56 protein-coding genes (2 of these 56 only partly in view) are annotated in these 55778 nt (G+C 62.9%); 29 read left to right on the forward strand and 27 right to left on the reverse strand.

What is annotated here, in order from left to right; translation table 11 throughout:
• A protein-coding gene (locus tag LOY22_RS15930) for a DUF4174 domain-containing protein (RefSeq protein ID WP_093381503.1) crosses the window boundary here: on the reverse strand, positions 1-188 show its beginning. It extends 394 nt beyond the left edge of the window; the window shows 188 of its 582 coding nt (coding positions 1-188); the start codon lies at positions 186-188; its stop codon lies beyond the left edge, outside the window.
• Positions 189-411: 223 nt separating this feature from the next.
• Between LOY22_RS15930 and LOY22_RS15935 the strand changes: the two genes are divergently transcribed.
• The gene (locus tag LOY22_RS15935) at positions 412-915 is read left to right on the forward strand and encodes a DUF1772 domain-containing protein (protein ID WP_258593915.1); all 504 of its coding nucleotides are present in this window, start codon (positions 412-414) and stop codon (positions 913-915) included.
• Between the two features lie 62 nt (positions 916-977).
• On the opposite strand, the gene LOY22_RS15940 is transcribed toward LOY22_RS15935, so the two are convergent.
• Together LOY22_RS15940 and LOY22_RS15945 are read right to left on the reverse strand one after the other, a co-directional pair.
• On the reverse strand, positions 978-3338 hold the full coding sequence (locus tag LOY22_RS15940; RefSeq protein ID WP_213604015.1) for a DNA polymerase II: 2361 nt from the start codon (positions 3336-3338) through the stop codon (positions 978-980).
• A 66-nt stretch (positions 3339-3404) separates the two neighbouring features.
• The gene (locus tag LOY22_RS15945; protein ID WP_093381498.1) at positions 3405-4613 is read right to left on the reverse strand and encodes an MFS transporter; all 1209 of its coding nucleotides are present in this window, start codon (positions 4611-4613) and stop codon (positions 3405-3407) included.
• A gap of 113 nt (positions 4614-4726) precedes the next feature.
• Between LOY22_RS15945 and LOY22_RS15950 the strand changes: the two genes are divergently transcribed.
• On the forward strand, positions 4727-5632 hold the full coding sequence (locus LOY22_RS15950; protein ID WP_093381496.1) for a LysR family transcriptional regulator: 906 nt from the start codon (positions 4727-4729) through the stop codon (positions 5630-5632).
• Here LOY22_RS15950 and LOY22_RS15955 read toward each other — a convergent pair.
• A complete protein-coding gene (locus LOY22_RS15955) occupies positions 5629-6528 on the reverse strand; it encodes a LysR substrate-binding domain-containing protein (protein WP_258593918.1) in 900 nt (299 codons plus the stop codon). The two genes, LOY22_RS15950 and LOY22_RS15955, sit on opposite strands and share 4 nt — an antisense overlap.
• A gap of 112 nt (positions 6529-6640) precedes the next feature.
• Here LOY22_RS15955 and LOY22_RS15960 point away from each other — a divergent pair, with 112 nt between their 5' ends.
• The 6 genes from LOY22_RS15960 to LOY22_RS15985 all read left to right on the forward strand — a co-directional run bounded on the left by LOY22_RS15960 (position 6641) and on the right by LOY22_RS15985 (position 10463).
• Positions 6641-7258, forward strand: a complete 618-nt coding sequence (locus LOY22_RS15960; protein ID WP_045194123.1) for a LysE family translocator — start codon at positions 6641-6643, stop codon at positions 7256-7258.
• Between the two features lie 118 nt (positions 7259-7376).
• Positions 7377-8105 (forward strand): hypothetical protein, encoded by a 729-nt coding sequence (locus LOY22_RS15965; protein WP_045195644.1) that lies wholly within the window; start codon positions 7377-7379, stop codon positions 8103-8105.
• Positions 8106-8209: 104 nt separating this feature from the next.
• The gene (locus tag LOY22_RS15970; protein ID WP_045195646.1) at positions 8210-8908 is read left to right on the forward strand and encodes an AzlC family ABC transporter permease; all 699 of its coding nucleotides are present in this window, start codon (positions 8210-8212) and stop codon (positions 8906-8908) included.
• On the forward strand, positions 8905-9228 hold the full coding sequence (locus LOY22_RS15975) for an AzlD domain-containing protein (RefSeq protein ID WP_093381490.1): 324 nt from the start codon (positions 8905-8907) through the stop codon (positions 9226-9228). The genes LOY22_RS15970 and LOY22_RS15975 overlap by 4 nt, the downstream gene beginning before the upstream one ends.
• Positions 9225-10055, forward strand: a complete 831-nt coding sequence (locus LOY22_RS15980; protein ID WP_045194125.1) for an AraC family transcriptional regulator — start codon at positions 9225-9227, stop codon at positions 10053-10055. The genes LOY22_RS15975 and LOY22_RS15980 overlap by 4 nt, the downstream gene beginning before the upstream one ends.
• 12 nt (positions 10056-10067) lie before the next feature.
• Positions 10068-10463 carry a hypothetical protein gene (locus tag LOY22_RS15985; protein WP_093381488.1) on the forward strand — a complete coding sequence of 132 codons (396 nt, stop codon included), beginning with the start codon at positions 10068-10070 and terminating at the stop codon, positions 10461-10463.
• A gap of 19 nt (positions 10464-10482) precedes the next feature.
• Here the strand turns inward: LOY22_RS15985 and LOY22_RS15990 are convergent, their stop codons facing one another.
• Positions 10483-11253: a helix-turn-helix domain-containing protein gene (locus LOY22_RS15990; RefSeq protein ID WP_045194127.1), complete on the reverse strand. Its 771-nt coding sequence runs from the start codon at positions 11251-11253 to the stop codon at positions 10483-10485.
• A 100-nt stretch (positions 11254-11353) separates the two neighbouring features.
• On the opposite strand from LOY22_RS15990, the gene LOY22_RS15995 reads away from it, so the two are divergent.
• Positions 11354-12481 carry a Bcr/CflA family efflux MFS transporter gene (locus LOY22_RS15995; RefSeq protein ID WP_258593922.1) on the forward strand — a complete coding sequence of 376 codons (1128 nt, stop codon included), beginning with the start codon at positions 11354-11356 and terminating at the stop codon, positions 12479-12481.
• 1 nt (position 12482) lies between these two features.
• On the opposite strand, the gene LOY22_RS16000 is transcribed toward LOY22_RS15995, so the two are convergent.
• The 6 genes from LOY22_RS16000 to LOY22_RS16025 form a co-directional block, all read right to left on the reverse strand.
• Positions 12483-14762: a KAP family NTPase gene (locus tag LOY22_RS16000; RefSeq protein ID WP_258593924.1), complete on the reverse strand. Its 2280-nt coding sequence runs from the start codon at positions 14760-14762 to the stop codon at positions 12483-12485.
• Positions 14763-14888: 126 nt separating this feature from the next.
• Positions 14889-15644, reverse strand: coding sequence for an ABC transporter permease (locus LOY22_RS16005; RefSeq protein ID WP_093381477.1), 756 nt, complete (start codon positions 15642-15644; stop codon positions 14889-14891).
• Positions 15644-16843, reverse strand: coding sequence for an ABC transporter substrate-binding protein (locus tag LOY22_RS16010; protein ID WP_195884471.1), 1200 nt, complete (start codon positions 16841-16843; stop codon positions 15644-15646). The genes LOY22_RS16005 and LOY22_RS16010 overlap by 1 nt, the downstream gene beginning before the upstream one ends.
• On the reverse strand, positions 16809-17657 hold the full coding sequence (locus LOY22_RS16015) for an ABC transporter ATP-binding protein (RefSeq protein ID WP_258593926.1): 849 nt from the start codon (positions 17655-17657) through the stop codon (positions 16809-16811). Before LOY22_RS16015 ends, LOY22_RS16010 begins: the two co-directional genes overlap by 35 nt.
• On the reverse strand, positions 17654-18715 hold the full coding sequence (locus LOY22_RS16020) for an acyl-CoA dehydrogenase family protein (protein ID WP_258593928.1): 1062 nt from the start codon (positions 18713-18715) through the stop codon (positions 17654-17656). The genes LOY22_RS16015 and LOY22_RS16020 overlap by 4 nt, the downstream gene beginning before the upstream one ends.
• 50 nt (positions 18716-18765) lie before the next feature.
• Complete coding sequence (locus LOY22_RS16025; protein WP_045194134.1) at positions 18766-19323, reverse strand: carboxymuconolactone decarboxylase family protein; 558 nt, start codon at positions 19321-19323, stop codon at positions 18766-18768.
• A gap of 106 nt (positions 19324-19429) precedes the next feature.
• Between LOY22_RS16025 and LOY22_RS16030 the strand changes: the two genes are divergently transcribed.
• Positions 19430-20341 carry an AraC family transcriptional regulator gene (locus LOY22_RS16030; RefSeq protein ID WP_093381466.1) on the forward strand — a complete coding sequence of 304 codons (912 nt, stop codon included), beginning with the start codon at positions 19430-19432 and terminating at the stop codon, positions 20339-20341.
• Between the two features lie 139 nt (positions 20342-20480).
• Positions 20481-22106, forward strand: a complete 1626-nt coding sequence (locus LOY22_RS16035; protein ID WP_093381464.1) for a methyl-accepting chemotaxis protein — start codon at positions 20481-20483, stop codon at positions 22104-22106.
• Between the two features lie 63 nt (positions 22107-22169).
• On the opposite strand, the gene LOY22_RS16040 is transcribed toward LOY22_RS16035, so the two are convergent.
• Positions 22170-22523 carry a DUF1428 domain-containing protein gene (locus LOY22_RS16040; protein WP_093381462.1) on the reverse strand — a complete coding sequence of 118 codons (354 nt, stop codon included), beginning with the start codon at positions 22521-22523 and terminating at the stop codon, positions 22170-22172.
• A 140-nt stretch (positions 22524-22663) separates the two neighbouring features.
• On the reverse strand, positions 22664-24883 hold the full coding sequence (locus LOY22_RS16045; RefSeq protein ID WP_258593931.1) for a TonB-dependent receptor: 2220 nt from the start codon (positions 24881-24883) through the stop codon (positions 22664-22666).
• 344 nt (positions 24884-25227) lie between these two features.
• Here LOY22_RS16045 and LOY22_RS16050 point away from each other — a divergent pair, with 344 nt between their 5' ends.
• From LOY22_RS16050 to LOY22_RS16060, 3 genes are all read left to right on the forward strand, one after another.
• Positions 25228-25554, forward strand: coding sequence for a hypothetical protein (locus LOY22_RS16050; RefSeq protein ID WP_258593933.1), 327 nt, complete (start codon positions 25228-25230; stop codon positions 25552-25554).
• 395 nt (positions 25555-25949) lie between these two features.
• The gene (locus LOY22_RS16055) at positions 25950-26291 is read left to right on the forward strand and encodes a DUF3077 domain-containing protein (protein ID WP_258593935.1); all 342 of its coding nucleotides are present in this window, start codon (positions 25950-25952) and stop codon (positions 26289-26291) included.
• Between the two features lie 146 nt (positions 26292-26437).
• Positions 26438-27307, forward strand: coding sequence for a GyrI-like domain-containing protein (locus LOY22_RS16060; RefSeq protein ID WP_258593937.1), 870 nt, complete (start codon positions 26438-26440; stop codon positions 27305-27307).
• Positions 27308-27472: 165 nt separating this feature from the next.
• Here the strand turns inward: LOY22_RS16060 and LOY22_RS16065 are convergent, their stop codons facing one another.
• A complete protein-coding gene (locus tag LOY22_RS16065) occupies positions 27473-27949 on the reverse strand; it encodes a hypothetical protein (RefSeq protein WP_093381455.1) in 477 nt (158 codons plus the stop codon).
• A gap of 154 nt (positions 27950-28103) precedes the next feature.
• On the opposite strand from LOY22_RS16065, the gene LOY22_RS16070 reads away from it, so the two are divergent.
• The 4 genes from LOY22_RS16070 (at position 28104) to LOY22_RS16085 (ending at position 29770) form a co-directional block, all read left to right on the forward strand.
• Entirely contained in the window at positions 28104-28298 is a 195-nt protein-coding gene (locus LOY22_RS16070; RefSeq protein ID WP_176794245.1) for a hypothetical protein, read from the forward strand.
• Positions 28295-28627, forward strand: coding sequence for a low molecular weight protein tyrosine phosphatase family protein (locus LOY22_RS16075; protein WP_045194142.1), 333 nt, complete (start codon positions 28295-28297; stop codon positions 28625-28627). Before LOY22_RS16070 ends, LOY22_RS16075 begins: the two co-directional genes overlap by 4 nt.
• An 89-nt stretch (positions 28628-28716) precedes the next feature.
• On the forward strand, positions 28717-29607 hold the full coding sequence (locus tag LOY22_RS16080) for a sensor domain-containing diguanylate cyclase (RefSeq protein ID WP_045194143.1): 891 nt from the start codon (positions 28717-28719) through the stop codon (positions 29605-29607).
• A gap of 4 nt (positions 29608-29611) precedes the next feature.
• Entirely contained in the window at positions 29612-29770 is a 159-nt protein-coding gene (locus tag LOY22_RS16085) for a DUF2986 domain-containing protein (protein WP_258593940.1), read from the forward strand.
• A 150-nt stretch (positions 29771-29920) separates the two neighbouring features.
• Here the strand turns inward: LOY22_RS16085 and LOY22_RS16090 are convergent, their stop codons facing one another.
• The 5 genes from LOY22_RS16090 to LOY22_RS16110 all read right to left on the reverse strand — a co-directional run bounded on the left by LOY22_RS16090 (position 29921) and on the right by LOY22_RS16110 (position 32509).
• Positions 29921-30211, reverse strand: coding sequence for a hypothetical protein (locus tag LOY22_RS16090; protein WP_143013272.1), 291 nt, complete (start codon positions 30209-30211; stop codon positions 29921-29923).
• Positions 30208-30936: a DUF4225 domain-containing protein gene (locus LOY22_RS16095; protein WP_258593943.1), complete on the reverse strand. Its 729-nt coding sequence runs from the start codon at positions 30934-30936 to the stop codon at positions 30208-30210. The genes LOY22_RS16090 and LOY22_RS16095 overlap by 4 nt, the downstream gene beginning before the upstream one ends.
• Positions 30909-31403, reverse strand: a complete 495-nt coding sequence (locus LOY22_RS16100) for an Hcp family type VI secretion system effector (protein WP_093387481.1) — start codon at positions 31401-31403, stop codon at positions 30909-30911. The genes LOY22_RS16095 and LOY22_RS16100 overlap by 28 nt, the downstream gene beginning before the upstream one ends.
• A 142-nt stretch (positions 31404-31545) precedes the next feature.
• Entirely contained in the window at positions 31546-32025 is a 480-nt protein-coding gene (locus tag LOY22_RS16105; protein ID WP_258593945.1) for a cysteine hydrolase family protein, read from the reverse strand.
• Positions 32026-32041: 16 nt separating this feature from the next.
• The gene (locus LOY22_RS16110; RefSeq protein ID WP_093381448.1) at positions 32042-32509 is read right to left on the reverse strand and encodes an NUDIX domain-containing protein; all 468 of its coding nucleotides are present in this window, start codon (positions 32507-32509) and stop codon (positions 32042-32044) included.
• Between the two features lie 131 nt (positions 32510-32640).
• On the opposite strand from LOY22_RS16110, the gene LOY22_RS16115 reads away from it, so the two are divergent.
• The 4 genes from LOY22_RS16115 to LOY22_RS16130 all read left to right on the forward strand — a co-directional run bounded on the left by LOY22_RS16115 (position 32641) and on the right by LOY22_RS16130 (position 36498).
• Positions 32641-33027, forward strand: coding sequence for a hypothetical protein (locus LOY22_RS16115; protein ID WP_123566267.1), 387 nt, complete (start codon positions 32641-32643; stop codon positions 33025-33027).
• Positions 33028-33279: 252 nt separating this feature from the next.
• Positions 33280-34866, forward strand: coding sequence for a hypothetical protein (locus tag LOY22_RS16120; RefSeq protein ID WP_093381444.1), 1587 nt, complete (start codon positions 33280-33282; stop codon positions 34864-34866).
• 169 nt (positions 34867-35035) lie between these two features.
• Complete coding sequence (locus LOY22_RS16125) at positions 35036-35974, forward strand: YncE family protein (protein WP_093381442.1); 939 nt, start codon at positions 35036-35038, stop codon at positions 35972-35974.
• 11 nt (positions 35975-35985) lie between these two features.
• Positions 35986-36498 (forward strand): hypothetical protein, encoded by a 513-nt coding sequence (locus tag LOY22_RS16130; RefSeq protein ID WP_093381439.1) that lies wholly within the window; start codon positions 35986-35988, stop codon positions 36496-36498.
• Here the strand turns inward: LOY22_RS16130 and LOY22_RS16135 are convergent.
• The 7 genes from LOY22_RS16135 to LOY22_RS16165 form a co-directional block, all read right to left on the reverse strand.
• Positions 36486-38921, reverse strand: a complete 2436-nt coding sequence (locus LOY22_RS16135; protein ID WP_258593950.1) for a TonB-dependent receptor — start codon at positions 38919-38921, stop codon at positions 36486-36488. The two genes, LOY22_RS16130 and LOY22_RS16135, sit on opposite strands and share 13 nt — an antisense overlap.
• Before the next feature lie 108 nt (positions 38922-39029).
• Positions 39030-39998, reverse strand: coding sequence for a DUF4880 domain-containing protein (locus LOY22_RS16140; RefSeq protein WP_258593952.1), 969 nt, complete (start codon positions 39996-39998; stop codon positions 39030-39032).
• Positions 39995-40498 carry a sigma-70 family RNA polymerase sigma factor gene (locus LOY22_RS16145; protein ID WP_045194157.1) on the reverse strand — a complete coding sequence of 168 codons (504 nt, stop codon included), beginning with the start codon at positions 40496-40498 and terminating at the stop codon, positions 39995-39997. The genes LOY22_RS16140 and LOY22_RS16145 overlap by 4 nt, the downstream gene beginning before the upstream one ends.
• 160 nt (positions 40499-40658) lie before the next feature.
• Entirely contained in the window at positions 40659-41471 is an 813-nt protein-coding gene (locus LOY22_RS16150) for a class I SAM-dependent methyltransferase (protein WP_045194159.1), read from the reverse strand.
• A gap of 164 nt (positions 41472-41635) precedes the next feature.
• The gene (locus LOY22_RS16155) at positions 41636-43840 is read right to left on the reverse strand and encodes an OsmC domain/YcaO domain-containing protein (RefSeq protein ID WP_213603982.1); all 2205 of its coding nucleotides are present in this window, start codon (positions 43838-43840) and stop codon (positions 41636-41638) included.
• Between the two features lie 233 nt (positions 43841-44073).
• Positions 44074-44553, reverse strand: a complete 480-nt coding sequence (locus LOY22_RS16160) for a DUF1842 domain-containing protein (RefSeq protein ID WP_258593955.1) — start codon at positions 44551-44553, stop codon at positions 44074-44076.
• A 19-nt stretch (positions 44554-44572) separates the two neighbouring features.
• Positions 44573-45172, reverse strand: coding sequence for a DUF1842 domain-containing protein (locus tag LOY22_RS16165; RefSeq protein ID WP_258593957.1), 600 nt, complete (start codon positions 45170-45172; stop codon positions 44573-44575).
• A 446-nt stretch (positions 45173-45618) separates the two neighbouring features.
• On the opposite strand from LOY22_RS16165, the gene LOY22_RS16170 reads away from it, so the two are divergent.
• Positions 45619-46614: a helix-turn-helix domain-containing protein gene (locus LOY22_RS16170; protein WP_408980923.1), complete on the forward strand. Its 996-nt coding sequence runs from the start codon at positions 45619-45621 to the stop codon at positions 46612-46614.
• On the opposite strand, the gene LOY22_RS16175 is transcribed toward LOY22_RS16170, so the two are convergent.
• Positions 46602-48521, reverse strand: coding sequence for a tyrosine-protein phosphatase (locus LOY22_RS16175; protein ID WP_258593961.1), 1920 nt, complete (start codon positions 48519-48521; stop codon positions 46602-46604). The genes LOY22_RS16170 and LOY22_RS16175 overlap by 13 nt on opposite strands.
• A gap of 11 nt (positions 48522-48532) precedes the next feature.
• Between LOY22_RS16175 and LOY22_RS16180 the strand changes: the two genes are divergently transcribed.
• The 6 genes from LOY22_RS16180 to LOY22_RS16205 all read left to right on the forward strand — a co-directional run.
• On the forward strand, positions 48533-49360 hold the full coding sequence (locus tag LOY22_RS16180) for a histidine phosphatase family protein (RefSeq protein ID WP_258593963.1): 828 nt from the start codon (positions 48533-48535) through the stop codon (positions 49358-49360).
• A gap of 129 nt (positions 49361-49489) precedes the next feature.
• Positions 49490-49903, forward strand: coding sequence for a hypothetical protein (locus tag LOY22_RS16185; RefSeq protein WP_045194173.1), 414 nt, complete (start codon positions 49490-49492; stop codon positions 49901-49903).
• Between the two features lie 11 nt (positions 49904-49914).
• Positions 49915-50187: a barstar family protein gene (locus tag LOY22_RS16190; protein ID WP_309475559.1), complete on the forward strand. Its 273-nt coding sequence runs from the start codon at positions 49915-49917 to the stop codon at positions 50185-50187.
• 193 nt (positions 50188-50380) lie between these two features.
• Positions 50381-52057 carry an MFS transporter gene (locus LOY22_RS16195; RefSeq protein WP_258593966.1) on the forward strand — a complete coding sequence of 559 codons (1677 nt, stop codon included), beginning with the start codon at positions 50381-50383 and terminating at the stop codon, positions 52055-52057.
• Between the two features lie 149 nt (positions 52058-52206).
• A complete protein-coding gene (locus LOY22_RS16200; RefSeq protein ID WP_093381415.1) occupies positions 52207-54624 on the forward strand; it encodes a glucose/quinate/shikimate family membrane-bound PQQ-dependent dehydrogenase in 2418 nt (805 codons plus the stop codon).
• Positions 54625-54727: 103 nt separating this feature from the next.
• Positions 54728-55778, forward strand: partial view of a carbohydrate porin gene (locus tag LOY22_RS16205; protein ID WP_258593969.1) — the 5' portion only. 215 nt of this gene lie beyond the right edge of the window; the window shows 1051 of its 1266 coding nt (coding positions 1-1051); its start codon is at positions 54728-54730; its stop codon lies beyond the right edge, outside the window.

The following is a 55778-nucleotide window of genomic DNA, read 5'->3' on the forward strand; positions in this document are numbered from 1 at the left end:
TTGCTGGCCGGGTCTTCCAGGGCCTTGTTCAATTCGCGCAGAGTCGGGTCGGCGGTGCTGGGGGCAAGGACTACCAAGGGACGGGCCTTGTTCAGATCCCGGGCCAGAGGGTCATCGCTATCGGCAGCGAGGGCAGGACCGGCAACAAAGGCCAGCAAGGCGGCGAGGGTCAGTGACCGAACAAGCATGCGCATCTCCTTTCAATTTCCATGCATCAAAGACTACAAATCGCGACGAAAGATCCGGGTTGCGAGCCTAAACTACAGGGCCAGATGAGTGGGCAAAGCAAAGGTAACTTCCGATTACCAAGTGCGACCTTGGATACCTACCGAAAGGTCTGTCATCCGATTCTGAGGATAGCTGAAGGCCGCCAGCCATGCCCGTCGACCACCCTGGAAAAAGGCCTGAACCATGAGCATTGCCGATACCCTGCTGTTGCTGCTGATCCTTGTTACCGCCCTGGGCTGTGGGTTGATGGGCGGGTTGTTCTTCGCCTTCTCAAACTTTGTCATGCAGGCCCTGGAGCGCATCCCGGCGCAGAGCGCGGTCACCGCCATGCAGTCGATCAACCAGGTGGTGCTCAACCGCCTGTTCCTCTCGCTGTTTCTCGGCACCGCCATCACCTGCGCGATCCTGCTGGCCTGGGCCTGGCTGCGCTGGCCACTGCCCGGCAGCTTGTGTATCGGCATCGGCAGCGGCCTGTACCTGCTCGGCAACGTACTGGTGACCCTGCTGTTCAACGTGCCGCGCAACCAGAGCCTGGCGCGCCTGGACCCGGCCAGCAGCGAAGCGGCCAGTGCCTGGCCTACCTATGCACGGGTGTGGAACCGCTGGAACCATGTGCGCACCATCACCGCCCTGGCGGCGACGGCGTGGTTGATGGTGGCCTTGCTGCGGGTGGTGTGGACTCAATAGCGGCTGCGACGCAGCCATCGCTGGCAAGCCAGCTTCCACAGTGTCGGTGCATGCAGGTCCGGCTAGAACAAGCCCATCTGCCGATCGATCAGCGCCGTGAAGTCATCCTCCACGAACGGCAGGATCGCATCCGCCACCGGCTGCAGTTGCCGGGTCAGGTAGTGGTCGTAATCGATCGCCGAATGCCGCGTCTCCAGCGGCTCCGGCCCCGCCACGGTTATCACGTAGCTGATCCAGCCGCCATTCTGATACTGCCGCGGCCGGCCCTGACGGTCATTGAAGTCATCGGCCATGCGCGCCGCCCGCACATGCGGCGGTACGTTGCGCTGGTAGTCAGCCAGCGGGCGGCGCAGGCGCTTGCGGTAGATCAACAGTTCATCCTGCTCACCGGCCAACGTCTTGCGCACATACTCACGCAGGTACTGCTGGTAAGGCTGGCGCTTGAAGATGCGCTCGTACAGCTCCTGCTGAAACTGCCGGGCCAGCGGCGACCAGTCGGTGCGCACGCTTTCCAGGCCCTTGTAGATCATCTCTTCAGTGCCCTGGCCACGTTGCACCAGGCCGGCATAGCGTTTCTTGCTGCCTTCTTCGGCGCCGCGAATGGTCGGCATCAAAAAGCGCTTGTAGTGGGTTTCGTACTGCAGCTCCAGGGCACTGTCCAGGCCATAGCTGTCGCGCAGGTGCTCACGCCACCACTGGTTGACCTGCTGCACCAGCTCGCGGCCGATCTGCGCCGCGTCCGCCTCGTCATGGGCACGCTTGAGCCAGACGAAGGTCGAGTCGGTGTCGCCATAGATCACAGTATAACCCTTGGCTTCGATCAACTCGCGGGTACGGCGCATGATCTCGTGGCCGCGCATGGTGATCGATGAAGCCAGGCGCGGGTCGAAGAAGCGGCAACCGCTGGAACCGAGTACGCCGTAGAAGGCGTTCATGATGATCTTCAGCGCCTGGGACAGCGGCGCATTGTGCTCGCGTTTGGCTGTCTCGCGGCCCTGCCAGACCCGCTCGACAATCGCCGGCAGGCAATGCCGGCTGCGGGAAAAACGCGCCCCGCGAAAGCCTGGCACCGAGGTCTCATCGCCCGGCTCGCGCAAGCCTTCGACCAGCCCCAGCGGGTCAATCAGAAACGTGCGGATGATCGACGGATACAGGCTCTTGTAGTCGAGCACCAGCACCGACTCGTACAAGCCCGGTCGCGAATCCATGACAAAACCGCCCGGGCTGGCCTCCTCCGGGCGCTCGCCCTGATTGGGCGCGACGAAGCCCTGGCGGTGCATCAAGGGCATATACAAATGACAGAACGCCGCCACCGAACCGCCGCTGCGATCAGCCGGCAAACCGGTGACCGTGGCCCGTTCGAGGAGGAAGGTCAACAGTTCGGTCCTGGCGAAGATCCGCGTCACCAGCTCGCAGTCCTTGAGGTTGTAGCGGGCCAGGGCCGGCTTGTCCTCGGCGAACATGCGGTTGATTTCGTCCATGCGCTGGTACGGGGTGTCGATCGCCTTGCCTTCGCCGAGCAGGGTCTGGGCGACGTTCTCCAGGCTGAACGAGGGGAAGCTCCAGGTCGCCGAACGCAGCCCTTCGATACCGTCGATGATCAGCCGCCCGGCCGCCCCGGCAAAAAAATGCGCGCGGCTGCCGTGCTCGCGCCAGTCCATTGCCTCACCGCCACGGCCCAGGCGCAGCGGCACCTTGAGCTGGGTGGCGTGCTGCTGCAGTACGCGCAGGTCAAACTGCACCAGGTTCCAGCCGATGATCGCATCGGGGTCGTGCACGGCCAGCCAGTCGTTGAGGCGTTCGAGCAATTGAGCGCGGCTGTCGCAGTATTGGAGGTCGAAATCCACGCCTGCGGCGTCGCCATTGGCCGGGCCGAGCATGTACACCTGGCGCTGGCCACAGCCTTCGAGGGCAATCGAATACAGCTCGCCGCGTTCGGTGGTTTCGATGTCCAGCGACACCAGCTTGAGCGTGGGACGGTAATCGGCGGCGGGCTTGAGCTGGGCGTCGATCAACACGCCGCTGGCATCCGCCGTGCCGCTGAAGCTGACCGGCGCGGTGATGAAGCGCTCCATCAGGTAGCGCTCCGGCGGGCGCACATCGGCTTCGTAGATTTGCACGCCGGCGGCGCGCAGGCGCTTTTCCAGCTGGATCAACTGGCGGTGCTGACGGCAGTACAAGCCCAGCACCGGCCGTTGTTCGAAATCGCGCAGGGCCAGCTCGCGCAACTCGACCTCGCGCTCGCCGCGCAACACCGCCTCGGCCTGGCGCCGCTGCTCGGCGGGGACGAACGCCACTGAAGTCTGCAGCGGCAGACGCAAGCGCCGTGGGCCCTGGTCGGTGGCCAGCCAGAACTCGACAACGGTACCGGCCGGGGTATCGCGCCAATGCCGGGTCAGGACAAAGCCCTGCTGTAACTCCACCGCTGCAACCTCGAAAACGCCTGTGTATGCGCCGATTCTACCCGTCTGCGCGGCGGCCTGGCGAACTTAGCTCGGCACCCGTGCGCCCGGGGCGAAACCGTGGCCATGGGCGCGACCGGCAATCAACAGGGCCAGGGCGATCAGCGCCAGCAACACCCAGGGGAAACTGCCCACGCCCCACTGGCTGAGCAACACACCGCCAAGCAGGCCACCGGCGGCAATGGCCGAGTTCCATACCGTGACGATCATCGACTGGGCGACATCGGCGCCCTCCCCGGCGGCATCGGCGCTGGCGGTTTGCAGCAGGGTTGGCGCGCCGCCGTAGGTCAGGCCCCAGAGCGCGACACTGACATACACCAGCGGCGCCGACTGGCTGACAAAACCAAGCACCAGCGCCACCACGGCAAAACCGAACAAACTCAGCAGGACCATGTTGCGCAGGTGCTTGTCGATCAGCGCACCGACCACGCCGATGCCGGCCAGGGCGGCAATGCCGAAGGTCAGCAGGACCATGCCGGTGCTCGCCGCCAGGCCCACCGAGGCCAGGTACGGCACGATGTAGGTGTACAGCACGTTGTGCGCCAGCACCCAGCTGAGGATCACCAGCAGCACCGCCAGCACCCCGGGTGTGCGCAGCACCTGAGCGATACCGGGGCGTTGGCCGGGGGCATGGCCGTCGAAATCCGGCACCTTGCACAGCACCCAGGCCACCAGCACCAGGGTCGCGCCGGACACCAGGGCAAAGGTCATGCGCCAGCCCAGCAACTCGCCCAGCCAGGTGCCGGCCGGCACCCCCAGCGACAAGGCCACTGGCGCACCAATCATCGCCACCGCCATGGCCCGGCCTTGCTGCTCGGGGCTGACCATGCGCCGTGCATGCCCGGCAATCACGCCCCAGGCCAGGCCCGCGGCAACACCGGTCATGAAGCGCGCGACCAGGGTCAGCCAGTACGAGCTCGACAACGCCGTCACCGTGTTGAACAGCAAGAAGCCGATAATCGCCAGCAACAGCACCGGCCGCCGGCGCCAACCCTGGGTCAGGGTCACCAGCGGGATGGCGGTCAAAAGCGAGCCCAGGGCATAGACGCTGACCATCTGCCCGGCCATCGCCTCACTGACCTGCATGCCGCTGGAGATCTGCCCAAGCAGCCCGGCCGGCAAGGTTTCGCTGAGGATGGCGATAAAGCCGGTCATGGCCAGGGCCAGCAGGCCGCTGACCGGCAAGGGCTGCTCCAGTGCGGCCGGCCCATCGGCGCTGCAGCTGATGTGGGTCATGGTGAAACTCCTGTAGGAAAGATGGGCGAACCTTAAGCCTGCGCGCACTGCGGAAAAAGCCGGGTACAATTCCGCTCATAACGGATACGGGTGTCCGCAATCGGGAAATGCAGATGGATAGCCTCAGCGGTTTCGTGGTGTTCGTGCGGGTGGCAGAAACCGGCAGTTTTGTCGGCGCTGCGCAGTCGCTGGGGGTCAGCGCCTCGGCCATTGGCAAGCGCGTGGCGCGCCTGGAGCGCCGCCTGGGCGTACGCCTGTTTCACCGCAGCACGCGCAGCATCACCCTCACCGCCGAGGGCAGTCAGTTTCTGGAGCGCAGCCGGCGCATCCTTGCCGAGATCGAGGCCACCGAGCTTGAGCTGTCCCAGGCCAGTGAAGTGCCGCGCGGGCGTTTGCGCATCAGCCTGCCGCAAGTCACTGCGCTGGTGATGCCGGCCTTGAGCGAGTTCATGGCGCAGTATCCGGAGATCGAGCTGGACCTGGATTTCGACGACCGCATGGTCGATATCATCGGCGAAGGTTTTGACGTGGTAATGCGCGGCGGCACGCCCAGCGACTCACGCCTGAGCGCGCGCTTTCTTGGCCATTTTCACCATGTACTGGTGGCCTCGCCGGCGTACCTGGCGCGCAATGGCAGCCCCGCGCACCCCGCCGAACTGGCCCGCCACACCTGCCTGCACTACCGCTTCCCGAGCACCGGCAAGCTCGAACAGTGGCCGCTGCGTCAGGAGCCCGCCGGCCACGCCTATGAGATCCCGGTGTCGATGGTCTGCAACCACGTCGACACGCGCATCTGCTTTGCCATGCGCGATCGCGGCATCACCTGCATTCCCGACTTCACCGTGCGCCAGCAGTTGCAGCGCGGTGACCTGGTGACCGTGCTCGATGACTACATGGAGCGCCGCGGCAGCTTCTACCTGCTGTGGCCCTCGGGGCGGCAAGTGCCGCCACGGCTGCGGGTGTTCATCGACTTCATGAGCACGCGCCTGCTGCCCGATGCTGGCGCGCCGCAGTATTAGTCATATAAATAATCAAAGCCTTGGGCAGGCAATTGTGGCACCTGCTGCACCAGGAACGCCCCCAGTTGTTGCACCTGGCGGGCCTTGGGGCTGGCCTGCAGCCAGGCCAGGTAATAGCCCTCGCCGGTGGCCACCGCCTGCGCAAACGGCGTGACCAGGCGCCCGGCGGCGAGCTCGGCGCTGGCCAGCAACAGGTCGACCACGGCCACACCCAGGCCTTGCTGAGCCGCCGAGATGCCCTGGTCAAGGGTGTCGAACAGCTGGCCGCGCTCAAGGCTGATGGCCGCAGCCCCGGTGCGCTGCAACCAGCGCCGCCAGTCGCGCCGGTCGGGAGATGGGTGCAGCAGCTCGCAATGGGCCAGGTCTGCCGGGTAACCGGGCTGGCACACCGGTACCAGCCATTCGTCAAACAGCTTGAGGCTGGCGATGCCGGCGCCGAAATGTCCGTCGCCCAACAGGATCGCGCAGTCGTAGGGCTCGCTGTAAAAATCCACCGTATCGATGTCCATCCACACGCTGCTCAGTTGCACCTGAGCGTGCTCTTCACAGTGCTTGAACAGCGCCAACTGGCCAAGCAACCAGCGCACGGTCAGGGTCGAGGGCGCCTTCAGGCGCAGTTGCTGGCGGTCCTGCCTGAGCAGGCCACAGGCGCTTTCGATGATCTTGAAGCCGATTTTCAGCTCCTGGGCCAGCAGCCGGCCCGCTTCGGTCAGCGCCACTTTCGGCCCGCGGCGCTCGAACAGGGCGCAGTCGAACAGACCTTCGAGGGTTTTGATGTGATGGCTGATGGCGCCCTGGGTCAGGGCCAGTTCTTCGCCGGCGCGGGTGAACGAACCGTAGCGCGCGGCCACCTCGAACGCCCTGAGCGCCTGCAATGCGGGAATGCGTTCGGTCATGGCCGCCTCTAGCATGAGTAAAACTAATAGAAGGCCACAGTAACAGGCGTTTTACAACCGGACCGGGCCTGCCGAGAATTGCGCTCCCGCCAAACGCCCTCGAGACCCGCCCGTGAACAGTGCCCTGCTTGCTACCTACGCCCTGACCGTTGTGCTGCTGATCGCCAGCCCCGGCCCGGTGGTGGCGCTGGTGGTCAACACCACCGCTCGCGCCGGGCGCAAACAGGCACTGCTGACCGCCCTGGGCACCAACGGCGCGTCACTGGTGCTGATCGCCCTGGCGGCGCTGCTGATCTTCAGCAGCGCCGCGATCAACCCGCTGCTGCTTAGCGCCTTGAGCGTGTTTGGCTGCCTGTTCATCGGCTTTCTGGGCCTCGGCGCGCTGGCCGAACTGCGCCGGCCCGCGCACGCCGCAGCGCCGCATGCGGTGCGCCAGGGCGGGCTATGGCAGGGGTTTGCCATTGGCCTGTCGAACCCCAAGGACATTCTGTTTTTCGTCGCCTTCTTCCCGCAGTTCATTCAGGTCACCGAGCAGTTCAGCCACAGCCTGATGCTGTTGGCGCTGGTCTGGCTGGTGCTCGACCTGGGCATTCTGGGCCTGTACATCCTGGTCATCGGCCGCCTGGCCGAGCGCCTCGACCGGCGCCTGATCAGCGCCATCAGCGCCGTGGTACTGCTGGCCATCGCCGCCGTCGGGCTGGCCTACAACATCCGGCAACTGTTGCCCTGACGGGCTACGCTTTCGGGCGCGGGCCCGGAGCGGTTAGAATGGCGCGCTATCACCCAGGCCAGCCACACTATGGACAGTCGGATTGAACCCTGAACAGCGCAGTCGTCTCCAAGCCAACATGCATACTCGCCCGGCCCCGAACTCCAGAGGCACTTCCTTGATCCGCTCGCCCCTTTTGCACGGCCTGCTCGCCGTCGTGCTGCCGACTTCGGTACTGGCTGCCGGCGTACAGATCGACCCGCATGCCGACCTGCTGTACCGCCAGGCCGTGAGTTTGCTGGAACAGGCCGATAACCAGAGCGCCAGCTTCACCCTCAAGACCAGCACCACCGACCAGGATCTTGCCCAGCAAGGCCAGGCCCTGGGCCGCACCCTGGCGCCTGCGGTGAGCCTGTTGAAAAAAGCCGTGGAGCTTGACCACCCGGCTGCCCAGTATCGCCTGGCGCTCTACTACATCACCTACCTGCCGGCAGCACAGATTTCCGCTGCCGCCTGCCCGCTGCTCGAAGCCAGCATGGGCCAGGGCTTTGCCCCGGCGGCCCTGGGCATCGAGAACTGGTGCCCCAACTACAGCCGTAGCGACTACCGCAACGCGCTCGAAAGCGTGCCAAACCTGGCCAGCCTGTACGCCCCCTACTACCCGCAACCGGCCGTGCGCCTGTTGTGCCATCGCGAGCAACCGCAGGGCCTGGCCATGCAGTGGGGCCGCCAGCGCGACTACCAGGCCGAGGTCTACCGCCTGCTGGCCAGCGCCGACCCGGCGCAGAGCAAGGCCTACTGGCAAAAAGCGGTGGACATCAATGGCTGCATCGCCGCGCAGCGCCGCCTGGCCAGCAACCACTACTGAGCGCCAAGCCCTCTGCCGCGCCGCTGACAGCAAGATCGTTCAAGTCAGCGGCGCCCGCCTCTGGCATGCTGTACAACCTTGTTCATTGGTTGTTGCTGCCGTCCATGTCCAGTCCGCCGTTCGCCCGCCAGGCCTTCATCCGTGGCGCCATCGCCATCCTGCCGTTGTCCCTCGCCGTCGCTCCCTGGGGGCTGCTGGCCGGTTCCATGGCCATCGAAGCCAACCTCAGCCCCTGGGAAGGCCAGGGCCTGTCGGCGATCGTCTTTGCCGGTGCCGCGCAACTGGTGGCAATCGGCATGCTCAAGGGCGGCGCCAACCTGTTCTCGATCCTGCTGACCACCCTGTTGCTGACTTCCCAGCATCTACTCTACGGGCTGTCGATGCGCCCGGTGCTGTCGGGCCTGCCGACCCGCTGGCGGCTGGGCCTGGGCTTTTTGCTCACTGACGAGTTCTTTGCCCTCACCAGCCAGTACGACCAACAGCAGTTCAATCGCTGGTATGCCCTGGGGGTCGGCCTGACGTTCTACATTGCCTGGAACCTGTTCACCCTGGCCGGGATCATCCTCGGTCAGAACATTCCGCACCTGGACCAACTGGGCCTGGATTTTTCCATCGTCGCCACTTTCGTTGCCCTGATCGCGCCGCTGGTGCGCAACCTGCCCACCGTGGTGTGCGTGGCGGTGTCGCTGTTCTGCTCGGTGCTGTTCAGCGCCTGGCACTGGGACATCGGCCTGGTGGCCGCCGGGTTGCTGGGCATGAGCGCCGGCTTTGTCTGCCAGAAATTCAGTGGAGCACGCGCATGATCTTCGCCCTGATTATCGGCATGGGCCTGCTGGTGTTCCTCAACCGCTATGCCTTCCTGGAACCGCGCCTGCCCTTGCGCCTGAGCTCCAATGCCCGGCAGTTCCTCGGCTTTGCCGTGCCGGGCATGCTCACCGCCATTTGCGGGCCGATTGTGTTCTTGCCCGGGCACCAGCTCGACCTGAGCCTGAGCAACCCGTACCTGGTCGGTTCGGTAGTGGCGGTGGTGCTGGTGCTGTTGACCCGCAGCACCTTGATCAGCATGCTGCTGAGCATGGCCTTCTTTTTTGTCTTTCGTTGGTGGTTGAACGGCAGCCCATGAACCCTGCACACAAGGAACAGACCCGCTTCTGGCAAGCCTCGGCGCTCGGTGATACCGAGATGCTGCACGCGCGTTATTTTCAGCAGCGCTTCGCTCCCCATGTGCACGAAGGCTACGTGATCACCATCATCGAGTCCGGTGCCCAGCGTTTCTGGCACCGCGGCAGCGAACACCTGGCGCCGGTGGGCAGCATGGTGCTGATCAACCCCGACGAGCTGCACACCGGTGCCAAGGCCAGCGAAGATGGCTGGCGCTATCGCGGTTTTTACCCCGACAGCGAGCGCATCACCGGCGTGCTCGACGAGCTGGAGCTCAAGCGCGACGGCCTGCCGCGCTTTGACGCCAGCGTGCTGCACGACCCGCAACTGGCCAAAGCCTTCAGCTGGCTGCACTGCTCGGCCGAACACGGCGCCAGTGCCCTGGAACAACAAACCGCCTGGCGCGAAGCGGTGCTGTTGCTGGTGCAACGCCATGCCCGCGCCGGCACCGCGCGCACGCCCGGCAACGAACCCTGCGCCGTGGCCCGGGCCAAGGAACTGATGGACAGCCGCCTGGCCTACCCGCCATCGCTGGAAGAACTGGCCACGGCAGTCAACCTCTCGCCCTTCCACTTTGCCCGGGTGTTCCGCCAGGCCACCGGCCTGCCGCCCCATGCCTGGCTCAAGCAACGGCGCTTGAGTCGCGCCCGCGAACTGCTGAAAAACGACTGCCTGCCGTTCAACGTCGCCTTCGCCCTGGGCTTTTCCGACCAGAGCCATTTGAACCGGCAGTTCAAGCAAGCCTATGGCGTAACGCCGGGCGAGTACCGGCGCGCCTGCATTCACTGACGGACCAACCCCATGCCCTACCCGCTTGCCTACCGCTGGTTCATCCACAAAGGCCTGACCGACTGGGAGCCGTGGTATTTCTGCGACACCCCGGCGTCACTGCAACAAGGCCCGGACCTGAGCAAAAACGCCTTCGCCGCCCGGGCCTTTGCCAAGGAGACCGGCGCGGACTTCGAGGTCTACCTGTTCGCCCGCCGCCAGGACCGGGAAGACTTTGCCTTCTTCGTGGTGCGCGACGGGGTGATCGAAGACAAGGTAATCACCGCGCACCTGTCGTTCGCCGACAAGCTGGAGCTACGCTCGCGGCTGAGCTATGAACAGGTGACCCGCAGTTTCAGTGAGTGGGTGGCCGAAGTGGCGCTGGCCGATGCCGTGGAGTGGATGAGCGAGGACGACCTGCAAGATTGAGCCTGGGCTGCTCTTCTGCTCAGCGGCAATACGCCCGCGGCGTGCTGCCGGTCATGCTTTTAAAGAAAGCGATGAACGCACTGTCGCTGGCAAAGCCCAGCTCCAGCGCCACGTGGGTCAGCGGCTGATGGATCGCCAACTGCTCCACCGCCCGCACCAGCCGCCACTGCTGGCGCCATTGCTGGTAGGACATGCCAGTGTCGCGGCGAATCAAGCGACCGATGGTTTTCTCGCTGGCGCCCACTGTGCGGGCCAGCTCTTGCAGCGGCGGCGGTAACTGCTCAAGGTTCTCGACCAGGCGCGCCAGGCGCCGGTCCCTGGGCAGCGGCAAGCGCATCGGCTGCTGCCCGGCAGCCTGCAGTTCGGCGATGCACAGGCCGGCCAGGTGCGCGGCGGCGCCTTGGCTCCAGTCGGTTTCGAACGGCGCCAGGGCGATGCGTTCGAGCAGTTCGCGCAGCAGCGGGTTGACGTCGAGGATCACCACTTCATCCGGCAAACGCGGCCAGTGGCGGGTGTCCAGGTACACCGAGCGATAGTCCACGGTCGCCCGCATTCGCGCCCGATGGGCTACGCCGGCGGGAATCCAGGCCGCGCGGGTCGGCGGCAGCAGGCAGAGCAGGTCCGGCGCCTGGGCATCGATGCGCACACAGCCCTGGCGGGTGAACAGCACCTGTCCCATACGGTGCTGATGGACGCCGGAATCGTGCTCGCCCAGGGCCGAGCAGATACCGACGATGGGCGCATCGACGTGCTCGGGGTTGAAGAGGGCGGTAGGTTCCAGCCAGGCCATGCAGGTTGTCCGATTTTCACTATTTCTAGACCAGACCGCGACAATACACCCATCGCCCGCCGCCTACCATGAGCGCCCTTTTACCCACGGGACCCTGCTCATGACCCAACGCACCTGGTTGCCCCTGGCCACGGCCCTGCTGATGTTCCCGCAGATCGGCGAAACCCTCTACAGCCCCGCCCTGGTGGATATCGGCCAGGGCTTTGGGGTAACGCCTGCACAGGCGGGGCAAACCCTGTCGCTGTATTTCGCCGCCTTTGCCGTCGGCGTGCTGGTCTGGGGCCGCCTGTGCGACCTCTGGGGCCGACGCCCGGCGTTGCTCGCAGGCTTGCTGCTGTACGGCCTGGCTTCGCTGGCGGCCCTGTTGGTCACACATTTCGCCGGCCTGCTTGGCGCGCGCATCGTCGCCGCGTTCGCCGCAGCGGTCGGTTCGGTGGTGACGCAAACCGCGCTACGCGATGCATATAGCGGTGCGCAACTGGCGCGGGTGTTTTCCCTGATCGGCATGTTCCTGGCCATCAGCCCGGCGATTGGCGTGCTCAGCGGCTCGCTGCTGACCCAGGCCTTGGGTTACCGTGGCGTGCTCGCCGCGCAGTTGCTGATGGCCCTGGCGTTATGGCTGTGGAGTTGGCAACTAATGCCGGAAACCCGCCCGCAAACGCCCCACCACGCCAGTGTGATCGGCACCTTGCGGCGCATGCTCGGTGATCGCCGGGTGCTGCTGGCGACGCTGCTGGTGGCGTTGTTCAACATCGGCGTGTTCAGTTGGTACAGCCTGGCACCGTTCATTTTCCAGCGTTTGCAGTTGCACAGCCTGTTTGGCTACAGCGGCGTACTGCTGGCGCTGGGCTCGCTGCTCGGCGCGCGCCTCAATGCGCGATTGCTGGCACGGGGTGTCAGCCAGGCAACCCTGCTCAACCTGGCATGCGCGGTGAACCTGCTGGCGGCGCTGGCGATCCTGCTGCTGGGCGAGCACTGGCTGATCGCGGTGGCCATGGCCTTCATGCTCGGCGCCTTCGCCATGGCGATTGCGTTGCTGCTGGGGTCGGCGCTGATCGAGTATGGCGATTGCCGGGGGACGGCGGGGGCGTTGTTCGGGTTGTTGTATTACGCGTTGATTGGCGCGGGCCTGGCGCTGGCCGGCTGGAGCCAGGCGCTGGGAGCAGCGCTGGTCTGCTGCTCCGTTTGCACCGCTGGCGCAGCCGCTTTCTACCGGCCACGGGCATGACTCAGCGGCGTCGTTGCCTGTCCAGCTCTGCCAGGTTTGCTGGCAGTTCAATCCAGCTTTTGTCGATGCCGGCATTGACTAGCGTGTCCCATTTACCGAGCAATTGCTGGGGGGAACGGTGGTACTCGCTACCCTTCATCGCCGCCGCCCAGGCAAAAGGTATCAGCGCCTGCAACCTTTGCACATCATGGCGCTCACCCTCAGCACTGTTATGGTTGTGAAGCGCCAATGCCACAAGGTAATCAAGCATGTTACTGGCGACGATGCCTTCGATCAGCCCGTCATCGGCAATACTTTCCAGCCGTGCCACCAGGCTGGCCTGAGCCGCCTCCTGGTAAAAGGGCGACTTGGCAGCAAGCAAGCGCCACTGTCGTTGAATGGCCGCTGGCGAAGAGTCCTTGAACAACCGTTCGACGCCATTTGCGGCCTCGAACACCGTCAACAAATCCGCTACAGCATCCTCTTTGAGCAAGCTGGCGATGTCGTTGAGCCGTGGTTTTTTGTGCATGTTCAACACGGACGCGATGCCGCCAGAAAGCAATTTTTCCATCGCCCAATCGTACAGCCGTACACGCTCACTGCAGGTAGTTGCCGCTGCTGTCACCAATGCAATTTCGCGCTGGTACTGCGCTTGCCCTGGCTGACCTTCATCGCGCTCGCGCAGCGACAACAAGCCGTCGATCAAGCTGCAGCACAAGCCGTAATGGTCTGCTACATCACGAAGCGCTGCGTGCGGTGTATCACCCCAGACTTTTTCAAGCAGTTTGAGCTGAACACCAAGGGACTGCAGTTGCTGGTCATAGACACGCTGATCAACCTGGGACGCCAGATCGCGCATGCCCTGGCAGTATGATTCGATCGTCAACCAGACCAGGTTCGAGGCAGCTTCGCGCACCTCGAACTGAGCGGCGTCCGCCCCTTCCTCAATGATCAAATCAATTCGCCGGTCGTCGAAGTCAGCAGCCCATTCATTCAAGAAACGCCGATGTTCCTGAAGGGTGATGCTCGGCTCCTGCGCCAACAACCCCATCTCGTACCGTACACGTGCGGGGTCAGTAAATTTTCGCAGATCATGAAGGGCTGAAAGCTGATTCTTCAGCCGCCTAAAAGCGGGCGCAAGATCAGGCACTGTTGATCCCAGCGAAAGTTGAATGGCTTCGCGTTCGAACGCCTCCCGCTCTTCTTCGGTTTCACCGCGCAGCGACCGCCCGCCGAGGCCCAGCAAGGACGGCTCCAGACGTTCGAGGGTTTTCGGGGCTTCATGCTTGATGATGGTCTGCAAAATGATTGCATCCCACGCGAGTTCGCCTTCGCCGTGGCGAACTGCAACCGTCTTCAACTGCCCCAGGTCACGGCTGATCGCTTTGACCAGACGAGGGTTGCCAGGAAACCACTGCGCAATTCGCGTGAACGCTGCCTCGGGAATAAACGGGCAACATTCGCGAAATGCCCGCCACGCCAAGCGCCTGGCCTGCTCTGGTGTAGGCTCCGGCAGGGTAATGGAGATATCAATGATCTTCTCGAGAAAGCGTTGGCCGTTCTCACCATAGGCGGCCGAGTACAGGCTCAGTGCTTTGCTCACAACATCCAGGTCGAAGGCCAGGACGAAGGCGAAGCTGGGCCAGTCGAGCAACTCGCGCAACGCCAGCATGGCCTTGGGGATTGCGGTCGGGTCGGCGCGGTCAAGGTCATCGATGAACACCACGATGCGCGTGCGCTCGAGTTCGGCACACAGCGCTTCGAGTTCTTTTCGGTTGAAGGCCAGCTTTGAACTCAGCAGCTGGCCCGTTTGCTCGGCAATCTGGGTGCCCTTGCTAACCATCATCCCGGATACAGGGTCCATGACTTGAACAACTGACTTGCCAATCTCGGCAACATTGCCCAGTAGCCTGGCAATTCCACGCCCCAGATCCTTGAATGACTTGCCCGACCAGGCGCCTTTTTCAAGTTGCTCCAACAACGCCTGATAAAATCGCTGGATCACCCCGTCACGGCCTTCGGCATCCCACGCCGAAAAGCGTACGACCACCCAGGTGATACCGTCCGGCTTGCTTTCATTGCGCATGCGCGCCTGCTCTTCAATGAAGTTCAGCACGCTGGTCTTGCCAGAACCCCACTTGCCATACAAGCCGATTCGGGTCGACCAGCTGTCTGGCGCCGACTCGATCGAGCGCAGCACCGAGCGGGCGATTGCCCAGCGCTGCAGGTCGTCATCCTGTTGCTGACTGATCGCCGCGTCATGGCCCTTGCCGCTACGCAGTGGGTTTGCTGGTGCTGTCATGGGGTGATCCTTCGACCGTGCAGTTGAACCAGTCGGGAAGTCTATCCAACTGAGTTCGGTGCTGCACCTGAGCTTTCAAAACTGCGCTGTCTGCATCGCGGGGCAAGCCCGCTCCTACCTCCACGATCAGGCATGCACCCAACGCCGATGCAGGCCACGGGCAATGGCATCGAGCATAAAGCCCAGCACGCCGATCAGCAGCACCATCGCCATCAGCTCCGAATACGCCAGCCGGTCACGGGTATCGAGGATGAAGTAGCCCAGCCCGGCACTGACTCCGAGCATCTCGCACGGCACCAGCACGATCCACAGAATACCGATGGCCAGGCGCACGCCGGTCAGTACATGGCCGAGCACGCCGGGGATGATCACCTTGCACAGGGTCTCCCAGCGTGTGGCGCTGAGGCTGCGGCTCAACTGCAGCCAGCGCGGGTCGAGCTGGCGCACCCCCGCAGCGGTGTTGAGCAGGATCGGCCACAGCGCGGCAAAGGCCAGGAGGAAGTAGATCGGCTGGTCGCCCACCCCCATCAGCATCACCACCACCGGCATCCACGACAGTGGTGAGATCATCCGCAAGAACTGGAACGCCGGGGTAGTCGCCGCCTCCAGGTGACGATAGCTGCCCACCAGCAAGCCCAGCGGCACGCCGATCAGCAAGGCCAGCAGCAAGCCGACAAGGATGCGCTTGAGGCTGACCCAGATGTGCTCGTACACCTCGCCCTGGCCCAGCAGCTCGATCAGGCTGCTGAGGGTCGCCTGCGGCGAAAAACGCGCCGACAGGCCATCGGCCTGGCCGAACACCTGCACGCCCAGCCACCACAGCAACAACAAGCCGAGCAGGCCGGCGACGCCCAGGGCGCCATGGATTGCATGCTTGCCCATCAGATCGAAAACTCCTCGCTACGCTCGAAGCTCTCGGGCAAACCGAAGGCCTTGAGCCCGCCAACAGCGGCGATGCTGTTACGCACGAAGCGGTCGTCGACCAGGTCGCGGGCGGTCTGTTGCGGGTCGAGGCCGGCAAGAAAGCCCTTGTCGCCCTCGATCAGGGTGTTCTGCAGGCGACGCACCAGTTCTTCGGTGTAGCTGGGGAACGGATAAGGCTGAAAATCGATGCGCTTTTCGTCCCACTGCGCATGCTGGATCGCACCGCTGGCGATGTAGGCGTCGCGGGCCGCGGCCGCCGGCGCCAGCACCTGGCTGAGCACCTGCGGGGTGTGCGGGGTGTATTTGTTCGGCCCGCTCTTGGACAGCAGCGCGGCGGCTTCGGCGCGGTGCTCGCGGGTCCACAGCTGGGCCTTGACGATGGCGTTGACCACCTTCTGCGACCACTCGGGGCGGTTGTTCAGGTCATGCTCGTGCATGAACACCACGCAGCAGGCATGGTTGCGCCAGATGTCGCCGGTAAAGCGTTGCACGCGGCCAACCTTGAGGTCTTCGGCCAGGGCGTTGAACGGCTCGGCGACGATGTAGCCGGCGATGCGCTTGCTGGCCAGGGCCGGCGGCATGTCTGACGGCGGCAACACCACCAGGTTGACCTCGTTGGCGGCCAGCTGGGCTGTGGCGGCCTTGGACACCGGGGTCAGGCCGTGGTCGCGAAACAGCTGCTGCACCACCACGTTGTGGATCGAATACCAGAACGGAATGGCCACGGTCTGCCCGCCCAGTTGCTTGACCTCGGTGATGCCCGGGGCCACGGTAAGGCCCGAGCCGCCGACATGGTTCCAGGCCACCACTTTGGCCGGCACCTTGCTGGCATAACGGGCCCAGACGGTCATCGGCGACAGCAGGTGAATGACATTGACCTGCCCGGAGATGAACGCCTCGATCACCTGCGCCCAACTGCGCAGCAGCACCGGCCGCTCGGCCTTGATGCCTTCGGCTTCGAACAGGCCATTGTTGTGCGCCACCAGCAACGGCGTGGCGTCGGTGATCGGCAGGTAGCCGATGCGTACCGGGGCGTCCGGGTCGCTCGCGGCGCGGGCCTGCAGGCTGCCGAGCAGCGGCATGGCGCCGCCGGCGGTGAGCAAGGCGCTGAGTTTGATGAAGTCACGACGAGTGTGGGTGAAGTCGTCCAGGCACATGGGCAGTCTCCGACGGCAGCGGCATAGGTTCAGAAGAAGGTTCGGGTGTGCGGCTGGCCCGCCGAAGGGTTTTGAGTATGTCTATGCGCAGCGCGCCCAGTTCCTCGACCCGCTGCTCGCGCGGTTGCGGCAGGTCGATGAGCCATTGGCCGAGGGTGCGCGCCGGGTGGTTGCCCAGTAGCAGCACGCGATCGGACAACAGCAGGGCTTCGTCGATATCGTGGGTAATGAGGATGGCCGCGGTGTTGTGCCGGGCTATCAGTTGCAGCAGCAGTTGCTGCATGTCGGCGCGGGTGACTTCATCCAGCGCGCCGAAGGGTTCATCGAGCAACAGCACTTGTGGCTGGCGCGCCAGGCAGCGGGCCAGCGCGGTGCGCTGGGCCATGCCGCCGGAGAGCTGCGCCGGGTACTGCTCGCGCGCATGCTGCAGGCCGACCGCCTCGATGGCATGGTCGATGCGCGCCCGTCGCTCACTGGCAGCGAGCTTGGGCTGGCGGGCGAAGTCCAGGCCGAAGGCAACGTTGCTTTCCAGGCTCAGCCAGGGCAGCAGGCTGGGGTCCTGGAAGGCCACCGCCAGGCGCGGGTGCGGGGCCTGCAACGGCTCGCCGAGCAGGCTGACGCTGCCGGCACGGGACTGCTGCAAACCGGCCAGCACCCGCAACAGACTGGATTTGCCAACGCCACTGGGGCCTAGGATGGTGATCACCTCGCCCGGCGCCAGTTGCAGGTCGAAATTTTCCAGCACGCTTTGCCAGCCTTGTTCACGCGGGTAGCCGAGGCTGATGCCACGCGCTTCGAGCAACACTTCGGTCATGCTGACGACGCCTGGCGCTGCAGCTCGGCGCGCAGTTGCACCAGGCTTGGGGTGACGATCGGCACGAACGCCGACTCGCGCCAGCGCCGGGCAAAACCTGCGCCGTAGGCGGTCAGGTAAGCCTTGCCGCCACTGGCTTGCAACTCAAGCTGCACGGCATCGGCAGCCGTTTCGGCAAGGGTGATGCGCAGCTTGAACAAGGCCGCCGGCTGGCTCAGGAAACGGCCGTCGAGCAAGCCCTTTTTCAGTTCGGCCACGGTGTTTTCCAGGCGCTCGCGCAGCACCTGCAGCGCCTCGCCAAGGAACGAGCGCATGCCCTGCAGATGCCCCTCCACCTCGCTCAACGAGCGCCGCGCCAGGCCGATGGCCATGCCGCATTGCAGGCCCAGGAACGACGGGCGCACGGCAGGCAGAAACTGCTTGGCGTTGTCGTGCAGCAGCCAGTCACGGCTGATCGACACCTGTTCGAAACTCAAGGCTGCGGTGTTGCTCGATTGCAGGCCCACTAACTCAAGGTCGTCAGAGCGGCTCAGCCCTGCAGCGTGATCGGGGATCGCCAGCACGAACGGCGAGGCGCCCTCCTCTTCAATCGCCGCCGCCACCACGAAACCGCCCTTGCGCAGGTTGGTGACCCAGTGCAGGCGCCCGGCCAGGGTCCAGCCCTGGTCGTCGCGCAGGCCCTTGACCTGCAGCGCTTCGATACCCGAGAGGTACTTCATGGCGTTGGACAGGCCGGTGGCGCCAGCCAGTTGGCCGCTTAGCAGCTCAGGCAGCAGGCGTTCACGCAGCCCGGCGTTGGGGCTGTGCAGCAGGTATTCGATAAAGGCGCGCTGGCCCCAGAACACGAAGGCTGCCGCCAGGGAATGGCTGGCAACCGTGGCCAGCGTCTCGACCGCGTCGGCGACCGTGCCGCCACTGCCGCCCAGGTTCTGGTCAATACCGACGCGCAGCACCTGCGCCGCCGCCAGTTGCCCCAGTACCGCCTGCGGGTCGCCGTGGCCCTGGTCGAGGGCTTCGGCCTGGGCATCCAGCCACGCGACCAATGCGGGATCGAGCATAGGGTTTACTCCTTTAACAATGCGCCAGCTTGCGCTGGCGCCGAGGGTCGTTATGCCGAAGGCTGCCAGCGGTACTTGCTCAGCTCGTCATTGAGCGGCGTCTGGGCGAACACATTAGCAAAGTTGCACAGGGTTGCCAGACTGACACCGAGGATCACCTCCAGGGCATTGCCTTCGCTGTAGCCGGCTTCGCGAAACGCACCGTAGCCGGCTTCGCTGACATTGCCGCGGGTGGCGATCACTTCGCGGGTGAACGCCGCCAGGGCTTCGAGCTTCTCTTCTGGCAGCTCGCCCTTGGCGCGCAGGGCGTCGACCACCTCCTGCGCCAGCTTGGCCTTGTTCAGTGCGACGGCGGTGTGGCCGGCCACGCAGAAGTCGCAGCCATGATTGGTGGCGGCCACCAGTTGCACCACCTCACGCTCGGCCAGGCTCAGCTCGGCCTTGCCGTTGAGTGCCGAGACGGTGACGTAGGTTTCCAGCGCCGCCGGGGCGCTGGCCAGCACGCCGAGCAGGTTGGGGATGAAGCCCGAAGCCTTCTGGGCGTTTTCCAGGTAAGGGCGGGCAGCCTCTGGGGCGCTTTGCAGAGTATGGACAGTGACGCGCGACATGGAGTGGACTCCTGCTGACTGAGGGTGTGCCACAAGTCTGTTGGTTATAAGAATTACCTGCCATATTCTGCAGTCGCTATTACTTGCTCCTGAGTCTTTTCATTAGATGATTTCATCCAGCCCAGTAGTCGATTGGTTATTAGAAAGCCTTGAGCTAGACGCCAGCCTGTTCCATGTCGGGCGTTACTGCGGTGGCTGGCACGCCAGCACCCATGGCCTGGCGCGGGCCAGTTTCCACCTGATCGTCCAGGGCCACTGCTGGCTGCATATCGATGGCCAGGCCGAGGCCATTCGCCTGCAAGCGGGCGATGCGGTGTTCCTGCTGCGCGACTTCAACTATCGGCTGTCCAACGCCGAGGAGTGCGAGCTGGCCCAGCAGCAACCGCGCCAGGTCATGCAGCCGCTGGACAGTACAGCCGCCGATGGCGTGGGCCTGGTGTGCGGCTTCTTTCATTTTCAGCCGGGCTTGTCGTCGCTGATCATCGAAGGCCTGGACGACTGGATCATCCTGCGCGCCGGCGACCCGGCGCTAAGCGCAGCGCGGGCGCTGTTCGAGCTGATCCTGGCCGAGTGCCAACGCCTGCCTGCGCCCTCCTCGGCCTTGCTCGAACGCTTGAGTCATTTGCTGTTCTTGTACGTGCTGCGCCAGCGGGTCAGTGACGACCAGGGCATCCGCGGCCTGGTCGCCCTGGCCCGCCACGGCAACTTTGCCAGCCTGCTCGAGCAGTTGATCGAACACCCCGAGCAGCCCTGGTCGCTGGAAAGCATGGCGGCCTGCACCGGGCTGTCGCGCTCGGCATTTTTCAAGCGTTTCAGCGAACTGGCCGGGCAATCGCCGGGGCAGGTATTGCTGGCCCTGCGCATGCGCCATGCCTGCCAGTTGCTCAAGGCCAACAACACCGTCGAGCAGGTGTGCGCGGCGGTGGGTTATCAGTCGATTGCCGCGTTTACCCGCGCCTTCAGCAAGGCCGTTGGCGTGCAGCCGGGGGCCTATCGGCGCCAACATGAGGGGCGCTGAGGCAAACAGCGTGCGGTAATCGAACACAAGCAGGCTAAGCGCCCTCAAGTCCGCCGCCGGCGACTCCGATAGCAGACCACCCACCGCCGTTGCCGCGGCAAAGCGTGGTGCTGATAACAACTCAAGGAGTACTGCCCGCATGTTCGCCGACCTGAAAATCCGCACCGGTATGTTCTGGGTGCTGTCGCTGTTCAGCCTGACCTTGCTGTTTTCCACCGTCAGCGCCTGGCGCGCGGCGGTGGGCAGCGACCAGCAGATCAGCGAACTGGACCAGACCGCGCACCAGTCGGATCGCCTGAACAACGCCTTGCTGATGGCGATCCGCGCCAGCGCCAATGTCTCTTCGGGCTTTATCGAACAGAGCGGCGGCCACAGCGACAGCGCCAACAAACGCTTGAAGCTCTCGCAAGAACTGCTGGGCAACAGCGCGCAACTGATCAGCGAGCTGGTCAGCAATGCCCAGGAGCCCACCTTTAAAGGCATCGCCGTCGAGCTGCAAACCACCTTCGGCGACTACGCCAAGGCCGTGGCCGGCCAGCGTGAAGCGACCGGCAACAACGACCTGCAGCATTACTTCAGGGTCAACACCGACGCTGGCAACGCCATGGGCCGCTTGCAGGCGCTGCGCCAGCAACTGGTGGCGGCGCTGAACGAGCGCAGCCAGCAGATCATGCTCGAATCCGATCGACGTCTGAGCAGCGCCCAGGTGCTGAGCGTGGCGCTGGGGCTGCTGACCTTGCTGCTTGCCGCACTGTGCTGGAGCTTTATCGCCCAGCGCGTGCTGCGCCCGCTGCAACAGGCCGGCCAGCACTTTCAGCGCATTGCCGGCGGTGACTTGAGCGTACCGGTGGCGGTGCACAGCAGCAACGAGATCGGTCAGTTGTTCAGCGAACTGCAGCGCATGCAGCACAGCCAGCGCGACACCCTGGGGCAGATCAGCAGTTGCGCCACGCAACTGGCCGAAGCTGCCGGTGCGCTCAACGGCATCACCGAACAGAGCTCGCACAGCCTGCGCCAGCAGGACCAGGAGCTGGAACAGGCTGCCACCGCCGTCACTGAAATGACCACCGCGGTGGAAGAAGTAGCGCGCAATGCCGTGTCCACCTCCCAGGCCGCCAGCGCCTCGAATGACCTGGCCGAACAGAGCCGCCGCCAGGTCAGCGACAACCTCGACGGCACCCAGGCCATGGCCCGTGAAGTGCAAACCAGCAGCGAGCACCTGGAGCAACTGGCCGGGCAGATTCGCGATATCGGCCAGGTGCTGGAAGTGATCCGCTCGGTGTCCGAGCAAACCAACCTGCTGGCGCTCAATGCCGCCATCGAAGCGGCCCGTGCCGGTGAAGCCGGGCGTGGCTTTGCGGTGGTCGCCGATGAAGTACGCACCCTCGCCTACCGCACTCAGCAATCGACCCAGGAAATCGAGCAGATGATCGGCCGCGTGCAGCACGGCACCGAAGCGGCGGTGGCCTCGATGCATGCCAGCACCCAGCGGGCGCAATCAACCCTGGGCATCACCCAGGCCTCGGGACAGGTGCTGGAGGGGATCTACAGCGCCATTGGCGAGATCAACGAGCGCAACCTGGTGATTGCCAGCGCTGCCGAGGAACAGGCGCAGGTGGCGCGGGAAGTGGATCGCAACCTGCTGAACATTCGCGACCTGTCGACCCGCTCGGCGGCCGGGGCGCAGGAAACCCGCGAAGCCAGCCAGGCGCTGGCGGGGTTGGCCGGGCAGCTGACGGCGCTGGTGGCGCGGTTCAGGGTTTAGCGGGGAGCCTATCGCGGGGCAAGCCCGCTCCTACAGTGGGAGCGGGCTTGCCCCGCGATACATCTAGACTTCCACCAGAATCCTGAACCCACCAAAAATCATTCGCATGCCATCAAACGGCATCGGATTCTTGTCAGGCTGCATGCGCGGGTCTTTCATCATCTTCTGCATCCCGGCATCGCGCACCTCGCGCGACGGCCAGAGGATCCAGGAAAACACCACCGTCTCATCGCCCTTGAGCTTCACGGCCATGGGGAACGAGGTGACCGTGCCATCCGGCACATCGTCGCCCCAGCATTCGATGACCTTCAAGGCACCGCACTCCTTGAACACTACGGCTGCTGCTTCGGCGTGCTTTTTAAACGTGTCGCGGTTGGCGGTGGGGACTGCGAGGACGAAACCGTCTACATAGGACATGGGGGCACTCCTGCACGTGGGGTATGTGCAGGATGGTCGATTGGGCCGGGGGTGGATCGACAGGCTTGCACGCAAGCCCGACCGATGGTCATCGCACCCTGTGGGAGCTGCTTGCCAGCGATGAGGCCGGCAGCCCCGGCTCAAAACCGCGTCGTCGCACTCACCCCGAAGGTACGCCGATCCCCGCGCGCATCCCAGGCAATATCAAACGGCAGCGGCACGCTGTCGGTCTTGTACTGCTTGTCGGTCAGGTTGTTCACGTAAGCAGTCAGGTCCAGGTCATAGCGCCCGCCCAGGTGATAGGTGGCACTGGCATTGCCCAAGGTATAGCCGCCCTGGGACACGCTGTGATCCTGCTGCGCCGTGGGCAGGAAGTAGATCCGGCTCTGGTAGCGCCAGTCCGTGCCCAGGCGCACTTCGTCACCATTTTCCAGCGGTATCCGGTAACTGCCGCCCACCGCCAAGGTTCGCGACGGCGAGCGGGCAATGCGGTTACCGGAGTAATCCACCCCGCCCGACTCGAAGTCCTGCAATTCGGTATGCAGCAAGCCGAGCGAGCCATGCAGCTCCAGGTTGCTGAACGGCAAGGCCTGCAGCTCGAACTCGGCGCCGCGAATCACCCCCTGGCCGCTGTTGGTCAGCAGCGACACCACCTGCCCGTCGCGCACCGACACGGCGTTGACCTGGATATCCGAGTAGTCGTAGTAAAAGACGTTGGCGTTGGCGATCAGGCGCTCATCGAACCACTCGCTCTTGACCCCCAGCTCATAGGCATCGACGTTCTCCGGCGCCACCACCGAGGCCTCGGCCTGCACCTGTGCACCGCCGCTGAAACCACCGGAGCGAAAGCCCTTGGCATAACGAAAATACACCCGCGCGTTGTCGTTGAGCTGGTACTCGGGAGTGAAGTCGTAGGTGAGCTTGTTCCAGGTGCGCTTTTCGTCCTGTTCAACGCGGGTCACCAGGTCGCCGCTGTAGTGCTTCCACCAGTCGCGTTCGCTGCTGTAGCTGACCCCGTCGGCATCCGGCGCGGCGACGCGGTGCAGGTCGATGTCCTTGGTTTCGCGGGTCCAGCGCAGGCCGGCGGTGAGGCTCAGGTTGTCAGTGGCCTGCCAGGTGCTGCTGCCGAAAATCGCGAAACTGTCGGTGCGCTGGTCGATATCGGTACGGCCATAATCGGCCACGCCAAAGGCCTGGTTGTAGGGCTTGGGCAACAGGCCGTTGTCGTTGCGGCTGTCGAGCTGCTCATGGAACAGATGGGTGCCGACGATCCAGCTGAGCGGCTGGTTTTTCGCCGAAGACAAGCGCAACTCCTGGGACACCTGCTTCCAGCGGTCATCGTTAAAACCGCGGCCGAACTCGTAGATGCTCATGTTCGGGCTTTCAGCTTTTTCGTGAATATCGTCGAAGGCGGTGATCGAATCCAGTTGCAGGTCGCCCAGGTCCCACTTCAACGCCAACTGCACACCGTTGTGCTCGATGCGGTCTTCGGCCTTGCCGGTAAATGCGGCCTCATCGGTATCCGGCTTGGGTGCCGGGCCAAACAGCGTGCTGCCGCCCGGCCCCGCCCCCCAGGCGCGGGTGGCAATGCCCTGGCCTGTGTAGTCGCGACCATGCAATTGCAGGGTGGCCTGCAGGTCGTCGTTGATCTGCGCCAGCAACTGCAGGCGCAGGGCCTGGTCGTGGATATCGCCGACGGTGTGGCCATCGACCTGGTTCTCCAGTTGGCCATCGGCGCTCTGGTCGACAAACGCCACCCGTGCGGCCAGCTTGTTGTCGATCAGCGTATCGCCATAGGCACCTTCGTACAGGCGCGAATTGTAGTTGCCCAGGTCGAGCTTGAAGTAACCGTTGGCTTTCTCGAAATCCGGCTTGCGCGAAACGAAGTTGATCGCCCCGCCGGTGGTGTTCTTGCCCCACAGCGTGCCCTGCGGCCCGCGCAGCACCTCGACGCGCTCCATGTCGTAGAGCGGAAAACCGGTGGCTACGTGAGGGTCGATATACACGTCATCGGTGTAGATGCCCACCGGGTAAACCGTGGTCGAGGCCATGTCCCCCGAGCCCATGCCACGAATGTACCAGCGCGGCCGCTGGTGCCCGGCGAACTCCGGGGCGATGGCGTTGGGCACGTTCTGCAGCGCCTTGCCGGCACTGAAGCCGCCACCGCTGTCGGCGATCTGCTTGGCGCTGACCACAGAGATGGCCGAGGGCACGTCCTGCACCGACTCTTCGCGCTTTTGCGCGGTGACGGTGACGGTGGGCAGGGCTTCGGGGGCTGGCTCGGCGGCGAAGCCGGGGAGCGTGGGTAAGGCTGCGGCGATGGCCAGCAACAGGGGCACGCGGGCGAAGGGAGCGGTCATGAACGTCAATGTTCCACAAGGGGGAAAGAGACGGGGGGCTTCGCAATGGTTGTGCCAGGTTGGAAGTGGGTTGATTTTTATGACTTTTCCCGACAGATAAAAAATAGGTGTTGCGTTACCAGCAGTGCTTCAACATTGGTTGCATGCGGATCAGCAACGTCTTACGACGATTGCCAACTGATTACCCATGAACAAACGCCACTTTCTTTTCGAGTCGACATGTGAAACCCGACAGATGGGACTAAATCCAGCTAAAAACTATCATTTTTACTAGTTTTCAAGCGCACAATTTAACTTAACCTAACAAATGCGCAGTGTGCGTTTTCAAATGCGAGGATGCCATTATGAGCACAGCAAAAAATATTAAAGAGATACTGAGCAGTTACACCCCCGATAAATTCCTACGAATTGATGCAAGTTTTGGAGGAAAGCTCCGGCATTACGAGGGTATTTTAAAAAAATATAATGCCGCCTCCATGAACAACTGGGACCCCAATGATGCCAATTTTCTTCTGTATCACCCCAATGGGGGCTGGGATACAATCCTTATAAGTGACGTAGTTACAATTGACGACAACGACAGCTATGACGAACGTATGGTTAGTTTTTTGTCGAAATGGCAGCGCTCTGAGGATGGCACTTTTAAAAGAGTAGCTCTTCGGGGTGGTTAGGATCTGCACAAGCAGAAATGCTGGCACAGCTCCGCTCCAAAAGAAGGCTCTTTTGTAGGTGGCGCCACTCGCAATACGAGCATTCACTAAACGAGCTAGATAGCAGAAAAGGCATCAGACCTGCCCTTGATTCCCACAGTCAACCTCGCTACCCTGCCCCCAGTCGCTGTAAATCCAGCGGCCGGGTTTGGTAGCCCGAGTACTCTAAGGCGTGCAGACGCCGCTCCCGATCAGCCGGCGTTTTTTTGTGCCTGCTGTTCGTGCTATGGCGGCTGTGCGTGGGGCGCATTCGTGCGCGCTGGGTTCCTAGAGTCCCGGTCTACCAACCTGCGTACAGCCGTCACCAATCGTTTGGTAGCGATTGATGCTGGCTCCACCACTCTAGGAGCACAACAATGACAAAGCCCGTCCCCGACCCACCCCTCGTCACCAAAACCGCCACCACCTTCGGCTCCTGCAACGGCAGCCACGCCCCTCTGTTCGCCGTGCGCACAGGCGCTTCAGCCGAAGACGCCCTGGTACATGCCACCGTTCTGCTCAAAAGCGCCTACCAGACCAACGCCCAGGCCTGTGAAAAGGTCGACCCTGACGTGCGCGGCCTGCTCTGGGCTACTCAGCACTCGCTGGAAATGAGCATTGCGCTGGTCGAAGCGTGCCTGGACGAAGTCGAGGCTCACGCCATGGCTGCAGCCTTGCAGCGGCGTGTTGCGCAGATGGATCAAGCGACGCTGAAGTGAAGACTGCAGGCTAACCCCGGGCCGCCGACGCGGCCCACCGAGCGCATGCTCATCCGCTGAAAATTCATCTTGAGCAAACCCGGCTAGGCGCAGCCACGCGGGTATAGTCGACTCTATGCCGACCGTACTTCCAAGAGCCTGAAGCCGTGCCCGACCTGCCGCCCAACGCCGCCTACACCCTGCGCTTCAGCGCTGTACTGGCCTACATCGACGCCAACCTCGACGGTGATCTGTCAGTAAAAACCCTGAGCCAGGTGGCGAACTTTTCGGTGTTTCACTTTCACCGCCAGTTCACGGCGTACGTCGGCGTGCCGGTCTCGCGTTATGTGCAGTTGATGCGCTTGCGCCAGGCGGCGCACCGGTTGGCGGCCAATGCAGATCTTTCGGTACTGGAGGCCGCCCTCGCGGCAGGTTTTGAAAGCCCCGAGGCATTCAGCCGGGCGTTTCGGCGGGCGCTGGGGATGTCGCCGAGTGGCTTTCGCCGGCAGCCGAACTGGCAGGCCTGGAATGCGGTGTTCGCTATCCCTCACTTTTCCAGGAGCGTCATCATGCAGGTACGTATTGTCGAGTTTGCGCAAACCCGGGTCGCGGCGCTGGAGCACTGCGGGCCGCCCGCGCAGGTCAGCCAGAGCGTGAACCGGTTCATCGCCTGGCGCATGGCCAGCGGGCAGTCGCCGGTGGCGTCGAGCCGTACTTTTGGCATCCCCTATGGCAACCCCGATACCACGCCGGCGGAGGATTTTCGTTTCGCCATTTGTGGCGAGATCGACGAGGCGGTGGCGGCGAATGAAGCCGGCGTGCACGAGCGGCTGATTGCTGGCGGGCGCTATGCCGTGGTGCGGCATGTGGGTTCGCCCGACCATATTGCTGAATCCATCTATCCGATCTATCGCGACTGGTTGCCGGACAGTGGTGAGGAGCTGCGCGATCAGCCGTTGTTTTTTCATTACCTGAGCGTGTATCCAGAGACGCCGCAGGCGCAGTGGCAGACGGATATCTACGTGCCGTTACGCTAGAGAGGTGTATTGGGGCCTGTGGGAGCGGGCCTTGCCCCGCGATCGAGCGCGAAGCGGTCGTAACTCAGGCGCCGCCTTATGTGCTGGCTGGGCTGGCCTGATCGCGGGGCAAGCCCGCTCCTGCAATGGATTTGCAAACCCCGGCTTACCAACCGCTGAGGTCGATCACAGTGCCCACATCCGCACCCGTGCAAACTCCAGGTCCACGCTCACGCACTCACGCCCATCCACCCATTCGTCCTCACGAAGACGGCGCCCGGTAGTGGTTTCCCGCTCACCATTAGCGATCACCAGCACAAACAACCGGGTCGGGCACTCGAACGAGCGCAACCGGTCGACATCAGCACGGACCGACCAATCGCCTTCCAGGCACTTGGCTTGCGATACATCGCCCAGGCATTTGATTTCAGCAACCATCGCCGGGGCGCCACTGGCATCCAGCGCGTACAGGTCCGCTTTACGCCGCTCGCCTATCGGCAGCTCTGTCCAGATTTCAATGTTCTGTTCAAACCAGGCGTGCAGGCTGATTTCGGCCTGTATCCAGTGTTCGCGGCAGCTGTTCAGTTGCACGACTTGCTCAAGTTTCTTTTCCATTTTGCGAAAAGCGTGCTCGAACAAGGCGAGCCATTGCGGTGTGTTCATTGAGTACTTCCTGTATCCGCCGACTGGATCGCGGGGCAAGCCCGCTCCTACATGAAAACTAGCGACTAGCTAGCCGCAACGCTGATTCGCGCTTACTATAAGCCCAACTCGTATTACCGCGGCTGCTGAACCCGGTACTCACGAGGAAATGATCATGCACAGAACCCGCGCCTGGAGACGCTCCCAGGCCCGCAAAAACGGCAAGAGCAAAGCGCCAGACCCGCTGCTGTTCAAGCCTGAAAAGAACTGGAAGCTGCTCTACACCCGTGGCGACAAGTTGCTACGGGCACGCCAGCTCGGCCTGAGCTATCCCGTTCGCTCCACCCGCCAACTGTTGGATCAAGAGTGACTAACCTCCTGTTCGTCTGCAGCCGCAACCAGTGGCGCAGCCCTACCGCAGAAGCGCTCTGGCGCCGCCGCCCAGGCTTCGATGCCCGGTCGGCGGGCACCAGCCCGAATGCGCGCAAACCCATCGGCCCGGCGGACATTCGCTGGGCCGATGTGATTTTCGTCATGGAACGCAAGCACCACAATCGTCTGCAGGCGCAGTACGCGCGGCTGCTTGAGCACAAGCGGCTCCATACCCTGGATATTCCCGACGATTTTCAGTACATGGACCCGGAGCTGGTGGCCTTGCTCGAAGACAGCGTCGGGGCTTTTCTAGCCGCCCAGGGTTGATGTACAAACGCTGGCAAGCGCAGTGTAACTGCACTAGCAATGCGGCGATCGCGCTACGATTCACCGACACCCACCGGACGTGCCAGCCTATGCCCGTTGACCTCCAAGCGCTGTACCCGAAACTGATCCACCTGATGCTGGACACGGTCTTCGTGGTCGACAGGGATCACCAGATTGTCTTTGTCAGTGATGCCTGCGAGGCGCTGCTGGGTTACCGCGCTGGCGAGCTGACCGGCACGCCGATCACCGACTACATTCATCCGCACGACCTTGCGGTTACAAAGGCCTCCATTGTCCGGGTCATGAACGGCCAATCCCACGTCGATTTTCGTAACCGCTACATCCGCAAGGATGGCGGCATCGTGCACATCCTCTGGGCGGCGTTCTGGTCCGAGGAGGTGGGTGCGCGCATCGGTGTGGCGCGGGACGTGACAGCGCTGCACGAGGCCGAAGCGGAGTTACGCTTTCTGGCCCATCATGATCCGTTGACGGCGCTGAGCAATCGCGCGCTGTTCAATGATCGGCTGGAGTCGGCCGTGCGCACGGCGCAGTGCCAGCAAAGCGCACTGGCGTTGCTGTTTCTCGACGTCAATGATTTCAAGGGGATCAATGATGTTCATGGGCATGCCATGGGTGACCGCATCCTCTGCATGATTGCCCGGCGCCTGGAAGACTGTGTGCGCGAGGCTGGCACGGTGGCGCGGATTGGTGGCGATGAATTCACCGTGCTGTTGCCGGGTATCGCGTCGCAGGAAGCCGTCTACGCCAAGGTGGGGCAGATTCTCGCGGCCATGGCCGAGCCGCTGGGTGCCGAGTTCGGCGCTGTATCGATGCCGTCGTGCAGTGTCGGCGTAGCCTTTTACCCTCAGGACGCGGAGAATGCCGATACCCTGCTCAGCCATGCCGATGGCGATATGTACCGGATCAAGAAGCACCGCGCCGCGCAGCGGGTAGCTCTCAAGCAATTACCAGTCGAGTGACAACGTGAACCGTCAAAAGAAAATCAAGCAGCTGTTAAAGGCCCACGCGAAAAAGGCCAGCGCCAAACTGGCGCCCAAGAGCAAGCCTAAATACATCAGCAAGGCTGACCGGTTGAAACTGGAAGCTGAGGCCAGCGAAACTGTCGTTTCGACTGCCGAGTGAATCGTCACCCGCTGGACTGCCATTCGATAATTGAAGTGGGGTCACCGGGCCGTTTGGGCAGCGCGGATAACGCGCGTTGTTGCCGGGTATGAAGAAATGGGCAGTGCGTGATTCAGGAACGTCGGGACTGCACATGTCAGGATGCTTCATTTAGCGAGCAAGTCGCCATTTCACCGGACTAGCAAAACAATGCAACAGCATCGCGAGCAACGACACCCAACCGACAACGGGATATTGCCCTTCCAGCGCTGAGTATTCTCCCAACAGCAACAAGTAGCCATTGTCTTGAAAGCGCAGATGGTAGGTCACAAAAAACAGGTTGAAGGCCAGGCAGCCAAGGAAGCGCCAACCGCTGAAGGCATCGCCCGACGATTTGTGTCTCAAAACAAAGGCTACAACTACTGCTGATATGGACAAGAGTACGAACAGCCCGGGAATCACTTCTGCGACTCTACGTACACTTGCTCACCGGTCATCATGTCGATGCCAACCTCAAAGACGAGCGGGCCAGAGCCCATGACCCGATGAGCCTGAGTTTTATCAGCGTCGATATAGCGGAACAGGCGCCAAGCATCAGGCTTAAGTACCATTCGCCACAACCCGTAAACTGATAAACCGATATCACTCAAGCCATAGGCCATGTTCCCGTGCACCACCCGCCCGCCCACTGACTGCGCCGTCATTTGATACGCTTTTCTGAGGGGACCTTGCGTATCTGTGCGACCTTGAATGATGTTCCGACCACTCTCATACGCGTTGTTCAATCCATGCAGCATCATGGGGGCACCTGCCAGGCCGCACAATACTCCAGCCGAACTGTAACACAGCATTGCCCCTGTACCGAACTGCAAGGCGCCAGCGCTCAAACCAGCAACCAGTTTTGCATATTCAGTGACCTGTTGCCTGAGAAACCGATATTCGTTGTTGATTTCCTCGAGCCCGTGCTCAACGGGCTTTCTTGCCTGCTCAACATCCTCAACGACCGACTTCCCAAAGGCAGTTACTTCTCGATTGAAGCGACTTCGCAATCCTCCGTCTTCAATGTGCTGAGCGCTGATGGTGCAAGCATATTGGCTCAATCTGACGGCAGCATCGTTAACCGCCCAGAATTCGTGCGGGGTCACCTTGTGGGGTTTGCTCACTCTATCCACGGAGAGTTCGTCCACGAGGCACTACCAGTGGTAGCGGCAATATGATGAGTCCAGTTGATGTCGGTGTAACTGATTGCCAACTGTTCCTGGGAATCTTGATCGTTAAACAGAACGGAATGGGGCATTTCCATTCTTTGATCAACAATCACACCACCCCAAAGTTGAATGCTGAAATATCGCTCCTGGTTGCCACTCCTGCTGGTGCGGTAGAAGTCGAATTCGCAGTTCACTCTCTCGCGACGAGCCAAGGCTTGCGCCAGCAATGGTGTTGCCTTGTCGACGTGCTTGATGAGGACGATGGGGCGGTGCGTCGCGTACTGGGTGTTATCTACATTGGATAGGTTGTGAGAGAAAGAAAGCACCAAGATCTTGTCAAGGTGAGCGGACTGGCATCTATTGCCAATGGAGTCCAAGGATGAACAACCTGCAGAGATCAACCCTTGATGCTTGCCAACAATTGACATGTAACCATGATGCGCCACTGTGCGTACTCCTTGTAAGTAGAGTACTTAGACTATGGAAAACATGACCCGCGCGTCTGTCGGACGTTTCCGAGCGTCACCTATCTGAATGCGCTAAAAGCGCTCTCTATCAAAATATCCCTCAAGCATCTGCCGCGAGGTCTCAAGCATCAAGCTCAGCAATCACCTCTGCCCGGGTCGTAACCTGACGAAAGTGATGCTTCCACAAACTGATGCCCAACTGCCCCGAGCGGTCCAGCGATGAGCCCACCGTAAGGTCGGTCACCAACGTCGGCGAGAGCCCGGCATCGAACAGCGCAAAGCCGGCGGCGAGCACGCAGGTTTCGGTCTGGATGCCGCACACCAGCACGCGCTCGACGCCGAGTTGCTTGATGTACTCGATGGTTTCAGCGGTCTGCCCGTAACCGTGCTTGATAAACACTTTATCGGCCTCGACCAGGCTTTCGTCTTCGGCCGCAGGGTGCCAGCCGAGTTGCTGTTCAAACGGCGTCACCTGCTCATCGTGCAACTCGATCGAGGCAATCGTCAGGATCCGTTCTGACAACGCCCGCACGCCATCGACCAGCCACTCGGGCGGGCTGAAGGTGGACTGGACATCTACGATAAGCAAAACCTGGCGCATAACGTTCTCTTGAGCATCAATCAATGGCGCGGAGTATATCGTCCTGCAACGGCTGTTCGCCTGCCCAATGACCGCGCGCTTTCAGGCTTGCCGATAAAAACTGCAGCGCGCGCTGAAAGACCGGATGGCAATCGGCAAGGGGCAAATGCTCGAGCGCAGCCCAGAAGAATTCGAACCTGTGGCCGTGGTCGTCAAGCGTCTGATGCGTCCATTGCTCCGGCAAAGGTCCGCTCGCCTGGCACAGGTGGAACGACCAGACCTGCCCCAGATGCCCGGCGTCCCAACAGCCAAGATCATCGGCAAGGGTCGCGGCATTGATGCCAGACTCTTCGGCCAGTTCCCGCAGCGCTGCCTGGCCCGCCGTTTCGCCTTGTTCAATCGTGCCCTTTACTAGCTGCACACCCGCCAGCGGATGACGAAACAAGAGGATTCTGGGGTTCGGGGTGGCGGCAACAACCACGGCGCAGGCCTTGTTGGGGAGCATGGCGATATCCTTGTCGGCAAAGAGGGCTGCGCATCATACGCCAGCGCTTTAGCCGCGCAGCCATAGAACTTTTCTCTGTTTACCGGTCTATTGGGATACGTTCAATCGTCATTCAGAGGTTGTCTTCGCTCATGAAACTCCATGCCCCACGGATGCTGCTCGCTGCCCTGTTCGCACTCGCGGCAGCGGGCTCGGCATCAGCCACTCAGATGAAGACGTCCACCCCGCTGCTGGCCCCCGAAGCCCGCGCTGTGCAACCTGCACCAAGCCCCTGGCCGAGCCTGGCGAGCATGACCGAGCAACAGCCTGGGCCATTGCTGGCCCATGACGACCGCTACCGCGATGACCACCGCTGGCACGACCGCAGGGATGATTGGCGCCGGGAAAACTGGCGCAGAGAACAATGGCGCAGGGAGCAAGCCCGACGCGAGGCCGAGCGCCATCGTTATTGGGAACGCCACCATGACCGGGCCATGCGTTACCGTTACGAGGACGACCGCCGCTACTATCGTCGCTAGGGTTGCTCGGCGACCTCGACGTAGCTCGACTCCCCGCCCCCGCTCGCCCCCGACAACCACCGTCAACCTGATAGTGGAACAGCAGTGCAGCATGCGCTGATCCTAACCCACTGCGCCGCAAAGTGCTGGTCTTGGCGCACGCCGACGGCAGCGCGTTGGTCGCATCCCGGGGCAGGCCGGCCCCTGCACACTAAAGCTTTGAAATCCACCGCCGATATCCCTGAACACGTATGGAAACCACGGGTACCGACCATGAACCCAATCAACGCAGGACTGCGCATTGCCCCTGCATACGCCGCCCCCCAGGCGACACCGGCCAACGCTGTCAGCAGTCGCACCGATCAGCTCGCGACGCCGCCCAGTACCTCCGTCAACCTGGGCCAAAGCCCTCGTAGCGAAGATGCAGCGACTTATTCGTCGCGCGGGACCCTCGCGGTGCCGTTGCGCTATGTGCTGGAAAACGACAACCTGAACAAGCTGAGCATGAACATGATGGTGGGTGTTCAGGCCAGCGCTATCGGTTCGCGCTTCCACGGGCTCGGCGCAGCCTTGGTAAATCAACTGGTAGCCAACGGCGGCCAGTCGTTTACGCAATCGGTGTTCGCCTTCGCCGACGGCGCCCAGCCAAGCGCCGAAGCACTCAAGGTGCAGAGCAACAACCTGCGCCAGCACCCGGCCAATGCGGTAAACCTGAGCTTGACCACCGCTTCCGGTGCCACCGTGAACCTGTCCCTGGCCAGCAATGAGCAAGGCCTGGCGGTCAGCGCCGAAGTACAGGGCGGCCAGCTCAGCAGCGATGAGCTCAAGGGCCTGGCGTCGCTGGCCGAAAGTTTCCAGGGCGCCATCAACGGCCTGAGCGAGCAACCACCACGCCTGCAACTGGGCAAGCTGGCCACGCTCGACTCGACCCTGTTCAGCGCGCTGCAGATGAACGCCAAGCTGGACACGGTAAATGGCCAGCAGCTGACGTTCGACCTGACCCTGGATGACAGCGCACGCAAGCTCAGCCTGCAGGGCCCGGCCGGTAACGTACAACTGAACCTCGATACCCGCGACACTTCGCTGCTGGGTAAAAGCGCCCAGCGCCAGGCGGCGATCAGTAATTACCTGAGCCAGTTCGATGCGGCGCAGAGCCGCGGCAAAGGCGACGAGAACCTGGTGGCCCTGCTCAAGGACGCCTTCGTCCAGCTCAACAGCGCCGACGATATCGCCAGGCCAGCGACCGGCAGCATCCCGCTGCTGGCCGCCAAAGACACCGCCCTGCTCAGTGGCCTGGCCGACTTCAGCGCCTCGATCAGCCAGACCAGCCAACAGCCCAACCCGCTGCGCCCCACCGAGCTGGATCGCTTCGACTACAAAGTGTCCCAGTCAACCACGATCAGGGGTGCGTCGCCGGCGAACCGCGCGGTGCAACAGGATCAGCAAGCGAACCTGTCGGCCGCCTACCACACCAGCCTCAACCCGCAGATGGCGCTGGTCGACGCCCTGGCGACGCAGAACTACCGTTACCACGAGGTCAGCGACCAATCGAGCACCAGCACGCGCTTGCGCTACGACAAAAACAGCCTGGTCGAAGCCAGCGTCAGCCAACAGGCCAGTCGCAATGAACGTGTGCGCTCTTACGCCGATGGCGTGCTGCAAAGCGACGTGAGCACTCCGGCGTCGGTCTCGGAATCACGCAACCTGCTTGGCTTGCTCACTGACCTGTTCGAACGCGAGCGCATCTCCCAGCGTGACCGCGGCGTATCGATCCTGGAGGCACAGCTGCAGTCGCAACGCAGCCAGTGGCAGTTGCAGTCCGATCCGGCGCTGATCCGCCCGCAGGATCCCCAGCAATAGCCGTGACATTACTGGCCTCATCGCCGGCAAAACCGGCTCCCACAATGGATCTGTGCACCCCGGACCAGTGGGAGCGGGCTCGACCCGCGATCGAGTGCACAGCGCTCGCCATACAGCCGGCACACGCTTTATCCTTGCGCCTCTTTGCCCAATGGCCTTCGGAGTTGCAATGTACATTGATGTACCCCGCCGCCTGGTGTTCTTCGATAAAAGCGACAGTATTCGCCCCGCCTGCCTGACCCAGTACGATCCGGACACCGGTGCATTGACCCACCCCGTCGGTACCCAGGCCGACGACAGGGTTTGCGACATCTCCCACGATGGCCGGCGCATGGCCCTGCAAGGCACCGATTGGCGGGTGGTGCGTGGCGCCAGTCGCTCGCGCCTGAGCTTTCTTGAAGATCGCACGGCGCTGCATGAAACCGACAGGTTCCTGGCGTACTGGTCGCACCTGGACCCCAGCGGCCGGTACGCGCTGGTCGGGGTCGGCAACGATAAAAAGCGCCCGGTGGTCATCGACCTGGACAGCGGCGAATGCAGCGAACCGATCGCCCGTAATGTCGATGCCCGGTTTGGTTGCATCGACCCCGTGCAAGGCAAACTCTGGGCACCCGATGAGCGGGCCAGCAACAGTGTGCTGACGGTTGATTGCGCCAGTGGCGAGATCAACAAGATCACCCTGGTGCTGGACGCCAAGGTCAGAAGCCTGCGCTTTTCCCGTGATGGTCAATACCTGTTTGTCACCGGTGAAAACAACCGCCTGCTGTGCTGCGATCGCAACGGCGCGACATTGTGGTCCAGGGACATCGACGAATATGGTCAGGTAGGCGCCGGGACAATCCTGTTCAATGAATCCGCTACTCACCTGTGCCTGCCGATCTCGGCGACGCAGCGTTCGAATTGGGGTGAAGACATCATCCTTGCGGCTGACAGCGGCCAGATCGAAACCACGGTTGTACGCCACAAAGGCCCACCCGGCCGGCTCACCGCTGACTGGTTTGGCGATCAGTTGCTGACCCACCGTCTGGAGGTCGTGGACTTTTTCAGCGGTGCGGTCGTCGATGTGCTTGATCTGACCAGCCCCCTCTCCCCGGATAGCCCCATTTGAGATTGCCCAGCATGCTTGTACTGCCAAAGGGAGAGCGCCACGGGATACGAGTATCCCCGCGCTGGCCGTCCTCTGAAGTAGCCATCGATGAAGAAACTTTCCATAAATTGATTGAGGCCCAATCAACGCTGCCACCCGACATTGAGCTGTTGCTGGTGCGTGGGTATGAAAACAAAAACAGCCATCTGGGTTCGTTCAGAACACTCTCACGCTGGCTGGGCATCAAGGTGTTCTGCGCCTGCTACCCCGGTCGCAAGGATGAAGTCGGCGAGATATTTGGCGCCAATGGACATGACGTGGATGGCTCACATGTCGATGTCTCCATTGTGTTAAAGGGAAAAAGGCTGCGCTTTCTGCCCTTTGGCGTCTTTACCTCGCTGACTCGCCAGCGCGCACGCGCAGCGCACTACCTGGTGGTTATCGACAGGGTCAAAGACGCATTGAAACAATGCGGCTTTGACATCCATCGAAACGAAACAGAGAGCATGCAGATCCATTGCGACTACAAACCTCAGAAGTCGTAACGCACATTCATCATCACATTGCGCGGCGGCCCGTAGTGCCCGTAGCTGCCAGAGAAGCCGGCGTAGTATTTCTCGTCCAGCAAGTTGTTGAGGTTGAGGGTGGTAGAAAGATGATCGCTGAGCCGGTAGCGCGCCATCAGGTTGAACACCGCGTAGTCATCCTGGCTGACGCGACTGTTGTAGCGGCTGAAGTACAGCGAGTTGCTGGAGTTCCAGCTGGCGCCGCCGCCGAGGGTCAGGCGCTGCCATTGGCCGGGTAACTGGTAGGTGGTCCACAACCGGAAAGTGTCCAGCGGCAGCTGGCTGGTCAGGCGCTGGCCTTCGGCGTCTTCGGTGCGCGAGTGGCTAAAGCCCGCTTGCAGCTCCCAGCCCGGGGCGAGCTCACCGGCCAGTTCCAGGTCAACGCCCTTGGTCTTGGCCCCGCTGACCGCGCGGTAGGCGTCCTGGTCGGTGCCCGGCACGGTGTAGCCGGCATCCAGCTCGGCGACGTTATCGCGCTTGATCACGTAGGCGGCGACGTTGGCGTTGAGGCGGCCGTCGTAGAACTCGCCCTTCCAGCCCAGTTCATAGTTTTTGCCGACCACCGGCTCCAGCACCTTGCCGCTGCGGTCCTGGCTCGACTGTGGCTTGAAGATATCGGTGTAGCTGACATAGATCGACTGCTCGGGCGTCAGGTCATAGACCACCCCGGCGTAGGGCGTGACTTCGCCGCGTTCGGTCATGCTGTAGTCCAGCACGTAACCGGAAGCCAGGCTCTTGGAATAGTAGTGATAGCGGTAGTTGCTGGCCCGGGCGCCGAGGATCAGGTGCAGGCTGTCGCTGAGGTTGAAGCGCCCGGCGACGAAGTAGCCGCTCTGGCGGGTGTCGACGTCGTAGTCCAGCGCCGGGGCGAAGCTGTCCTTGTCGGGCTTGGGCAGTTCGTTGTTCCAGGTATTGAAGTCGACGATGGCCGAACGCCCGCTGGTGGCGTAGTGGTGGTTGACGTAGTCGAGGTAGTTGGCGCCGACGATCAGTTCATGGGTTTGCCCGAACAGCTCGAATGGCCCCTGCAAGGTGGCATCGACGGCTTTCTGGTGCTGGGTGGCTTCGGACCAGCCCTGGCTGATGGTGGCATTGCCCTCGGGGATGATGTACGACATGCCGGTGGAGCTCTGGTAGGAGCCGCTACGGGTGTCGCGATCGACATCCATGAAGGTACCCGCGACCTTCAACTGCCAGTCGTTGGCCAGCTGCTGTTCGAGCGCCAGGCTGTAGTTGTTGGTGTCGAAGCGATCTGACGCCCAGCGCGCGCCGGAACTGGCATCACGGGAGAAATCCGTTGGCTGGCCGTTGCTGAACAGGATCGGCACCCCCTGGCCGCCGGTGGGCCGGTAGCGCTGGTGATCGATGCTCAGGCGCACCAGGGTGGTGTCGCTGAGGTCGGCTTCGAGCGCTGTGTAAAGAATGTCGCGGTCCTGCTGGTACCAGTCCATGAACGTGTCGTTGAGCTGCTTGGCCGCCACTATGCGCCCACGCAGGTTGCCGGTCGGGGTCAGCGGACCGGAGACGTCTGCTTCCAGGCGCTTGAAATCCCACGACCCGATGCCGCCTTGCACATAACCCTGAAACTCGCGGGTCGGGCGCTTGCGGATGACGTTGACCACGCCGCTGGGGTCGCCCGCCCCGGTCATCAGCCCGGTGGCACCGCGCACCACCTCTACCCGGTCGTAGATGGCCATGTCCAGCAGGGTGCTGGGCATGGTGCGGGTCTGGTTTTCCTGGTAGGTGGTGACGCCGTCGAACTGATAGGTGTTGATGGCACTGCCGCGCGAGTAGATGTTGAAGCGCTCGCCGCCGTCCTGGGACATGGTCACGCCGGGGGTCTGGTTGAGCACATCGGACATGTTGCGCAGCTGCTGGTCGTCCATGCGCTGGCGGGTAACGACACTGATCGATTGCGGTGTTTCGCGGATCGACAGGTTCATCTTGGTTGCCGTGCTGGTCGAGCCGCTGGTGTAGGAGCCCGTGCCTTCGGTGGTGGCGCCCAGGCCGGCGGCGCTGACACTGGTCGCTCCCAGCTCAAGGGCACCGGCATCCGCGGCGCGGGGTATCAACCGGTAACGTCCCTGGCCCATGACCACAGGTTGCAGGCCGGTGCCGGCCAGCACTTGCGCCAGTGCCTGGTCGACGGCGAACTGGCCGCGCAGCCCGGGGCTGTGCAGGCCGTTGGACACCTGCGAGTCCACCGCGACCATCACCCCGGCCTGCTGGCCAAACTGGCCGAGCACGCTGTCCAGGCTCCCCGGGGCGATGTCATAACTGCGCACACCGGCCTGCTCCGCGCTCGCCTGGGCAGCCATTACGGTTGGGTTGAAGGTGACCAGGGTAACACCCAGCATCAGGGCGCGAACGGCAGTGGCAAGGGGGGTAAGGCGACAACGCATCGAGACAGTCCTTGGAGAGCAGAGGTGGGCATGGCGCTGGCTGTTCAGCGCTTTCCCTTGTCTTGATGCGCGAAGCAAGAAAACCTGCCAACGCCAATGAACATTATTTCAGGCCGGGACAACGCTGGCCCAGTAACCCAGCAGCCGCTGCACGCGAACCGGCAACACCTGGGTGATCAGCTCAAGGCTGGCATCGGGTTGATCAAGGGAGAACGAGCCGCTGACCTGCAGCCCGGCAACCTGCGGATCGCAACGCAGCACGCCGGGGCGGTAGCGGTCGAGCTCGGCCAGCAGTTCGGCCAGCGGCATGCGCTGCGCCACCAGCAGGCCCTGGGTCCAGGCCTGCGCGCCCGCTGCCAGTGGCAGCAACGGCCCGGCCCGGGTGCTGCTGTAAAGCTGTTGCCAGCCGGCCTGCAGGGTCAAGCCTGAGTCCTGCCGATGCTCGACCTGCACGGTGCCCTTGAGCATCTGCACCAGCGTCGCGCTGGGTTGCCGGCTGACCACCAGGCGCGACAGTGCCGCTGGCCGTACCCGGGCCTCGCCCGTGCGCAGGCTGACGCTGATGCCCTGCCCCACCTCCAGCAATACCCGCCCACGGTTCAAAGTCAGCACCCGGACGCCATCGAGCAAATCACTGTCCAGGGCGCTACGGGTATCCAGTTGCAGCGCCAGCCCCGAGGCCAGGGTCCAGTTGCGGCGCTCGCCGGTGGCAGTGGCGTAATCGCTGAACAGGCCCGGCAGCACACTGCGCTGCTGTACCCCGTAGCCACTGGCGATCAGTACGCCACCGGCGACCAGGCTCTTGAGGACTGCCCTGCGCGAAGGCAGCGAACGCGCCTCAAGCAGGCTGCGCGCGCCCGCCGCCGACAAACCGCAGGTGCCTTCTCGCAGGCCTTGGCCGATACCACTGAGCCGCTGCCAGGCCAGTTCATGGGCCGCGCTTTCCTGGCGCCAGCGCTGGCAGGCGAGTTGCTCGGCATCGCAGCTCACCCCCGATTGCAGGCGCACCATCCACAGCATCGCCTGTTCCAGAACGTGCGGGTCAAGGCGCGGCTCGGCTGCGGGCATCGGCTTCATTCGCCGTGCACGGCAGCGTAGCAATGCCGATAGGCCTTGAGCATGGCCTTCTGCACGACATTGACGCTCAGGCCCAGGCGCTCGGCGATCTGCGGGTAGGTCAGGCCATCGAGCTGGGACAGCAAAAACACCTCCCGCACCCGGCTGGCCAGGCCATCGAGCACCTGGCCGACGGCGTCCAGCGCCTCGAGCACCAGCACCCGGGTTTCTTCCGACGGCTGATGCTGCGGCTCAAGCTGAGCCAGGCTTTGCAGGTAGGCACGTTCAAGCGCCTGGCGGCGAAAATGCTGCAGGCACAGGCGGCTGGCGATGGTGCCAAGGTACGCCCGCGGCTCGCGCAGCAGTGGCGGCACCTCGCTGCGCAGAAGCTTTACGAAGGTGTCCTGGGCCAGGTCCAGCGCCTGCTCGCGATTGCCCAGCTTGCGCCGCAGCATGGCCACCACCCAGCTGTGATGCTGCAGATACAGCGCGCCAACATCGTGAGGGCTGGACGGGGGCATGGACGGGATCTCCTGGCAGCTAAGGAAAGCCGTGCATGGTAATACTTCTCATTCATTTACTACTACTGGTTTTGCTTTGCTCGACCATGAAACAACACAACCGACCGTTTCGCGGGGCAAGGCCCGCTCCCACAGCTTGCGCGCAGGACCCGCGATGATTTCAGCGGCGGCTGATGACCACCTCAAGGTACTCGCTCGGCACCACCAGCGATGCACCTCCCGCCACGTTGTTGTCGTTCAGCAGTTGGGTCAAGTCGCTTTCCAGCGCGCGGGCCTGGTCGCTGTCGAGCGAGGCAAACGCCTTGTGCACCGGCCCGTACCAGGTTCTGAATACGTCGATGAAGTGCGCCGGCGAACGATAGCGAAAGTTGAAGTGTTCGCGGCTGACCTTGATCGCACCGATGTCGTCGCCGAACAAATTGTGCAACTGCTCTTCATCGCCCCAGCGCGACGGCGGTTGTGCACCGGCCGGTGGCGGCACGTGACGGCCGAGGGTCTTGAACATCTGCCCGATAAAACCTTGCGGGGTCCAGTTGGCCAGGCCGATGCGCCCGCCCGAACGACATACGCGACCCAGTTCCCTGGCCGCCTGCGCCTGGTCGGGGGCGAACATCACGCCAAAGGTCGAGACCACGGCGTCGAAGGCGCCATCGGCAAACGGCAAGGCTTCGACATCGGCCACTTGGAAGGCCACGTTGAGGTGCTCGGCCCGGGCGCGCTCCTCGCCGCGCTTGAGCAGTTCGGGCACGTAGTCGGTGGAGGTCACCTGACAGCCACGGCGGGCGGCGGCCAGGGTGACATTGCCGTTGCCGGCGGCGACATCCAGGACCTTTTCGTCCCAGCGCAGGTCGCAGGCTTCGGCCAGGCGCTCGCCAACCAGTTGCAAGGTGGTGCCAATCACCGCGTAGTCGCCGCTGGCCCACGCCGCCTGCTGGCGCGCCTTTAACGCATGCAAATCCAGGGGTGTGCTCATGGTCTGCACCTGATGAGGTTGTTCACACGAACGCTCAGCTAAACGCCAACCCCCGCCTGCGGCAAGCGCCAGCGTTTGAGCGGCAAGACCGGTTGGCTACATGGCTATAACCTGTGCGCATAAACCAAAACAGCACCCGAAGGTGCTGTTTTTGCTGGCGCCTTTTAGCGCGACAAATTGGCCACTTTGGCCCGCGCCGCGTGCAGTTTCTTGTAGCTGTCGATCAGACGCTGGTGACGGTCTAGGCCTTCGAGCTTCATGCTGGTCGGCGTCAGGCCATGAAAGCGCACGCTGCCGTCCACCGAGCCGAGCACCGCGTCCATGCGCGGGTTGCCAAACATACGGCGGAAGTTGGCTTCGTAATCGGCCAGCTCCAGCTCGTCGTCCATGGCCACTTCGAGCACCACGTTCACCGCCTGGTAGAACAGGCCGCGCTCGACGGTGTTGTCGTTGAACTGCAGGAAGGTTTCGACCAGCTCCTTGGCCGGCTCGAACTGCTGCAAGGCCAGGTGGATCAGCAGCTTCAGTTCGAGGATGGTCAGCTGGCCCCAGGCGGTGTTGTCGTCGAACTCGACGCCGATCAGGGTGGTGATGTCGGTGTAATCATCAAGCTCGCTTTCTTCCAGGCGCTCGACCAGCGACTGCAGTTGCTCGTCATCCAGGCGGTGCAGGTTGAGGATGTCCTCACGGAAGAACAGCGCCTTGTTGGTGTTGTCCCAGATCAGGTCGTCCACCGGGTAGATTTCCGAGTAATCCGGCACCAGGATGCGGCAGGCGGTGGCACCCAGGTGCTGGTACACCGCCATGTACACCTCTTTGCCCATGTCTTCGAGAATGCCGAACAGCGCCGCGGCTTCTTCGGCGTTGGCGTTTTCACCCTCGGCAGAGAAGTCCCATTCGACGAACTCGAAGTCGGCCTTGGCGCTGAAGAAGCGCCACGAGACCACACCGCTGGAGTCGATGAAGTGCTCGACAAAGTTGTTCGGCTCGGTCACCGCGTGGCTTTCGAAGGTGGGCTGCGGCAGGTCGTTGAGGCCTTCGAAACTGCGGCCCTGCAGCAGCTCGGTGAGGCTGCGCTCCAGCGCCACTTCAAAGCTTGGGTGGGCGCCGAACGAGGCGAACACGCCGCCAGTGCGCGGGTTCATCAAGGTCACGCACATCACCGGGAAGGCGCCGCCGAGCGAGGCGTCCTTGACCAGCACCGGGAAACCCTGCTCTTCCAGGCCCTGGATACCGGCGAGAATGCCCGGGTACTTGGCCAGCACCTCCTGCGGTACGTCCGGCAGGGCCAGCTCGCCTTCGAGGATTTCACGCTTGACCGCGCGCTCGAAGATCTCCGACAGGCATTGCACCTGGGCCTCGGCCAGGGTGTTGCCGGCGCTCATGCCGTTGCTCAGGTACAGGTTCTCGATCAGGTTGGAGGGGAAGTACACCACCTCGCCGTCGGACTGGCGCACAAACGGCAGCGAGCAGATACCACGCTCGATATTGCCCGAGTTGGTGTCGTACAGGTGCGAGCCGCACAGCTCGCCATCGGGGTTGTAGATTTCGCGGCAGTATTCGTCGAGAATCTCCGCCGGCAGCGCATCTTTACGGCCTGGCTTGAACCAGCGCTCGTCGGGGTAATGGACGAATTCGGCGTTGGCGATGTCTTCGCCCCAGAACTGATCGTTGTAGAAGAAGTTGCAGTTGAGCCGCTCGATGAACTCGCCCAGCGCCGAGGCCAGCGCACCCTCTTTGGTGGCGCCCTTGCCGTTGGTGAAGCACATCGGCGACTGCGCATCGCGAATGTGCAGCGACCAGACATTGGGCACGATGTTGCGCCACGAGGCGATCTCGATCTTCATCCCGAGGCCGGCGAGAATCCCCGACATGTTGGCGATGGTCTGCTCCAGTGGCAGGTCCTTGCCGGCGATGAAGGTGCTGGTGTCCGAGGACGGGTCGAGCATCAGCAGGGCCTGGGCGTTGGCGTCGAGGTTTTCCACTTCTTCGATGACGAAGTCGGGGCCGGTCTGCACAACCTTTTTCACCGTGCAGCGGTCAATGGAACGCAGGATGCCCTGGCGGTCTTTCTCGCTGATATCGGCCGGCAACTCGACCTGGATCTTGAAGATCTGCTTGTAGCGGTTCTCCGGGTCGACAATGTTGTTTTGCGACAGGCGGATGTTATCGGTGGGGATATCGCGGGTCTGGCAGTACAGCTTGACGAAGTACGCCGCGCACAGGGCCGACGAAGCCAGGAAGTAATCGAACGGCCCCGGTGCCGAGCCATCGCCCTTGTAGCGGATCGGTTGATCGGCCACCACCGTGAAGTCATCGAACTTGGCTTCAAGTCGAAGGTTGTCGAGAAAGTTAACCTTGATTTCCATGCGGGAATACCATACGAGCAAAACGATTTGGCCGCCATTATCCGGGTTTTCGCCGGGAAGTCTTGTGCCTGACGCAATTACTCGGGCAAACCCGCCACGAAGCACTCAAAGTCATCGCCCTGCTGAATCGGCAGCCATCGTCAGCGTTGTCGCCGATGCAGCCTTGTTTGGCAGCGCCTGGATGCAGTCGATAAGCAGCCCGGGCTACCGGGCTGCCCTCTTGTCACGCGCCTTTAGGCGCTTTCCAGCTGACCAATCGCCGCCTGCAGGCGGCTGCGGCTACGTTCGCTGACGTCCTTCTGGCTCTGGTGAGTCTCGGTCGGCGCCTGGCGTACGTTGGCATGCGCTACCACTTGCCAGCCGCCGCCATCCAGGCGCAGGTAGCGATAGCTGGCGGTGCCGCTGGCCCACTTGGCATCAAGGATTCCGTGCAGATGGAAAGTCTGCTCCAGGGTACTGAACGGGCCGCTGGGGCTGCCGGTGAGGTTGATAACAATATGGCCCTCACCTTTGAGGCCGAGCTTGAGGTCCGAGTAATCCCCCCAGACATCGGCATGGAAGTTCAGCGGCGGGTAGGTGGCAGCAAAGATGCTGGCCACGCCGGTGATCTTCTTGTGCACGGTGTTGACCAACAGATCGAGGGTCAGCACGGGGGCGCCGAGCAGGCCGGTGCGTACGTTGAGACGGGTGTGGAACAGTCCGATTGCGGGCATGGTACGACTCCTTGTCTGGTCAGGCGCGGCTGGACTTGCCGGCTTTGCCGGAAGCGCTCTTGGTCGAATCGATGGCGGTGTTCAGGGCTACGCCCGCATCACCGGCCGCCAGGGCCTTGAGGTGGGCGACATCGCCGGTAGCAATGGCCGCCTCCAGGGTCGCGGTGTGCAATAGCGCCTGGATGTCCTGATTACCGAAGGCCTTGATACGGGCGTCTTCGCGGTGCGCTGGCGCCTCGACCACGATCCATTGCCCCTGGTTATTCAGGTAGCGGTAACCGGCCTGGCCTTTCTGCCAGTCCGAGCCCACCGCCAGGTGCAGGCTGAAGATGATCGGCGAATTGGCCGTCGGGCCGCCGTGGTTACCTTGCAGGGTGATGAGGATATTGCTCGGGCTCGGCGGCAGGAACAGCTGGTAGCTGTAGGTGCCCCAGACGTCCAGGTTCAGGTCCAGTGGCGGGTTGGTGGCCTGGGTGAGCTGGGCGCTGCCGCGCAGGGTGCGGTCAGACGGATGCACCAGCAAATCGAGAACCAGGCGCTGGGCGCCGGGTGCATCGGTGCCGATGACGTAGGACAGGGGGAAGAGTCCTATTACAGGTGCTTGTAGTGAGTCAGTCATGGTGCCTCCATTGCAAACAATGAGTGGAAACAAGCGCGTGGCTGTTTCTGGCGGGCGACTTCCTTGGCGCACAGTTGGATGCAGGCGAACGGCGTTGCAACCTCCGCGCTGCGTCACGCGCAGATTGCCTGCGGCGAAGACGCTGCGGTCCGGTACGGCCATGCCCGATTGGGCACGGTTTACCGAGGTGCAACGGGTATGAAACCCTCCCTGGGCGCATAGCTGCCTGCCTGGCAGCCCAGATCAGTTAAGCAGGGAAATACGGGCTGGCCAGAGGGTGGTGGCAAAAGTGCATTATGTCCGACAAATGGTTGGCCAGCCTGGGTAAAGCACCCTGTTATCCCCCATATGGGTCACGCCGCTGTCACGTCCAGCTGCTAGCCTCTTGATGTTTTGCTGCCCCGAAACCTCTCGCACGCCAGGTGACCCCGAAGGTGTACTCAAGCATGACCCGCAAACAGATCATCCTGCGCTCAGACAGCATGCACAGCGACGACTTCGGCGCAGTGTTCAGCAGCCTGTTCGGCAACCTGTACGCCGATATCCCACCGCTGCCCGGTAACATCAACATCGGTGGCGTCTATGGCCGCCATGACGGCGTGAGTTTTCGACGCATGCATTACCGCGGTGACTTCACTTTCTGCTTTCCCGAGTCACAGGAAGAAATCACCTTCGTCATTCCCTCCTCCGGGACCCTGATCCTTAACCCCGATCGTGACGCGGCGGGTTTTCGGCACATGGGCCTGGCGATCGACAAGGCCGATGTACGCTCGATGCGCTTGATGGATGATCACGACCAGTGCGGTATCTCGATCCGCCGGGCGCTGTTTACCGAGCGGCTGGCAACGCTGCTGGGCAAGCCGATTCTCGGCAGGTTGTATTTTGAGCCTGTGGTGCCGCTGGCCCACCTGCAGGGCATCAGGGCCCTGGTGGAGCTGGCCACCGGCAGCCAGTTCGACCTGCTGCTGCACGCCGGGGCGCTGATGCCGGCGCGCCTGCAGGAAATGCTCGTCGATGCGCTGCTCGAAATCTGGCCGCACAACTTCAGCCAGGCCCTGCAGCGCCCGGCGCCGATGATCGCGCCGCGACATGTGAAGCTGGCCATCGAGTACCTTCAGGCCCATCCGCACAGCCAGGTGAGCGGCACCGAGCTTGCGCGAATGTGCAACGTCAGCCTGCGTGCCTTGCAGGACGGTTTTCGGCGTTTCATGGGGTTGTCGATCGTCGCCTACCAGCGCCAACTGCGCCTGGAACACGCGCACCATGCACTGCGCCAACGCGGCGCGGCGTCGGTCACCGAGGTGGCGCTGGCGTCTGGCTTCAGCAATGTCGGCAGGTTCTGTCAGTACTTTTACAGTGCCTTCGGCGTCAGCCCTGCCGAGGTGCGCAACGGCGCGGGCCAGCGGCGCAGGGCTGGCCCGGCTGGCAGTCAGAACAAGTAGCTGGCCTTGAGGCTGCCACTGGCGCCGTGGCTGTCACCGCCGCTGCTGGCGCCGGCTTCGGCAGCGAAGCTCAGCGCCCCCAGGCTGACCATCAGGTTGACCCCGGCAGTGAACTGGTCGCGGTTGTCGAAGGCGGCGCGCTGTTCGATGTCAAGGCCCAGCAAGTGGCCCTGGCTGTCGACCTGGTGATCGCCCAGCACATGCTCGTAGCCCAGCTGCACGCCCGGCACCAGTTGCCAGCCCGCCAGGTCAATGGCGCCGAGTGCAACATCGAGGTTGGCGAATGCGCTGCGCCGGGTTTGCTGGATGCCATCGACCTCAAGGGCCAGTTCGCTGCCTTTTTCGTTAAAGCCCGAGAGGTCCAGGTGACTGATGCGCAGGCCCAGGCTTGGCTCCAGCATGATGGCACTGGATGGCATGCGATAGCCCAGGGCCAGGCTGGCGCCGCTGAGGGTGCCATGGCTGTCGCCCTTGGCCGCGCCCAGCCCACCGCCAAGCTCGCGCTTGCTGGTGTAATCGAGCCAGCCGGCACTGAGGCCGGCATCGACGAACAGGCCACGCTCAAGCCCCGACGGAGCGTAGCGCGCACCGGCCTTGAACAAGGTCAGGTCGGTGTCCGCCTCACCGCCCGCGCCGCCGACATTGCCACGGCTGTAGCCAAAACCGGCGTGGCCGCTGAACTGCTCGGAAAAGCGCTGGGTCAGGCCGATCATCAGGCCCAGGCTGTGCTCGTTGCTGCTGGCGGCATGGCTTGAACCGTCGGTGCCCAGGTAGCTGGCCAGGGCAGTACTCCACAACCGGTACTGGCCAACCTTAAGCTCAATGCCGCGGCTGTAAGGCTCGGCGGCGCGGTCGATCAGCGCGCCTTGGCGCAACAGGTAGCTGGCGGCGTCGGCATGCACCTGGCCGCCGACGGTCGACTCGACGCCAGCCAGGTCACCGGCATCGATGGCCGACTGCAAGTAATAGTTGTAGGCACTGTAGGTGCCCGACAGGCTGCTGTCTTGCAACTGCTGCAACAGCTGCGCGCCGGCCGCGGCGTTGCCGAGCAAGCCCAACTGGCCGGGCAGGCTGTTGTAGGAAACCATCTTGGCCCGCAGTACGTAGAGGGTCTCCTGAGACAAGCCCAGGCCCTCCTTGAGGTAGTTGTCCATGCTGCCGTACTGCGCAATGACCTGGTCGAGGCCGGCTTGCAGATAGCTGGCGTCCACCGCCAGCAGCGGCGCATAGATCGCCGCCATGCCCGGCGGCATGTGCGCCAGGGTCGCCGCCACGCGTGCGGCGGTGTAGTCGTTGGTGGCCAGGTAGTTGTCCATGATCGTCGCGCTGTCGACCCCGGCAATGCTCAGCAATACTGCGGCGGTCCAACCGGTGCGGTCCTTGCCGGCGGTGCAGTGGAACAGCGCCGCACCATCGCCCGCCGCCAGCTCATTGAACAGCGTGGTGAACTGGCCACGCATGCCGGCATCGTTGACGAACGCGCGATTGGTCTCCTGCATCATGGCAATGGCATCGGCGGCACTGGTGAAGCTGACGCGGGTGATATCGGCGCCGGAGGTGTTGTTGCCGATGATGTCGATATTACGGTAGCGCGCGCCCTCGATCAGGGTGTCGGGGGTGGCGGCAATCTCGTCCGGGGTGCGCAGGTCGTAAATCGCCTTGATACCCAGGCCGTTGAGCGTGGCCAGGTCAGCTGGCGACGGCGTCAGGGCGTTGGAGCGGTAGAACACGCCGCTGCGCATCGTGCCGTCGTGGGCAGTGGAATAGGCATGGGTGGTGCCGGCGATATCGCGAAAGTTGTCGATACGCGCCAGGCGCGGGGTATCCAGCGGCACACTTTCTGCGGCCTGGGCGGCGGCGATGGACAGGCTCAAAACGGACAGCGAACACAACAGTCGTTGATACACGATGCAGCCTCATGGAAGTCACGTTGGGCTGGCTACTATTGCGGGCTGACCTGCGACTTAATATTGCAAAAAGCCCGGATTGGCGAATCGCTGCGCGATCTGTCCGGGGGCATGCGTTTTTTGTCCGTATTGCGTCGTACTTGCGGCGTTTTATCGCTGCAAACTGCCAGTTCTGGCACAATCGCCGGCCTGTCAGCGAACACTTACGGAAGAAAAGTGAACTACCTATGAAGCGGTATTACATTGTTACCCACGGACAGGCGCAACATCACATCGATAACCTTGTCGGCGGCTGGTTTGATTCCAGGCTAACGCCTAAAGGGATCGAACAGGCCAAGGCCCTGGCCAGTTTTTTTACGGCCCAGGGGTTTTCAAAAAGCCCGGCAATTTACTCTTCTGACCTGCTGCGTTGTAAAGAGACCGCAACAATAGTTGCCGATGCCCTGGGGCTTGAGCCGAACCTCGACGCACGGTTGCGCGAGATGTCGTTCGGCAGTCATGAGGGCATGGAGCAGGCGCTGCATGACAGCATCATGAAACCTTGCGCCGAGAAACCCGGCGAGCGCATGGACCATGCCATCTGCGACGGGGCTGAAACCCGTCGGCAATTCGCACGTCGAATTTACGACTTTGTCGCAACGCTGGATGCTGAGGTTGAATGCGCAATTATCGTAACCCACGGCTTTGCCGCCAGTTTCCTGATTAGCGCGTTACAACGCGTGCCGGTCGAGAGCATGGCGTTTATCTCGTTCAAAATGTCTGCAGGCGGTGTGTCGGAGTTGATAGAGGATGATCTGTTCAAGAACGTCACCCTGACAAAGTTGAATATGCAGGTTTAGTTGTTGGCCAGACATTTTCGTTGGCTTTAGGAGCTGGCTTGCCAGCGATCGAGCGCGCAGCGGTCGTAATCCTGAACATCGATCACTGGTAACCTGCAGCCCCTTTCCGGCCAGCCCGCAAGGCAGATTATGGACAATCCAGACTACTACCCCTTCCACCTCTTCGCCGCCACCTTCGAAAGCGAAACGCACGCCCGCCAGTTCGCTTTCGAGCAATGGCAACCCGAGCCGCCCGCCAGCGCGAGTGCTGCCGAATTCGCCGCCTGGGAGGATCGCAATCCGTCCTGGCAGCTTGCCCAGGAGCTTGAGTGGTTCATGGATTCGGACTTCGTCGAGCTGGATGAGTCGCTGGAATATGTGCAGAGCCTGATGGCCGACGAGGCGCAGAAAGCGCAATTGTGTTCCCGGTCTCTGGACGCTTTCAGTCACTTCATCATCGTCGGCGACAACGCCATTTACGGCGACCGCCGCTCAGCAGATCACTCCCATTCGCGCCAGCCACAAAGCACCGCCACGCTCACCTACCTGGGGCATTTCAATTGAGCCGGGTGCGGGTGGTAAGGATTGATCTGGGCCAGGTGACCAGCGCCAGGCAATTGCATCACCTGTTAAGGGACTCCCTCGGTTTTCCCGAATGGTATGGCTGTAACTGGGATGCCTTCTGGGATGCGATCAGCGGGCTTGTGCAGATGCCTCAACAGTTGCAGCTCAGTGGCTGGGAGGCTTTTGCCAGGCACTTGCCCAGAGACGCCGAACTGATGCAGAAGTGCCTGGCCACGCTGCAGGCCGAGTATCCGCAAATGGCCTCTGAAGTGCTGTTCGAGTGAGTGATCCCCACACTCGCTGATGCTGGCGAGTGGATATCCAGACAAACCTGATTATGCTTCAAGAAACCTTGCAGCAATGCGAGGCCGTCAGTCTGTGTTCATGATTTGCGCAATCCGATGACATCACCCTAAGGCCTGGGTGCGGCAAGGACAGTGGGAACTCCGGCCTACAAGCACAAGACGGAGAAGACTCATGGCGGCAATCGACAATACAACCACGGGCAGCGCGCCCAAACGCGGGATCACCAAGGAAGAGCGCAAGGTGATTTTCGCCTCCTCCCTGGGCACGGTGTTCGAGTGGTATGACTTCTACCTCTACGGCTCGCTCGCCGCGATCATCGCCAAGCACTTCTTCGCCGGGGTCAACGAGACCACGTCGTTCATCTTCGCCCTCCTCGCCTTCGCCGCAGGCTTTGCCGTACGGCCGTTCGGCGCGATTGTGTTCGGCCGGCTAGGGGACATGATCGGGCGCAAGTACACCTTTTTGATCACCATCGTGATCATGGGTATCTCCACCGCCGTGGTTGGTTTGCTGCCCGATTACGCCACCATCGGCGTGGCCGCGCCGGTCATCCTGATCACCCTGCGCCTGCTCCAGGGCCTGGCCCTGGGCGGTGAGTATGGCGGTGCGGCAACCTACGTCGCCGAGCATGCGCCCAAGGGCAAGCGCGGTTACTTCACCTCGTGGATTCAGACCACCGCCACCCTGGGGCTGTTTCTGTCGCTGCTGGTGATCCTCGCCTGCCGAACCATTCTCGGCACCGAGGCGTTCGAGGCCTGGGGCTGGCGGATCCCGTTTTTGCTGTCGATCCTGCTGCTGATCGTCTCGGTGTACATCCGCCTGCAACTGAGCGAGTCGCCGGTGTTCCAGAAGATGAAGGCCGAGGGCAAGGCCTCGAAGGCGCCGCTGACCGAGTCGTTCGCCCGCTGGGACAACCTCAAGATCGTCATCATGGCCCTACTCGGCGGCACCGCCGGCCAGGCGGTGGTGTGGTACACCGGGCAGTTCTACGCGCTGTTCTTCCTGTTGCAGATGCTCAAGATCGACCCGCAGACCGCCAACCTGCTGATTGCCGGCTCACTGCTGATCGGTACGCCGTTCTTCATCCTGTTCGGCAGCCTCTCGGACCGCATCGGCCGCAAGGGCATCATCATGGCCGGCTGCATCATCGCCGCGCTGACCTACTTCCCGATCTTCAAGGCGCTGACCGAATACGGTAACCCCGACGTGTTCATCGCCCAGGAGAAGAACCCGGTGACGGTGGTGGCCGACCCCAACCAGTGCTCGTTCCAGTTCGACCCGGTGGGCAAGGCCAAATTCACCAGCTCCTGCGACCTGGCCAAGAGCGTGCTGGCGAAAAAAGCCATCCCCTACGCCAACGTCAAGGCAGAGCCGGGCAGCGTCGCGCAGATCCATATCGGCGACAAGGTGCTGCAGAGCTTTGAAGGCACCGGCATGCCGGCCGCCGATTTCAAGGCGCAGAACGACGCCTTCATCGCCACCCTGGGCACGGCCCTGAAAGATGCCGGCTACCCGGAAAAAGCCGACCCGGCCAAGACCAACTACCCGATGGTGTTGCTGCTGCTGACCATCCTGGTGATCTACGTGACCATGGTCTACGGGCCGATCGCCGCCTGGCTGGTGGAGCTGTTCCCCACGCGCATCCGCTACACCTCGATGTCACTGCCCTACCACATCGGCAACGGCTGGTTCGGCGGCTTCCTGCCAACCGTGGCCTTTGCCATGGTCGCCGCCACCGGCGACATCTACTTCGGGCTTTGGTACCCGATCGTCATCGCGGTGATGACGGCGATTCTCGGCACCTTCTTCCTGCCGGAAACCAAGGACCGCGACATCACTGATACTTAAGTCTGATACCCGCCCTCTCCCCCAGCGGGAGAGGGCATTTGCCCTGATTTCAGCGCCAATGCAGCCCTTGCCGAATTATGTACTAACTTGTTAATTAGCTTGCTAAGGGTATAACATTCGGCCACTCCCCCCTTCGAGTTCTTTTCGATATGACGCACTCACCGCGCGCCAACGGCGCCTCAACATTCATCCTGGTTGGCCTGGGCGTGATCATCGCCCTGCTCGGCCTTGCGCTCGCCGCCGGTGGCGTGAAGCTGGTCAGCCTCGGTGGTTCCTGGTACTTCCTGCTCGGCGGCCTGCTGATGGCGCTTTCCGGGCTGCTGATCGCCCGCCGCAAGCTGGCCGGGGCCTGGCTGTTCGCCGCCTTTGTGCTCGGCACCGCGATCTGGGCCGTGGCCGATGTCGGCCTGGTGTTCTGGCCGCTGTTCTCGCGCCTGTTCATGTTCGCCGCGATGGGCCTGGCGGTGACGCTGGTGTACCCGCTGCTCAAGCGTGCCGCCGGCGCCACGCCAGGTCGTGGCGCCTATGGCCTGGCCGCAGTGCTGGCAATCGCCCTGGCGGTGGCGGCCGGCAATATGTTCGTCGCCCACCCAAGCGTTGCCCCCACCGGTGACGGCCCGGGCCTGACCGCGGTCGACCCGGCCAACGCGCAAAAAGACTGGGCCCACTACGGCAACAGCGAAGGCGGCAGCCGCTTCGCCGCCCTGGACCAGATCAACCGCAGCAACGTCGACAAGCTGAAAGTGGCCTGGACCTACCACACCGGTGACGTCGCCATCAGCGATGGCAACGGTGCCGAAGACCAGCTGACGCCGCTGCAGGTTGGCAACAAGGTGTTCATCTGCACCCCGCACAACAACCTGATCGCCCTCGATGCCGACACCGGCAAAGAGCTGTGGAAGAACCCGATCAACGCCAAGTCGGCAGTCTGGCAGCGTTGCCGCGGCATGGCCTATTTCGATGCCAGCGCGCCGATCGCCCAACCGACCCAGCCCAACAGCACCCCGATCATCGCCGCCAGCGTGCCGGCCGGTGCCAACTGCCAGCGCCGCCTGCTGACCAACACCATTGACGCCCGCCTGATCGCGGTCGACGCCGACACCGGTGAGTTCTGCCAGGGCTTTGGCAACAATGGCCAGGTCGACCTCAAGGCCGGCCTGGGCAATGTCCCGGACGCGTTCTACCAATTGTCCTCGGCGCCGCTGATGGCCGGCACCACGGTGGTGGTCGGTGGCCGGGTTGCCGACAACGTCCAGACCGACATGCCAGGCGGCGTGATCCGCGGCTTTGACGTGATCAGCGGGCAGATGCGCTGGGCCTTCGACCCGGGCAACCCGCAAGATCGCAATGCGCCGACTGGCGACAACACCTACGTGCGCAGCACCCCCAACAGCTGGGCACCGATGTCCTATGACCCGGCGATGAACACCCTGTTCCTGCCGATGGGCAGCTCGTCCACCGACATCTATGGCGTCGAGCGTACCGAGCTGAACCACAAGTACGGCGCTTCGGTGCTGGCCCTGGACGCGACCAGCGGCGAAGAGAAGTGGGTGTACCAGACCGTGCACAACGACCTCTGGGACTTCGACCTGCCGATGCAGCCAAGCCTGATCGACTTCACCACGGCCGACGGTCAGTCGGTGCCGGCGCTGGTCATCGGCACCAAGGCCGGGCAGATCTACGTGCTCGACCGCGCCAGCGGCAAGCCGCTGACCGAAGTAGTCGAGACCCCGGTCAAACCGGGCAACATCCCCGGCGAGCCGTACTCGCCGACCCAGCCTAAATCGGTGGGCATGCCGCAGATCGGCGCCCAGCAACTGACCGAGTCGGACATGTGGGGCGCCACCCCGTATGACCAGCTGCTGTGCCGCATCGACTTCAAGAAGATGCGCTACGACGGCCTGTACACCGCACCGGGCACCGACCTGTCGCTGAGCTTCCCGGGCTCGCTGGGCGGCATGAACTGGGGCAGCATCTCCACCGACCCGGTGCATGGTTTTATCTTCGTCAACGACATGCGCCTGGGCCTGTGGATTCAGATGATCCCGTCGCAGAACAAAGGCCAGGCCGCCTCCGGGGGTGAAGCGCTGAACACCGGCATGGGCGCGGTACCACTCAAGGGCACGCCGTATGCGGTGAACAAGAACCGCTTCCTGTCGGTGGCCGGCATTCCGTGCCAGGCGCCGCCCTTCGGCACCCTCACTGCCATCGACATGAAGACCCGCAAGGTTGCCTGGCAAGTGCCGGTCGGCACCGTCGAAGACACCGGCCCACTGGGCATCCGCATGCACCTGCCGATCAAGGTTGGCCTGCCGACCCTCGGCGGCACCCTGTCGACCCAGGGCGGCCTGGTGTTTATCGCCGGCACCCAGGACTTCTACCTGCGCGCGTTCAACAGCGCCAACGGTGAAGAAGTGTGGAAAGCCCGCCTGCCGGTCGGCAGCCAGGGCGGCCCGATGACCTATGTGTCGCCGAAAACCGGCAAGCAGTATGTGGTCATCACCGCCGGTGGTGCGCGTCAGTCGACGGACCGTGGCGACTATGTAATGGCCTACGCGCTGCCGTAAATCGCATCGCCCCCATCGCGGGTCAAGCCGGCTCCCACAGAAGCTGTGGGAGCCGGCTTGACCCGCGATGGGACTTTTACCGAACTCCCAGGAATACCCCGCAATGCCCCGCGCTTCTCGCATCACCCCTGCCCTGCTCCTGGCCCTGGCCAGCACCACGGCCCTGGCCGACGACCTGATGACCCGCAACACCCTGACCGGCGACTGGGGCGGCCTGCGCCATCAGCTCGACGAACAGGGCATCAAGTTCACTGGCGACTACAGCGGCGAAACCGCCTACAACGCCGATGGCGGCCTGCACCGCTCGACGCGTTACTCGCAGAACCTCAAGCTGGGCGTGCAGTTCGAACTGGGCAAGCTGTACGGCCTGGACAACGGCGGCAAAGTCCAGCTGACGATCAACGACCGCCGCGGCAACAGCGCCTCCGAAGACCTGGTGGGCAACCGCCTGCCGATCCAGGAAAACTACGGCGGCCTCTACACCCGCCTGACTGAACTGAGCTACGAGCGCACCCTGTTCACCCCGGCGCTGAACCTCAAGCTCGGCTACATGGCCATGGGCAACGACCTCGGCGGCCTCGACAGCGGCATCCTCTGCAACTTCATGAACGCCGGTTTCTGCGGCCATCCGCTGAACATGTCCGGCGGCAGCGGCTGGACCAACTACCCCAACGCGCACCTGGGCGTGCGGGTCAAATACGACCTGTCGCCGGCCTGGCAACTGCGCGTGGCGGCGTTCAACGTCGACCCCGAAAGCAACGGCAACTCCAGCCGCGCCTGGCACCTGGGCCCCAAGCACACCACCGGCACCGTGGTTCCGGTGGAGCTGGTGTACAAGCTGGCCGGCGAACTGCCGGGTGAGTACAAGCTCGGTTACTACTACGACAGCTCCGATGTGAAACGCATTGGCAGCGACAAAGAGGTGTCCGGCCGCAGCGGCCATTACCTGCTGGTGGACCAGGCCGTCTGGGCCTCGCAGAGCTCCGAGGGCCGCAGCCTGCATGCCTTCGGCCAGTACTCGGCCGCCAGCGCCGCCGCCTCGCCATTCAGCAAGTGGTATGGCGCAGGCGTGGTGCTGTACAAGCCGTTCGAAGGCCGCCCGCGTGACACGCTTGCCTTCGGCTATGGCCGCGCCGTGCCCAACCCGCGCAGCC

This window comes from Pseudomonas sp. B21-035 (assembly GCF_024748945.1).
In the GTDB taxonomy this organism is placed as follows: Bacteria; Pseudomonadota; Gammaproteobacteria; order Pseudomonadales; family Pseudomonadaceae; genus Aquipseudomonas.

Bases quoted from the DNA above. Each gene is read 5' to 3' on its own strand.
- LOY22_RS15935 (WP_258593915.1), top strand. From the start codon at position 412: ATGAGCATTGCCGATACCCTGCTGTTGCTGCTGATCCTTGTTACCGCC.
- LOY22_RS15945 (WP_093381498.1), bottom strand. From the start codon at position 4,613: ATGACCCACATCAGCTGCAGCGCCGATGGGCCGGCCGCACTGGAGCAG.
- LOY22_RS15950 (WP_093381496.1), top strand. From the start codon at position 4,727: ATGGATAGCCTCAGCGGTTTCGTGGTGTTCGTGCGGGTGGCAGAAACC.
- LOY22_RS15955 (WP_258593918.1), bottom strand. From the start codon at position 6,528: ATGACCGAACGCATTCCCGCATTGCAGGCGCTCAGGGCGTTCGAGGTG.
- LOY22_RS15965 (WP_045195644.1), top strand. From the start codon at position 7,377: ATGCATACTCGCCCGGCCCCGAACTCCAGAGGCACTTCCTTGATCCGC.
- LOY22_RS15970 (WP_045195646.1), top strand. From the start codon at position 8,210: ATGTCCAGTCCGCCGTTCGCCCGCCAGGCCTTCATCCGTGGCGCCATC.
- LOY22_RS15975 (WP_093381490.1), top strand. From the start codon at position 8,905: ATGATCTTCGCCCTGATTATCGGCATGGGCCTGCTGGTGTTCCTCAAC.
- LOY22_RS15980 (WP_045194125.1), top strand. From the start codon at position 9,225: ATGAACCCTGCACACAAGGAACAGACCCGCTTCTGGCAAGCCTCGGCG.
- LOY22_RS15985 (WP_093381488.1), top strand. From the start codon at position 10,068: ATGCCCTACCCGCTTGCCTACCGCTGGTTCATCCACAAAGGCCTGACC.
- LOY22_RS15990 (WP_045194127.1), bottom strand. From the start codon at position 11,253: ATGGCCTGGCTGGAACCTACCGCCCTCTTCAACCCCGAGCACGTCGAT.
- LOY22_RS15995 (WP_258593922.1), top strand. From the start codon at position 11,354: ATGACCCAACGCACCTGGTTGCCCCTGGCCACGGCCCTGCTGATGTTC.
- LOY22_RS16000 (WP_258593924.1), bottom strand. From the start codon at position 14,762: ATGACAGCACCAGCAAACCCACTGCGTAGCGGCAAGGGCCATGACGCG.
- LOY22_RS16005 (WP_093381477.1), bottom strand. From the start codon at position 15,644: ATGGGCAAGCATGCAATCCATGGCGCCCTGGGCGTCGCCGGCCTGCTC.
- LOY22_RS16010 (WP_195884471.1), bottom strand. From the start codon at position 16,843: ATGTGCCTGGACGACTTCACCCACACTCGTCGTGACTTCATCAAACTC.
- LOY22_RS16015 (WP_258593926.1), bottom strand. From the start codon at position 17,657: ATGACCGAAGTGTTGCTCGAAGCGCGTGGCATCAGCCTCGGCTACCCG.
- LOY22_RS16020 (WP_258593928.1), bottom strand. From the start codon at position 18,715: ATGCTCGATCCCGCATTGGTCGCGTGGCTGGATGCCCAGGCCGAAGCC.
- LOY22_RS16025 (WP_045194134.1), bottom strand. From the start codon at position 19,323: ATGTCGCGCGTCACTGTCCATACTCTGCAAAGCGCCCCAGAGGCTGCC.
- LOY22_RS16030 (WP_093381466.1), top strand. From the start codon at position 19,430: ATGATTTCATCCAGCCCAGTAGTCGATTGGTTATTAGAAAGCCTTGAG.
- LOY22_RS16035 (WP_093381464.1), top strand. From the start codon at position 20,481: ATGTTCGCCGACCTGAAAATCCGCACCGGTATGTTCTGGGTGCTGTCG.
- LOY22_RS16040 (WP_093381462.1), bottom strand. From the start codon at position 22,523: ATGTCCTATGTAGACGGTTTCGTCCTCGCAGTCCCCACCGCCAACCGC.
- LOY22_RS16045 (WP_258593931.1), bottom strand. From the start codon at position 24,883: ATGACCGCTCCCTTCGCCCGCGTGCCCCTGTTGCTGGCCATCGCCGCA.
- LOY22_RS16050 (WP_258593933.1), top strand. From the start codon at position 25,228: ATGAGCACAGCAAAAAATATTAAAGAGATACTGAGCAGTTACACCCCC.
- LOY22_RS16055 (WP_258593935.1), top strand. From the start codon at position 25,950: ATGACAAAGCCCGTCCCCGACCCACCCCTCGTCACCAAAACCGCCACC.
- LOY22_RS16065 (WP_093381455.1), bottom strand. From the start codon at position 27,949: ATGAACACACCGCAATGGCTCGCCTTGTTCGAGCACGCTTTTCGCAAA.
- LOY22_RS16070 (WP_176794245.1), top strand. From the start codon at position 28,104: ATGCACAGAACCCGCGCCTGGAGACGCTCCCAGGCCCGCAAAAACGGC.
- LOY22_RS16080 (WP_045194143.1), top strand. From the start codon at position 28,717: ATGCCCGTTGACCTCCAAGCGCTGTACCCGAAACTGATCCACCTGATG.
- LOY22_RS16105 (WP_258593945.1), bottom strand. From the start codon at position 32,025: ATGCGCCAGGTTTTGCTTATCGTAGATGTCCAGTCCACCTTCAGCCCG.
- LOY22_RS16110 (WP_093381448.1), bottom strand. From the start codon at position 32,509: ATGCTCCCCAACAAGGCCTGCGCCGTGGTTGTTGCCGCCACCCCGAAC.
- LOY22_RS16115 (WP_123566267.1), top strand. From the start codon at position 32,641: ATGAAACTCCATGCCCCACGGATGCTGCTCGCTGCCCTGTTCGCACTC.
- LOY22_RS16120 (WP_093381444.1), top strand. From the start codon at position 33,280: ATGAACCCAATCAACGCAGGACTGCGCATTGCCCCTGCATACGCCGCC.
- LOY22_RS16125 (WP_093381442.1), top strand. From the start codon at position 35,036: ATGTACATTGATGTACCCCGCCGCCTGGTGTTCTTCGATAAAAGCGAC.
- LOY22_RS16130 (WP_093381439.1), top strand. From the start codon at position 35,986: ATGCTTGTACTGCCAAAGGGAGAGCGCCACGGGATACGAGTATCCCCG.
- LOY22_RS16135 (WP_258593950.1), bottom strand. From the start codon at position 38,921: ATGCGTTGTCGCCTTACCCCCCTTGCCACTGCCGTTCGCGCCCTGATG.
- LOY22_RS16140 (WP_258593952.1), bottom strand. From the start codon at position 39,998: ATGAAGCCGATGCCCGCAGCCGAGCCGCGCCTTGACCCGCACGTTCTG.
- LOY22_RS16145 (WP_045194157.1), bottom strand. From the start codon at position 40,498: ATGCCCCCGTCCAGCCCTCACGATGTTGGCGCGCTGTATCTGCAGCAT.
- LOY22_RS16150 (WP_045194159.1), bottom strand. From the start codon at position 41,471: ATGAGCACACCCCTGGATTTGCATGCGTTAAAGGCGCGCCAGCAGGCG.
- LOY22_RS16155 (WP_213603982.1), bottom strand. From the start codon at position 43,840: ATGGAAATCAAGGTTAACTTTCTCGACAACCTTCGACTTGAAGCCAAG.
- LOY22_RS16160 (WP_258593955.1), bottom strand. From the start codon at position 44,553: ATGCCCGCAATCGGACTGTTCCACACCCGTCTCAACGTACGCACCGGC.
- LOY22_RS16165 (WP_258593957.1), bottom strand. From the start codon at position 45,172: ATGACTGACTCACTACAAGCACCTGTAATAGGACTCTTCCCCCTGTCC.
- LOY22_RS16170 (WP_408980923.1), top strand. From the start codon at position 45,619: ATGACCCGCAAACAGATCATCCTGCGCTCAGACAGCATGCACAGCGAC.
- LOY22_RS16180 (WP_258593963.1), top strand. From the start codon at position 48,533: ATGGAAGTCACGTTGGGCTGGCTACTATTGCGGGCTGACCTGCGACTT.
- LOY22_RS16185 (WP_045194173.1), top strand. From the start codon at position 49,490: ATGGACAATCCAGACTACTACCCCTTCCACCTCTTCGCCGCCACCTTC.
- LOY22_RS16195 (WP_258593966.1), top strand. From the start codon at position 50,381: ATGGCGGCAATCGACAATACAACCACGGGCAGCGCGCCCAAACGCGGG.
- LOY22_RS16200 (WP_093381415.1), top strand. From the start codon at position 52,207: ATGACGCACTCACCGCGCGCCAACGGCGCCTCAACATTCATCCTGGTT.